This is a genomic window from Streptomyces sp. NPDC020801 (assembly GCF_044334385.1).
In the GTDB taxonomy this organism is placed as follows: domain Bacteria; phylum Actinomycetota; class Actinomycetes; order Streptomycetales; family Streptomycetaceae; genus Streptomyces.
Genome location: NZ_JBIRST010000011.1, coordinates 57672 through 115342, shown reverse-complemented (window position 1 = coordinate 115342; position 57671 = coordinate 57672). Strand labels below are relative to the sequence as shown.

Annotated in this window: 44 protein-coding genes and 2 pseudogenes (2 of these 46 cut by a window edge); 10 read left to right on the top strand and 36 right to left on the bottom strand. The window is 70.8% G+C overall.

Annotation, left to right across the window (positions count from 1 at the left end):
- Positions 1-88 carry the 3' end of an ATP-binding protein gene (locus ACH4UM_RS23165; RefSeq protein ID WP_398182344.1) on the top strand. It extends 1607 nt beyond the left edge of the window, so the window shows 88 of its 1695 coding nt (coding positions 1608-1695); the start codon falls outside the window, past its left edge; the stop codon is at positions 86-88.
- Positions 85-765: a response regulator gene (locus ACH4UM_RS23160; protein WP_398182341.1), complete on the top strand. Its 681-nt coding sequence runs from the start codon at positions 85-87 to the stop codon at positions 763-765. The genes ACH4UM_RS23165 and ACH4UM_RS23160 overlap by 4 nt, the downstream gene beginning before the upstream one ends.
- 54 nt (positions 766-819) lie before the next feature.
- Here the strand turns inward: ACH4UM_RS23160 and ACH4UM_RS23155 are convergent, their stop codons facing one another.
- The 3 genes from ACH4UM_RS23155 to ACH4UM_RS23145 form a co-directional block, all read right to left on the bottom strand.
- Positions 820-1881, bottom strand: coding sequence for an ABC transporter substrate-binding protein (locus tag ACH4UM_RS23155; protein ID WP_398182338.1), 1062 nt, complete (start codon positions 1879-1881; stop codon positions 820-822).
- Positions 1882-1978: 97 nt separating this feature from the next.
- A complete protein-coding gene (locus tag ACH4UM_RS23150) occupies positions 1979-2842 on the bottom strand; it encodes an ABC transporter permease (protein ID WP_398182335.1) in 864 nt (287 codons plus the stop codon).
- On the bottom strand, positions 2832-3647 hold the full coding sequence (locus tag ACH4UM_RS23145) for an ABC transporter ATP-binding protein (RefSeq protein WP_398182332.1): 816 nt from the start codon (positions 3645-3647) through the stop codon (positions 2832-2834). The genes ACH4UM_RS23150 and ACH4UM_RS23145 overlap by 11 nt, the downstream gene beginning before the upstream one ends.
- 161 nt (positions 3648-3808) lie before the next feature.
- On the opposite strand from ACH4UM_RS23145, the gene ACH4UM_RS23140 reads away from it, so the two are divergent.
- Positions 3809-4501 carry a response regulator gene (locus tag ACH4UM_RS23140; protein WP_398182329.1) on the top strand — a complete coding sequence of 231 codons (693 nt, stop codon included), beginning with the start codon at positions 3809-3811 and terminating at the stop codon, positions 4499-4501.
- Between the two features lie 50 nt (positions 4502-4551).
- Here the strand turns inward: ACH4UM_RS23140 and ACH4UM_RS23135 are convergent, their stop codons facing one another.
- The 6 genes from ACH4UM_RS23135 to ACH4UM_RS23110 form a co-directional block, all read right to left on the bottom strand.
- Positions 4552-6144, bottom strand: coding sequence for a cation acetate symporter (locus ACH4UM_RS23135; protein WP_398182326.1), 1593 nt, complete (start codon positions 6142-6144; stop codon positions 4552-4554).
- Entirely contained in the window at positions 6141-6695 is a 555-nt protein-coding gene (locus tag ACH4UM_RS23130) for a DUF485 domain-containing protein (protein WP_398182323.1), read from the bottom strand. Before ACH4UM_RS23130 ends, ACH4UM_RS23135 begins: the two co-directional genes overlap by 4 nt.
- A gap of 68 nt (positions 6696-6763) precedes the next feature.
- Positions 6764-7447: a response regulator gene (locus ACH4UM_RS23125; RefSeq protein ID WP_398182320.1), complete on the bottom strand. Its 684-nt coding sequence runs from the start codon at positions 7445-7447 to the stop codon at positions 6764-6766.
- Complete coding sequence (locus ACH4UM_RS23120) at positions 7444-8595, bottom strand: sensor histidine kinase (RefSeq protein WP_398182317.1); 1152 nt, start codon at positions 8593-8595, stop codon at positions 7444-7446. The genes ACH4UM_RS23125 and ACH4UM_RS23120 overlap by 4 nt, the downstream gene beginning before the upstream one ends.
- Entirely contained in the window at positions 8592-9116 is a 525-nt protein-coding gene (locus ACH4UM_RS23115; protein ID WP_398182314.1) for a DUF1453 domain-containing protein, read from the bottom strand. Before ACH4UM_RS23115 ends, ACH4UM_RS23120 begins: the two co-directional genes overlap by 4 nt.
- Before the next feature lie 193 nt (positions 9117-9309).
- Entirely contained in the window at positions 9310-11433 is a 2124-nt protein-coding gene (locus ACH4UM_RS23110; RefSeq protein WP_398182311.1) for a type IIA DNA topoisomerase subunit B, read from the bottom strand.
- Positions 11434-11872: 439 nt separating this feature from the next.
- Here ACH4UM_RS23110 and ACH4UM_RS23105 point away from each other — a divergent pair, with 439 nt between their 5' ends.
- Positions 11873-12103 carry a hypothetical protein gene (locus ACH4UM_RS23105; protein ID WP_398182308.1) on the top strand — a complete coding sequence of 77 codons (231 nt, stop codon included), beginning with the start codon at positions 11873-11875 and terminating at the stop codon, positions 12101-12103.
- Positions 12104-12245: 142 nt separating this feature from the next.
- On the opposite strand, the gene ACH4UM_RS23100 is transcribed toward ACH4UM_RS23105, so the two are convergent.
- The 7 genes from ACH4UM_RS23100 to ACH4UM_RS23070 all read right to left on the bottom strand — a co-directional run bounded on the left by ACH4UM_RS23100 (position 12246) and on the right by ACH4UM_RS23070 (position 23629).
- Positions 12246-13106 carry a serine protease gene (locus tag ACH4UM_RS23100; RefSeq protein WP_398182305.1) on the bottom strand — a complete coding sequence of 287 codons (861 nt, stop codon included), beginning with the start codon at positions 13104-13106 and terminating at the stop codon, positions 12246-12248.
- 121 nt (positions 13107-13227) lie between these two features.
- Positions 13228-14781 (bottom strand): RNA polymerase sigma factor, encoded by a 1554-nt coding sequence (locus ACH4UM_RS23095; protein ID WP_398182302.1) that lies wholly within the window; start codon positions 14779-14781, stop codon positions 13228-13230.
- A gap of 449 nt (positions 14782-15230) precedes the next feature.
- Positions 15231-16118, bottom strand: coding sequence for a FadR/GntR family transcriptional regulator (locus ACH4UM_RS23090; protein ID WP_398182299.1), 888 nt, complete (start codon positions 16116-16118; stop codon positions 15231-15233).
- 162 nt (positions 16119-16280) lie between these two features.
- Positions 16281-18704 (bottom strand): ATP-binding cassette domain-containing protein, encoded by a 2424-nt coding sequence (locus ACH4UM_RS23085; RefSeq protein WP_398182296.1) that lies wholly within the window; start codon positions 18702-18704, stop codon positions 16281-16283.
- Positions 18705-18868: 164 nt separating this feature from the next.
- The gene (locus ACH4UM_RS23080; protein WP_398182293.1) at positions 18869-19627 is read right to left on the bottom strand and encodes an NUDIX domain-containing protein; all 759 of its coding nucleotides are present in this window, start codon (positions 19625-19627) and stop codon (positions 18869-18871) included.
- Between the two features lie 130 nt (positions 19628-19757).
- Positions 19758-21677, bottom strand: coding sequence for a glycogen debranching N-terminal domain-containing protein (locus ACH4UM_RS23075; RefSeq protein WP_398182918.1), 1920 nt, complete (start codon positions 21675-21677; stop codon positions 19758-19760).
- Positions 21678-22081: 404 nt separating this feature from the next.
- Positions 22082-23629 (bottom strand): DUF4192 family protein, encoded by a 1548-nt coding sequence (locus ACH4UM_RS23070; RefSeq protein WP_398182290.1) that lies wholly within the window; start codon positions 23627-23629, stop codon positions 22082-22084.
- A 131-nt stretch (positions 23630-23760) separates the two neighbouring features.
- On the opposite strand from ACH4UM_RS23070, the gene ACH4UM_RS23065 reads away from it, so the two are divergent.
- Positions 23761-25926 (top strand): RecQ family ATP-dependent DNA helicase, encoded by a 2166-nt coding sequence (locus ACH4UM_RS23065; protein ID WP_398182287.1) that lies wholly within the window; start codon positions 23761-23763, stop codon positions 25924-25926.
- Between the two features lie 445 nt (positions 25927-26371).
- Positions 26372-26986 (top strand): hypothetical protein, encoded by a 615-nt coding sequence (locus tag ACH4UM_RS23060; RefSeq protein ID WP_398182284.1) that lies wholly within the window; start codon positions 26372-26374, stop codon positions 26984-26986.
- A 282-nt stretch (positions 26987-27268) separates the two neighbouring features.
- Here ACH4UM_RS23060 and ACH4UM_RS23055 read toward each other — a convergent pair whose 3' ends face one another.
- From ACH4UM_RS23055 to ACH4UM_RS23015, 9 genes and pseudogenes are all read right to left on the bottom strand, one after another.
- Positions 27269-27898, bottom strand: coding sequence for a hypothetical protein (locus ACH4UM_RS23055; RefSeq protein ID WP_398182281.1), 630 nt, complete (start codon positions 27896-27898; stop codon positions 27269-27271).
- A gap of 68 nt (positions 27899-27966) precedes the next feature.
- Positions 27967-28668, bottom strand: coding sequence for a ribonuclease HII (locus ACH4UM_RS23050; protein WP_398182278.1), 702 nt, complete (start codon positions 28666-28668; stop codon positions 27967-27969).
- A gap of 82 nt (positions 28669-28750) precedes the next feature.
- On the bottom strand, positions 28751-29374 hold the full coding sequence (locus ACH4UM_RS23045; protein ID WP_398182275.1) for a TetR/AcrR family transcriptional regulator: 624 nt from the start codon (positions 29372-29374) through the stop codon (positions 28751-28753).
- A 447-nt stretch (positions 29375-29821) separates the two neighbouring features.
- Positions 29822-31726, bottom strand: a pseudogene (locus ACH4UM_RS23040) (recombinase family protein); the annotation flags it as partial.
- A gap of 295 nt (positions 31727-32021) precedes the next feature.
- Complete coding sequence (locus tag ACH4UM_RS23035; RefSeq protein ID WP_398182272.1) at positions 32022-33473, bottom strand: replication initiator; 1452 nt, start codon at positions 33471-33473, stop codon at positions 32022-32024.
- A gap of 657 nt (positions 33474-34130) precedes the next feature.
- Positions 34131-34385 (bottom strand): hypothetical protein, encoded by a 255-nt coding sequence (locus tag ACH4UM_RS23030; protein WP_398182270.1) that lies wholly within the window; start codon positions 34383-34385, stop codon positions 34131-34133.
- A 408-nt stretch (positions 34386-34793) separates the two neighbouring features.
- Complete coding sequence (locus tag ACH4UM_RS23025) at positions 34794-34937, bottom strand: hypothetical protein (protein ID WP_398182267.1); 144 nt, start codon at positions 34935-34937, stop codon at positions 34794-34796.
- A gap of 204 nt (positions 34938-35141) precedes the next feature.
- Positions 35142-35288 carry a hypothetical protein gene (locus ACH4UM_RS23020; RefSeq protein ID WP_398182264.1) on the bottom strand — a complete coding sequence of 49 codons (147 nt, stop codon included), beginning with the start codon at positions 35286-35288 and terminating at the stop codon, positions 35142-35144.
- Positions 35289-35462: 174 nt separating this feature from the next.
- Entirely contained in the window at positions 35463-36644 is a 1182-nt protein-coding gene (locus ACH4UM_RS23015; RefSeq protein WP_398182261.1) for a helix-turn-helix domain-containing protein, read from the bottom strand.
- Positions 36645-36805: 161 nt separating this feature from the next.
- Between ACH4UM_RS23015 and ACH4UM_RS23010 the strand changes: the two are divergent.
- Positions 36806-38245, top strand: a pseudogene (locus tag ACH4UM_RS23010) (MFS transporter); the annotation flags it as partial.
- Between the two features lie 517 nt (positions 38246-38762).
- Here ACH4UM_RS23010 and ACH4UM_RS23005 read toward each other — a convergent pair.
- The 3 genes from ACH4UM_RS23005 to ACH4UM_RS22995 all read right to left on the bottom strand — a co-directional run bounded on the left by ACH4UM_RS23005 (position 38763) and on the right by ACH4UM_RS22995 (position 41067).
- Positions 38763-39671 (bottom strand): ADP-ribosylglycohydrolase family protein, encoded by a 909-nt coding sequence (locus ACH4UM_RS23005; protein WP_398182259.1) that lies wholly within the window; start codon positions 39669-39671, stop codon positions 38763-38765.
- 3 nt (positions 39672-39674) lie between these two features.
- Positions 39675-40343, bottom strand: a complete 669-nt coding sequence (locus ACH4UM_RS23000) for a histidine phosphatase family protein (RefSeq protein WP_398182257.1) — start codon at positions 40341-40343, stop codon at positions 39675-39677.
- A 118-nt stretch (positions 40344-40461) separates the two neighbouring features.
- Complete coding sequence (locus tag ACH4UM_RS22995) at positions 40462-41067, bottom strand: YdbC family protein (RefSeq protein WP_398182255.1); 606 nt, start codon at positions 41065-41067, stop codon at positions 40462-40464.
- Between the two features lie 156 nt (positions 41068-41223).
- Here ACH4UM_RS22995 and ACH4UM_RS22990 point away from each other — a divergent pair, with 156 nt between their 5' ends.
- A complete protein-coding gene (locus ACH4UM_RS22990) occupies positions 41224-41757 on the top strand; it encodes a TerD family protein (protein WP_398182252.1) in 534 nt (177 codons plus the stop codon).
- Positions 41758-41873: 116 nt separating this feature from the next.
- Here ACH4UM_RS22990 and ACH4UM_RS22985 read toward each other — a convergent pair whose 3' ends face one another.
- Together ACH4UM_RS22985 and nrdR are read right to left on the bottom strand one after the other, a co-directional pair.
- Entirely contained in the window at positions 41874-44771 is a 2898-nt protein-coding gene (locus tag ACH4UM_RS22985; protein WP_398182249.1) for a vitamin B12-dependent ribonucleotide reductase, read from the bottom strand.
- Between the two features lie 161 nt (positions 44772-44932).
- Positions 44933-45505 (bottom strand): transcriptional regulator NrdR, encoded by a 573-nt coding sequence (gene nrdR, locus ACH4UM_RS22980; protein WP_398182246.1) that lies wholly within the window; start codon positions 45503-45505, stop codon positions 44933-44935.
- Between the two features lie 566 nt (positions 45506-46071).
- Between nrdR and lexA the strand changes: the two genes are divergently transcribed.
- A complete protein-coding gene (lexA, locus tag ACH4UM_RS22975; RefSeq protein WP_398182243.1) occupies positions 46072-46851 on the top strand; it encodes a transcriptional repressor LexA in 780 nt (259 codons plus the stop codon).
- 205 nt (positions 46852-47056) lie between these two features.
- On the opposite strand, the gene ACH4UM_RS22970 is transcribed toward lexA, so the two are convergent.
- The 4 genes from ACH4UM_RS22970 to ACH4UM_RS22955 all read right to left on the bottom strand — a co-directional run bounded on the left by ACH4UM_RS22970 (position 47057) and on the right by ACH4UM_RS22955 (position 54040).
- Positions 47057-49048: an ATP-dependent DNA helicase gene (locus ACH4UM_RS22970; RefSeq protein ID WP_398182240.1), complete on the bottom strand. Its 1992-nt coding sequence runs from the start codon at positions 49046-49048 to the stop codon at positions 47057-47059.
- An 86-nt stretch (positions 49049-49134) separates the two neighbouring features.
- Positions 49135-49803 (bottom strand): GNAT family N-acetyltransferase, encoded by a 669-nt coding sequence (locus ACH4UM_RS22965; RefSeq protein ID WP_398182915.1) that lies wholly within the window; start codon positions 49801-49803, stop codon positions 49135-49137.
- Between the two features lie 453 nt (positions 49804-50256).
- Positions 50257-52164, bottom strand: coding sequence for an IucA/IucC family protein (locus ACH4UM_RS22960; RefSeq protein WP_398182237.1), 1908 nt, complete (start codon positions 52162-52164; stop codon positions 50257-50259).
- Positions 52165-52390: 226 nt separating this feature from the next.
- Entirely contained in the window at positions 52391-54040 is a 1650-nt protein-coding gene (locus ACH4UM_RS22955) for a diaminobutyrate--2-oxoglutarate transaminase family protein (protein WP_398182234.1), read from the bottom strand.
- A gap of 403 nt (positions 54041-54443) precedes the next feature.
- On the opposite strand from ACH4UM_RS22955, the gene ACH4UM_RS22950 reads away from it, so the two are divergent.
- Positions 54444-55682: a trypsin-like serine peptidase gene (locus ACH4UM_RS22950; protein WP_398182231.1), complete on the top strand. Its 1239-nt coding sequence runs from the start codon at positions 54444-54446 to the stop codon at positions 55680-55682.
- Between the two features lie 120 nt (positions 55683-55802).
- On the opposite strand, the gene hflX is transcribed toward ACH4UM_RS22950, so the two are convergent.
- Positions 55803-57131: a GTPase HflX gene (hflX, locus tag ACH4UM_RS22945; protein WP_398182912.1), complete on the bottom strand. Its 1329-nt coding sequence runs from the start codon at positions 57129-57131 to the stop codon at positions 55803-55805.
- A gap of 449 nt (positions 57132-57580) precedes the next feature.
- Positions 57581-57671, bottom strand: partial view of a M1 family metallopeptidase gene (locus tag ACH4UM_RS22940; RefSeq protein WP_398182228.1) — the final stretch only. Its footprint extends 1397 nt past the window's final position; only the last 91 of its 1488 coding nucleotides appear in the window; its start codon lies off the right edge, out of view; it ends in the stop codon at positions 57581-57583.

Here is a 57671-nt window from a genome sequence, read left to right as displayed (position 1 = left end):
GCCCGAGCTCGCGGCCGCGGACCTGGAGCCGGCCCTCCCCGCCGCCGAAGCCGCCGCCGAGATGGCCGCCGAGGAGGAACCGCGATGATCGAGGTCCTCGTCGTGGACGACGACACCCGGGTCGCACGGGTCAACGCGGCCTACGTCGAGAAGGTGCCGGGCTTCCATGTCGCGGGCGAGGCGCACAGCGCGGCCGGGGCGCTGCGCCGGCTGGAGACGCTGCCGCGTCTCGACCTGGTCCTCATGGACCACTACCTGCCCGACGAGACGGGGCTGGCGGTCGTCCAGGAGATGCGCCGCCGCGGCCACCGGACCGACGTGATCATGGTGACCGCGGCCCGGGACGTGGCGACCGTGCAGGCGGCCATGCGGCACGGAGCGCTGCAGTACCTGGTCAAGCCGTTCTCCTTCGCGGGGCTGCGGACGAAGCTGGAGGCGTACGCGCGGCTGCGCCGCACCCTGGACGGCGGCGGCGAGGCCGGACAGGCCGAGGTGGACCGGATCTTCGGCGCGCTGTCCGCGCCGTCGGAACCCGAGCTGCCCAAGGGGCACTCCCCGGCCACCGCCGAACTCGTCCGCCAGTGCCTGATGAAGGCCGAAGGGCCCCTGTCGGCCCAGGAGATCGCCGACCGGACGGGGGTGAGCCGGCAGACCGCCCAGCGCTATCTGAAGCTCCTGGAGCGCACGGGACGGGCCCGGCTGACCCTCAAGTACGGCGACGCGGGCCGCCCTGAACACCGTTACGTGTGGGCGGCCCGCGCCTGAGGACACGGCTCGTGGGGCGGGGGAAGAGACCGTGTCCCCCCTTGTATACGGATGTCAGCCGGTGGCCTTCTCGACGAACTCGGTGGTGTACGTCTTGCTCACGTCCACCTTGGCGTTCTTGATGTCGGGGTTGAACGCCTTGAGGACCTTCTCGACGGTCTGCGGTCCGCCCGCCGGCATGACGCCGTCCTTGGTGAACATCGGCAGCGTGCTCTTGATCGCCTCCGCGTAGAGCGTCTTGTTGCCCTGGGAGTAGTCGGCGGGCATCTTGGCGGCGATCTCGGACGCGCTGTGGGTGGACATCCACTTGAGCGTCTTGACGAATGCATTGGCCAGCTTCTGGACGGTCTCCTTGTGGCCGTTGACCCAGTCCGTCTGCATGTACAGGCTGGACGACGGGTACGGGCCGCCGAGCGCCTGCTGCGAACCTTCGGGCGTGCGCATGTCGAGGAGGACCTTGCCCACCTTCTTGTCGAGGATCGTCGCCACGGTCGGGTCGGTCGTCATACCGCCGTCGATGGAGCCCTTCTGGAGGGCGGAGATGAAGGTCGGTCCGGCACCGACGGCGACCGGGGTGAAGTCGCCGACCTTCACGCCGTTCTTGACCGCGAGGTACTTGGTGAGGAAGTCGGTCGAGGATCCGAGGCCGGTGATGCCGAGCTTCCTGCCCTTGAAGTCCTTCGGTGAAGTGACGGTGCCCGCAGCCTTGCTGGAGACGACCTCCACCTCACCGGGCGCATGCGAGAACTGAACCACGGACTCGACCGACTTGCCCTTGACCTGCAGGTCGAGGGTGTGGTCGTAGAAGCCGACGGCGCCCTGGACCTGGCCGGAGACGAGCGCGGTCTCGGCCTGGACTCCGGCGGGTTCGCTCAGCAGCTGGACGTCCAGCCCCTCGCCGGTGAAGTAGCCGAGGCGCCGGGTGAGCATCGCGGGCAGGTAGATGACCTTGTCCAGGCCGCCCACCATGATCTTGACGTGCTCGCCCTTGCCGCCGCCCCCGCCGCTGCCGGTGTCGGCCGTCGAACTGGCCGCGTCGTTGGCGCATGCGGTGAGGGAGGACAGGGCGAGCAGGCCGGCGGCGGCCGTCGCGGCGAATCTGGCGGACTTGCGCATGGCGGTTCACGTCCTTGTGAGAGGGCTGTGCGGGAGAAAGGAAACTGTCGGGCCCGGAACTGTCGGCGGAGAGCTGCCGGGCGGCGGCGGGCGCGGTTCAGTGCCCGGAGTCCGCCGGCTTCCAGCGGAAGATGCGGCTCTCGGCGAAGGTGAGCAGCCCCTCGGCGACGAGCGCGACCGCGGCGAGGATGACCATCGCGGCATACACACCGGCCGCGTTGAAGGTCCCCTGGGACTGCGCGACGAGCAGGCCGATGCCCTTGGTGGCGCCGATGTACTCGCCGACGATGGCGCCGATGAGGGCGAAGCCGAAGCTGACGTGGAGGCTGGTGAAGATCCACGAGGTCGCGGACGGGATGACCACCTGAAGCGTCACCCTGCGGTCGCCCGCACCGAGGATCCTGGCGTTGGCCACCAGGTTGCGGTCGACCTCGCGGGCGCCCTGGAAGGCGTTGAAGAACACCGGGAAGAAGACGAGGACCACGGCGGAGGCGACCTTGGAGGCCGGTCCGAGCCCGAACCAGATCACGAAGATCGGGGCGAGGACGATCCTCGGTATGGAGTTGAGCACCTTGATGTAGGGGCCGAGGACGTCGGCGAGGAACGTGATGCGTCCGAGCGCGATGCCGAGGACCACGCCGGCCACCACACCGAACACCCAGCCGAGCAGCGCCTCGTAGAGCGTGTACCAGATCTGCTCGCCCAGCGAACCGAGGGCGGTGCCGTGGGTGATCCAGGTCCAGATCTGGTCCCAGATCTGGGAGGGCATCGAGAAGTTGAACGGATCGATGAGCCTGGCCCGGGAGAGCGCCTCCCACAGACCGAGCACGGCCACCAGGAGCAGGGCGCGGGCGGAGGTGACGACCGCCTTGCGCCGTCGGGCGGCACGGGCCCGGGAGTGTGCGCGGCCGGGAGTCTTGGCCGTGTCGACGACCGGCGTGCTCAGGACTTCAGGCGACATGGGCGGCGCCCCTCTCACGGGTGATCCGGACCTCTTCGCCGAGGGACTCCCAGATCTCGCGGTAGATCTCGATGAAGTGCGACTCCAGGCGCACCTGTTCGACCTTGCGCGGGCGCGGCAGGTCGATGTCGAAGATCTGCTTCACGGTCGCGGGACCGGCCGTCATCACGACGACCCTGTCGGCCAGCGCGATGGCCTCCTCCAGGTCGTGGGTGACGAAGACGACGGAGGCGCCGGTGCCCTCCCACAGTTCGAGGAGTTCGTCGGACATCAGTGCCCGGGTCTGGACGTCGAGCGCCGAGAAGGGCTCGTCCATCAGCAGGATCTCGGGGTCGTTGACGAAGGTGGCGGCGAGGGCGACGCGCTTGCGCTGACCGCCGGAGAGCTGGTGCGGGTAGCGGTCCTCGAAGGCGGCGAGGCCGACCCGGGCCAGCCAGGCGCGCGCCTTCTCCTTCGCCTCGGCCTTCGGCACGCCGCGGAAGCGCGGCCCCGCCATCACGTTGGACAGCACCGTGCGCCAGGGGAAGGTGGCGTCCTGCTGGAAGACGAAGCCGACCTTGCCGCCGACGCCGCGAACCGGCTCGCCGGCCACCAGCACCTCACCCTCGGTGGGCTCTTCCAGGCCGCTGACCAGGGTCAGCGTGGTCGACTTCCCGCAGCCGGTGGGGCCGACCACGGCCACGAACTCGCCGCGCCGCACGGTGAGGTCGAGATCCCTCACGGCCGTGTGCAGGCCCCCGGACGGGGTCCTGAACGTCTTGCTCGCGCCCCGCAGCTCGATGGCGGGGCTGGTGTCTGCGCTCATGGCCCGGGACGGTAGATGTGGCCCCTGCCACAGCAGCAGTCTTCTGAGCGCAAGCCGTTCTTTTGCTCGCAAGGACCTGTTGTGCTCATTTTGCTCGCGCTACAACAACGGAGCCGAAACACGGGCTCAACGCTCGCCTGGCCTTGGGAGAAAGAGGCCCGATGATTGACGTGCTGGTGGTCGACGACGACTTCCGTGTCGCTGAGATAAACGCCAAATACGTGGGAAAGGTTCCCGGCTTCCGGGTGACCGCCCGCGCGCACAATGCCGCGCAGGCACTGGCCGCCGTACAGCGCGGGGGTGTCGACCTGGTGCTGCTCGACCACTATCTGCCCGACCGGACGGGCCTGGAGCTGGTCCACCGGATGCGGGAACAGGGTCTCGGCACCGACGTCATCATGATCACGGCGGCCGGCGACGTGGCGACCGTGCAGCAGGCGATGCGCCTGGGCGCGCTGCACTACCTGGTCAAACCCTTCACCTTCGCCGCTCTGCGCACCCGACTGGACTCCTACGCCGCCCTGCGCCGCACCGTCGACCGTGTCGGCGGCCACGGCGTCGCCGGGCAGGAGCAGGTGGACCGGATCTTCGGGGCGCTGCGGACCACGCCCGCGCCTCCGTCCCCCGGCCTGCCCAGCGGCCACTCGGAACCGACGACCGATCTGATCTGCGGCGTCCTGCACCACGCCGGCCGGCCCCTGTCGGCCCACGAGGTGGCCGCCAGGACCGGTCTGAGCCGCTCCACGGCCCAGCGCTACCTGCGCCATCTGGAGCAGGCCGGGCGGCTGCGTCTCTCCCTCAAGTACGGCGACACGGGGCGACCCGAGCACCGCTACGCGTGGGTGGCGCCGTAGCCCTGCCCGCCGGGGAATGGTGGGCCACCACGACCGTGGGGCGGCCGCCGCTACGCGGCTCCCGCCCCGGTGAGCGACCGCACCTCCGTCTCCGCGTGCTTGGCCTCGTCCGGCAGTTCGGCGGAGGTGACGGTGCCGAGCCACCCGGCGAGAAAACCGAGCGGAACCGAGACGATGCCGGGGTTCTGCAGCGGGAAGTACTGGAAGTCGACCCCCGGGAAGAGAGAGTCGGGGCTGCCGGAGACCACCGGGGAGAGCACGACGAGCCCGAGGGCGGGGACCAGCCCGCCGTATACGGCCCACACCGCGCCGCGGGTGGTGAAACCGCGCCAGAACAGCGAGTACAGCAGCACCGGCAGGTTCGCGGAGGCGGCGACGGCGAAGGCGAGACCGACCAGGAAGGCGACGTTGAGGTCACGGGCGAGCAGGCCGAGGGCGATCGCGACCGCACCGATGCCGACCGCCGCTACGCGTGCCACGGCGACCTCACTGCGCTGCCGGGTGCCACGGCGCCGCAGCGACGCGTACAGGTCATGGGCCACCGACGCCGAGGAGGCGAGCGTGATGCCGGCGACCACCGCGAGGATCGTGGCGAAGGCGACGGCGGCGACCACCGCGAACAGAACCGTGCCGCCCGTGGAGTCCGCGCCGCCGCCCAGATCCAGGGCCAGCAGCGGAACCGCGGTGTTCCCGGCCGCGTTCGCCCCCCGTACCGCCTGCGGGCCGACGATCGCGGCCGCGCCGAAGCCGAGGACGATCGTCATCAGGTAGAAGCCGCCGATCAGCCCGATGGACCAGATCACCGAGCGCCGGGCGGCCCGCGCGGTCGGCACGGTGTAGAAGCGGGACAGGATGTGCGGCAGCCCAGCGGTGCCGAGCACCAGTGCGAGCCCGAGGCTGATGAAGTCCAGGCGCGCGGTCCAGTCGCCGCCGTACTTCAGTCCGGGAGCCAGGAAGGCGTCCCCGCGGCCGCTGCGCTCGGCCGCGGTGAGCAGCAACCGGTCCAGGTCGCCGTGGAAGCGGACCATGACCTGCACGGTCAGGACGACGGTGCCGCCCAGCAGCAGGACGGCCTTGACGATCTGGATCCACGTGGTGGCCCGCATCCCTCCCAGCGACACATAGATGACCATCAGCGCACCGACGCCGATGACGGTCCAGGCCTGAGCCGCCCCGCCCGTCCGGCCGAGAAGCAGTGCCACCAGGCTGCCCGCGCCCACCATCTGCGCCACCAGATACAGAACGGACACGGTGACCGAGGAGGTTCCCGCCGCGATCCGCACCGGTCGTTCGCTCATCCGCGACGCGACCACGTCGGCGAGCGTGAACCGTCCGCAGTTGCGAACGAGTTCGGCGACGAGGAACAGCACGACCAGCCAGGCGACGAGGAAGCCCACCACGTACAGCACGCCGTCGTAGCCGAAGAGCGCGATCAGCCCGGGGACGCCCAGGAAGGAGGCGGCCGATGCATAGTCACCCGCGATGGCAAAACCATTCTCCATGGGCGAGAAAAGCCGACCGCCCGCGTAGAACTCCTCCGCCGAGCCGTGCCGGCGGCGGCTCACCCAGGTCGTGATCGCCAGCGTGACCGCGACGAACACGCTGAACAGCAAAAGCGCCAGGGTCTGATGGTTGCCGCTCATGACGCACCGCCCTGCACTCCGCGCGTCAGTTCCTGCGTGTCCCAGCGCAGTTCGAGCGCGGCCCGGTCCCGGCGGAGCCGCGCGTGCCGGGCGTAGGCCCAGGTGAAGAGGAAGGTGGTGAGGAACTGCCCGAGCCCCGCGATCATCGCCACGTTCACCGCGCCCGCCACCGGCCGCGCCATGAAACCGGGCGCGGCCGTCGCGGTCACCACGTACGCCACGTACCAGGCGAAGAAGACCGCGACCGCCGGCACCACGAACCTCCGGTACCGGCTGCGCACCTCCTGGAACGCGGCGCTGCGCTGCACCTCGAGGTACACCTCGGCCGCCGCGCCGACGCGCCCTCCGGCCTGGCCCTCGCGCCGGGCGGCCGGCACGGGCGCGGCAGGGACGCCGGTGCCGTCCCCCTCGCCCCAGCCTGCGGCCAGCGCGTCGTACCAGGGGTCGCGGTACCTCATGTCCTCGGGCGGCGGGTCCTGGCCATCGTGGTTCCCGGACGTGTTCTCGGGACCGCCCCCGCCCCCGTGGGGACGATCATTACTTGACTGCATGCCCAAGGATGGACAGAACGGGAAGTTCCCTGACTTCTCTTCTGTGCACTCTCACCCCATCAGGTGACTCAACCCGCCGGTGGCCGCACCAGCCCCTTTGCATACGCGTAACGCACCGCCTGTGCACGGTCCTTGAGGCCGGTCTTGGCGAACAGGTTGTTGATGTGGGTCTTCACGGTCGCGGTGGACACATGCAGCGTGCGGGCGATCTCCTGGTTGGTCAGCCCCTCGGCGATCAGCATCAGCACCTCACACTCCCTCGCGGTCAGCCCGTCCGGCGCCTGGGCGGCGACGGCCGGCTGCGGCTCGGGCTCGGACAGCCGCTCCAGCAGCCGCCGTTGGATGCTGGGCGAGAGTCCCGCGTCCCCGGACAGCACGCTCTCCACGGCCCGGACGATCTCGTCACCCCCCGCGTCCTTGGTCAGGTAACCGCGCGCTCCCGCTCTGAGTGCGGGGAACAGCGACTCGTCGTCCGCGAAGGTCGTGAGGATCACCACCTGGGTCCCGGGATGCTCGGACCGGATGCGCCGGGTGGCCTCGACGCCGTCGCAGCGGGGCATCCGCAGGTCCATCAGGACCACGTCCGGGGCCAGTTCCGCGACGAGCTTCACCGCCTCGTCCCCGTCGCCCGCGGAGCCTACGACCTCGATGCCGGGCAGCAGCCCCAGCAGCATCACGATGCCCTCCCGCACGACCGTCTGGTCGTCGGCCACCACCACCCGCGCGGGCCGCCTGCCGGCTTCCTCCGTCATACCGGCACCTTCAACGTCACCGCGAACCCCTCCTCGTACGGCCCTGCCTCCAGCGAACCGCCCAGCAGTTCGGCACGCTCCCGCATGCCCCGCAGACCGTACCCGGCGCCGGACCCGGTCAGCTCGCCGGGCGTGCCGCCCGTGTCCCGTACGTCGAGCGTGACCTGGTGCTCGCCGTAGTCCAGGCACACCTGGACCTTGGCGCCAGAAGCGTGCTTGCGAACGTTGGTCAGAGCCTCCTGGGCCACTCTGCGCACGGCCTGCGACGCCTCGGCGGGCAGCCGTCTGCGTTCACCCGAGATGGTGACCGCGGCGCGGTCGCTCGCGCCGACGAGTTCGCAGAGGAAGTCCTCCAGCGGGGTCAGCTCACCGCGCAGGGCGGACAGGGCCTGCCGGGTCTCGGCGAGGCCGTCGCGGGCCATCCCGCGGGCCGCCACCACTCTCTCGAGGATCTTCTCCCGGTCCGCGCCCCGTTCGATCAGCAGCCGGGCTGCCTCCAGATGCACCAGCTGCGCCGAGAGACTGTGGGCCAGTACGTCGTGGATCTCCCGTGCGATCCGGCCCCGCTCCGCCAGCGCGGCCGACTCGGCCTCGGCGGCGCGGGCGGCCCGCTCCTGGGCGAGCAGCCGCTGGGCACTGCCGTGCGCCTCGGCGTCGAGCCGGAGGACGTAGCCGGCGAGGGCCAGTCCCGCCGTCGTGGCCGCGGTCGTGAGCCACACGTCATTGTTGACCGCGGCATAGGCCGCGAGGGCGACCGAGGTCACGGGCAGTGCGACGGCGACAGGAAGCCGCTCCAGAGATCCGACCGCGCAGCCGCACCAGATGACCAGGGCGGGGACTCTGAAACCCGCGGCCTGGGCGGCGACCGCGAGGCCCAGGAGCACCGTGATGAGCGCCAGCGAGGGCCAGAGCCGGTGAGCGAGCGTGGTTTGGAAGAAGGCCCAGGCGGCGGCCGCCGCCACGAGGACGCCCACCGCCGCCGCGACCGCACCCCAGAGGGGGACCCGGTTGCTGGTGAAGGCGCCCCACAGCAGCATGCCGGTGACCAGCAGGCGCACGGCCCACCCGAGCATGCGACGCGGCTGCGAGATTCCCGCGCGTCCCAGGGCCTCCTGGGAGGGCCAGCGCGTCCAGGCGTTCTCCGTCACACGCGCTCCTTCCACGCGGGCCGGGGCATGGCGTCACCGTACGGCGCCGTCCGGGGGTCGGCCGGGGCGAGGGCCCGGGTCCGCCAGACCAGGATCCCCGAGCGGACCAGCAGGGTGCCGGCGAGGGCGAGCATGAGGGCCGAGCTGTCCTGGTGCACGCCGAGCAGCGCACCGAGGGCGAAGAGACCGACGCGCAGGACGATGCCGCCGATCCACACGGCGGCACTGCCCTTCGTGCTCTTGGTCCACACGGAGCCGTCCCGCTCCACCCATATCCGCGTCGTCCAGGCCCAGCCCGCGCCGATACCGAGGCTGATGACCACTTCGACCGCAAGCAGCAGGGCGGACTCGGTGCGGTGGTGGGCGTCGAGGATGCCGGGCTCGCGCAGCGCGACGACCGCGAGGATCGCAGGAATGAGCCACCAGCGCCGGTCGGCGTCGAGCCGGCGTGCGCGGAACTGCCGCGAGATCACCAGGGCGGCGACGGCCACGATCACCAGCGCGTTGACGAGCCCGGACATCAGAGCCTCCGTGAGCGGGAAGGGGATGCCGGCGGCCGAGTGCCGCCGACGCCCTCGACGCTACGGAAGAACACGGGCCCGCTGATCGGAGCCGGGGTGGATCAGAGGTGGATTCCGCAGGGCCGGCGCTCTCCACCCAGGGGTGGAGACGGCTCGCCTCCATCCCTGGTCCGGGGCCGGCCGGGCGGGGTCGCTACGCGTCGATGCGCGAGCGGTCCAGCGTGGCCGCCGAGCTCGCGATGAACTCCTTGCGGGGAGCCACGTCGTTGCCCATCAGCAGGTCGAAAACCCCTTCCGCGGCTTCCAGGTCGGAGAGGTTGATGCGGCGCAGAGTGCGGTGGCGCGGGTCCATCGTCGTCTCGGCGAGCTGGTCGGCGTCCATCTCGCCCAGACCCTTGTACCGCTGGATCGAGTCCTTGTACCGGATCCCCTTGCTCTGGAACTCCAGCAGCTTGTCGCGCAGCTCGCGGTCCGAGTACGTGTAGACGTACTTGTCCTGGCCCTTCTTCGGCTGGATCAGCTCGACGCGGTGCAGCGGCGGCACCGCGGCGAACACCCGGCCCGACTCGACCATGGGCCGCATGTAGCGGTGGAACAGCGTCAGGAGCAGGGTCCGGATGTGGGAGCCGTCCACGTCGGCGTCGGTCATCATGATGATCTTGCCGTAGCGTGCCGCGTCCAGGTCGAAGGTCCGGCCCGAGCCTGCCCCTATCACCTGGATGATCGCGCCGCACTCCGCGTTCTTCAGCATGTCCGTGACGGACGACTTCTGGACGTTGAGGATCTTGCCGCGGATCGGCAACAGCGCCTGGAACTCGGAGTTGCGCGCCAGCTTCGCCGTGCCGAGCGCGGAGTCGCCCTCGACGATGAACAGCTCGCTGCGGTCGACGTCGTCGCTGCGGCAGTCGGCGAGCTTGGCGGGCAGCGAAGAGGACTCCAGGGCCGTCTTGCGGCGCTGCGCGTCCTTGTGCTGGCGGGCGGCGATGCGCGTGCGGGCGGCGGCGACGGCCTTCTCCAGGACCACGCGGGCCTGCTGGGCTGCGTCCCGCTTGGTGGAGGTCAGGAACGCCTTGAGTTCCTTGGTGACCACGTTGTTCACGATGCGGCGCGCCGCCGAGGTGCCGAGGACCTCCTTGGTCTGACCCTCGAACTGGGGCTCGGCGAGGCGGACCGTGACGACCGCGGTCAGGCCTTCCAGGGCGTCGTCCTTGACGATGTTGTCCTCGGCGACGCGCAGCAGCTTCTTGGCGCGCAGCACCTCGTTCAGTGTCTGGGTGACCGCCTGCTCGAAGCCGGCGACGTGGGTGCCGCCCTTGGGAGTGGCGATGATGTTGACGTAGGACCGGAGTGTGGTGTCGTAGCCGGTCCCCCAGCGCAGCGCGACGTCGACGCCGAGCTCGCGGGTGACCTCGGTGGGCGTCATCTGACCGTGGTCGTCCAGGACCGGGACCGTCTCCTTGAAGGTGCCCTGCCCGCTGAGGCGGAGGACGTCGCAGATCGGCCTGTCATTCGCCAGGTACTCGCAGAACTCACTGATGCCGCCGTCGAAGCGGAAGGACTCCTCGCCCTTGCTGCCGCCCTCGCCGAGGCCGTACTCGTCACGGACGACGATGGTCAGGCCGGGCACCAGGAACGCCGTCTGGCGGGCACGCTGGTGCAGCGTCTCCAGGGAGAGCTTGGCGTCCTTCAGGAAGATCTGGCGGTCGGCCCAGTAGCGTACGCGCGTGCCGTTCCGCGTCTTGGGGATCTTCCTGGCCTTGCGCAGTCCGCTCTTGGCCTCGAACTTCGCCTCCGGCCCGTTCCCCGTGAACGCACCGGGCACGCCGCGCCGGAAGCTGATGGCGTGGGTGTGGCCACTGCGGTCCACCTCGACGTCCAGCCGGGCGGACAGGGCGTTGACCACGGAGGCGCCGACGCCGTGCAGACCGCCGGAGGCGGCGTAGGAGCCGCCGCCGAACTTGCCGCCCGCGTGCAGCTTGGTCATGACGACCTCGACACCGGACAGGCCGGTCTTGGGCTCGACGTCGACCGGGATGCCGCGGCCGTTGTCCCGCACCTCCACGGAGCCGTCGTCGTGCAGGATCACGTCGATGTGATCGCAGTAGCCCCCGAGGGCCTCGTCCACGGAATTGTCGATGATCTCCCACAGGCAGTGCATCAGACCGCGGCTGTCGGTCGAGCCGATGTACATGCCCGGGCGCTTGCGTACGGCCTCGAGCCCCTCGAGGACGAGCAGGTGCCGCGCGGTGTAGTTGGAACCGTCCCGGTCTGCTCCTGCCAGCAGAGCCGTGGACGGCACGGACGTCTCGGCGGTCACGCGGTTCGCTCCTCGCTGAATTTCGGATGGGGCCCTGATGACCAGGGCGCGGCTTGGGTAGCCGCTCAGAGGGTACCGAGGGCTGGTAGAGCCCTTGTAACGCCACCCTCGGCAGGGACCAAGACTAGTAGAGAGTCGCATGAATGTTCGATCCCTCGATGGAGTGAAGCGGGAATCACGTTCCCTTCGAGGCATGAACCATTTAGGCTCCGGGCACGTCCTCATGAACAACCGGCAACCCGGCCGGGGAGGACCGACCATGACCGACAGCGCGAAACCGTAAGACACACAGACACGCAATACGGCACATTCGCCGCCAAACCGGCAACCGACAGCCCCTCGGAAAGATTTTTCGAGGAAAAGCCGCGAGCGGGAACGTTTGGGGCTGGTTGGATGTTGACCCTGGTACGACAGCTCGTCGAGCTAGAGAAGAGGCGACGTGACTACTGTTCTGACCCCCGCGAGCCCGCTGACGGCCGCTGATCGCTGCGACCGCTGCGGCGCCCAGGCTTACCTGCGCGTAGTCCTGCTCAGCGGTGGCGAACTGCTCTTCTGCGCCCACCACGGTCGCAAGTTCGAGCCGGAACTCAAGAAGATCGCCGCTGAGATACAGGACGAGACGGAGCGGCTGACGTCCGTTCCCGCGAGCACGTCCGACGAAGAGCGCTGACAATCTCGCACGACGAGCCAGCTCCGGCGCAGGCCGGCGAACGGGCGGCCGCTCCTGACCCACAGGAGCGGCCGCCCGTCCGTGTGACCAGCGACACACCTCAGGCCACCAGCGACACAGCTCAGGCCACCAGCGACACAGCTCAGGCCGCGCCGGACCCGTGGCGCGAAGGCTTGGCACCGCCGCCCTGGCCCAGTGTCCGTACGACTTCGGACACACGCGTGTAGACGCCGGGGCTCCCCGGGCGTCCACAGCCGTTCCCCCACGACACCAGCCCGATCAGCCGCCCGTCCGCGACCAGCGGGCCTCCGCTGTCCCCTTGGCACGCGTCCCGGCCTCCGGTCGTCTCCCCCGCGCACAGCATGGTCTCGGGCAGATACGCGGCGTCGAGGCTGCTCGGATAGGCCCGCTCGCACTGGGCGTCGGGCAGCACGTGAACACTCGCGGCGTGCAGACTGTGCGCATAGGCGGCCGTGCCGGTGGTGTCCCCCCAGCCGTAGACCAAGGCACTCGTGCCCGGCGTGTAGGCCCGGTCGCCCGCGCCCGCCATGGGGATGACCGCGCTCTGGGGCAACGGCTCGGCGAGGGTGAGTACGGCGAAGTCGCCGGCATTGGTCACGCCGTCGTACCGCGGGTTGACCCAGGTGGCGCTTACGGGAATCTCCTTGCCCTCGCCCGAGAGCAGATCCGTGCGGCCCGCGATGACTTTCAGATCCCGCGTCGGTGGCACGCCCACGACTTCTCTGGCCAGACAGTGGGCCGCGGTCAGTACGGAGGTCCGGCCAATGGCCACACCTCCGCAGAACTGCCCCGCGCGTGTACCCCCGAACCGGTCACGACTGGAGAGCGCCACAGCCCACGGGCTCTGGGCCACGTCGACGGGGAAACCTCCGATGACGACACTGTCGGCGGCCGCGGGGGCCGCGGTCACCAGCGGTATCGCGGCCCCCGCGGCCGCCAGTACCAGCGGCCGGGCCAGTGCCCGGGCAATACGACGTCGCATGCCTGCTCCTCACTCTGGGATGGTCATGGAACACCCAGAGTCACGCAGAGCGACGCGGGCCGCAGCACGAAGGCCCGGTCCCCACCGGGGGAACCGGGCCTTCGCCGTCGTAAGACCCTGCCTAGTCGAGGTAGTCGCGCAGCACCTGCGACCGCGACGGGTGGCGCAGCTTCGACATGGTCTTGGACTCGATCTGACGGATCCGCTCACGCGTGACGCCGTACACCTTGCCGATCTCGTCGAGGGTCTTCGGCTGACCGTCGGTGAGACCGAAGCGCATGGAGACGACGCCCGCCTCGCGCTCGGACAGCGTGTCGAGCACCGAGTGCAGCTGCTCCTGCAGCAGCGTGAAGCTGACCGCGTCTGCCGGGACGACCGCTTCGGAGTCCTCGATGAGGTCACCGAACTCGCTGTCGCCGTCCTCGCCCAGCGGGGTGTGCAGGGAGATGGGCTCACGGCCGTACTTCTGGACCTCGATGACCTTCTCCGGAGTCATGTCGAGTTCCTTGGCCAGCTCCTCCGGGGTGGGCTCGCGGCCCAGGTCCTGGAGCATCTGGCGCTGCACGCGCGCGAGCTTGTTGATGACCTCGACCATGTGCACCGGGATACGGATGGTGCGGGCCTGGTCGGCCATCGCGCGGGTGATGGCCTGACGGATCCACCAGGTGGCGTACGTGGAGAACTTGTAGCCCTTGGTGTAGTCGAACTTCTCCACCGCGCGGATCAGACCGAGGTTGCCCTCCTGGATGAGGTCCAGGAAGAGCATGCCGCGGCCGGTGTAGCGCTTGGCCAGGGAGACCACCAGACGGAGGTTGGCCTCCAGGAGGTGGTTCTTGGCCCGGCGGCCGTCCTCGGCGATGATCTCCAGCTCACGCTTGAGCTTGGGGGCGAGCTTGTCGGAGTTCGCCAGCTTGTCCTCGGCGAAGAGGCCGGCCTCGATGCGCTTGGCCAGCTCGACCTCCTGCTCGGCGTTGAGCAGGGGGACCTTGCCGATCTGCTTGAGGTAGTCCTTGACCGGGTCGGCGGTGGCGCCGGCGGCGGCAACCTGCTGGGCCGGGGCGTCGTCCTCGTCCTCGTCGGAGAGCACGAAGCCGGCGCTCTCGGCGCCCTCCGGCTCCTCCGCGCCCGCCTTGGGGTCCTCGAGCACCTCTTCCTCGAGGAGCTCGGCGTCGTCCTTCTTGGCGGCGGAGGTGGTCTTCTTGGCTGCCGTCTTCTTGGCGGCGGCGGTCGTCTTCTTCGCCGCCGTCTTCTTGGCGGCGGCGGGCGCCTTCTTGGCAGCGGCCTTCTTGATGGGGGCGTCGTCCTCGGCCGGCGTGTCGTCGGCGGGCGCCGACGGAGTGGCGGTGGCGGTGGCCTTCCTGGTGGTCACCGTCTTCGCCGCGACCGTCTTGGTGGCGGTGCGCTTGGCCGGACTCTTCGCTGCGACGCTCTTTCGGGTGCGCTTGTTGGGCTCCGCGGCACTGACCATCAGCGTCACACCCTCTTCCTCGAGGATCTGGTTGAGGCTGCGCAGTACGTTCTTCCACTGAGTGGCCGGAATCTGGTCAGCTTCGAAGGCCCGACGCACATCGTCGCCGGCGATCTGCCCCTCAGCCTTTCCCCGCTCAATGAGCGCCATGACAGAGACGGACTCGGCGATCTCCGGCGGGAGCGTACGGGATGTGCTGGCCGACACGAACAACCTCTCGGAACGTTGGAAAACGGCTTCCGGCCCCGTCCACAGCGGACAGGAGCCGACCACCGGCCTGGGAATCGGCCGACGGCACGGGCGGGGGCCGGGAGGATGCACAGCGCCATGAACGGCGTCCGTATTCCCTCCGCGGCTGTCACCTCTTAGGTCATCGCGTTGTTCCCACGAGCGTTACGCCCAATCCGCGTGGCCCGAGTCACACCCCGTAAGCGTTCAAAAACGGTCAGATGCGGGCAGGGGAGATCGCTTGCGTCATCGGCCGGACCGCCGCCGAGGGTTCTACCCGCTCGTCGCACGGGTCCCGCCGGATCCCGCCGGGTCTGCCTGGTGTCCGGCGGGGGTCGTCCTGGAGACGGTTCGCCGACGGGGTGGGGCCGCGGGCGGACGGCAGGGCCCGACGCCATGCCGTCCGCGCGCGGTCACTGCTCCGGCGGTCAGTGCTCGCGCGGCGCGGGGACCACCCGCTCGACCTCGGGATGCACCGTGAGCAGTTGGCGCATGGCTCCCTCCGCCGCCGCGCCGTCGCCGGCCGCGAGCGCGTCGACGATCCGGGCGTGCTGTGCCAGGGACGTCTCGTTCGGCCGGTCACATCCCGTGACGGGGCCGCCCGACACCTGGAGGGCGGCCGAGACGATCCCCGAGAGGTGCTCCACCATGCGGTTGCCCGCGACCTGGATGAGCAGCGTGTGGAACTCGGTGTCCGCGCGGGAGAACGTGAGCGCGTCGCCCTGCCCCAGGGCGTGACCCATGATCTCGACCATGTCGGACAGGCGCTGCTGGACGTCCTCGCGCCCGTGCCCGGCGGCGAGACGTGCGGCCAGCGGCTCGATCGTCCAGCGCAGCTCACTCAGCTCACGCCGCTGGTCGTCGCGCTGCGGCCCGAAGGCGCGCCACTCGATGATGTCCGGGTCGAGTAGGTTCCAGTCACTGACCGGGCGCACGCGCGTGCCGACATTCGGGCGGGCGCTGACCAGGCCCTTGGCCTCCAGGACGCGGAGCGACTCGCGCACCACGGTGCGGGAGACCTCGAATCGCTGGCCGATCTCCTCCGGCACCAGCGGGCGGTCGGCACCCAGGTCACCGGAGACGATCATCTGTCCCAGCTGCTGGACGAGTTGGCCGTGCAGCCCGCGGCCGCGGCTGCCCCCGGCACGGCGGCCCACGCGGCCCAGTTCGGGGTCCGCGCCTTCCCAGGAGGGGCTCGTGACGCGGTCGGGGAGGGATGCCTCGGCGTACGGGTAGCGGTCGAGTTCGCCCGGGCCTGCGAGACCGGAGTCTGTTGAGCGGGCGGCGGTCATCATGGTGTGCGCAAGGGTACTCACGCATCCTTTGTCGGCGTCGCTTCCAACTCCCTTGAGGGCTTTGGTGAAAAGCACACGAAAGGGTGATCGCTCACTTCGTCGCAATTGACGCCTTATCGGAAAGAAATGGGCTTTCCGCGGGGAGTTGCGCACAGGGCGCGACCGAAAGAGCCCGATTGATGGTCATCGGACCCTGCTTCGCAGTGTCGTGAGCAGGTACGCGCACAGCAGCGCGGTGAGCGACAACGCCAGGGCGCCGCCCAGGGGTTGGGTGATCACACGCGCCGCCGCGGCCAGGTAGTGGTCCCCTCCGAAGGGCCACTGGAGCAGGAGCGTGCGGTGCAGCCGCGCGGGCAGGTCCGTGGCGCTCCAGACCGCCCCTCCCCAGGCCTTCTGCACCAGAGGTACGACGGCGACCGGCACGGCGACCACGGCCGCGAGCCCCGCCGTGGTGGACCGGAACAGTCCCGCGGCCAGCACCCCGGTCCAGGCACACCCGACCACCAGACCGGCCCAACTCGCACCCAGCGGAAGCCAGTCGCCGGGAACCTGGGCGAGCTCCCGTCCGTAGACGACGTAGAGTCCTTCGGCATCGCAGCCGACCGCGAGGAAGGCCAGCATCAGCGCGGTGGCGGCGGTGACCAGGAGCTTCGCGGTGAGCAGTCCCAGTCGGCGGGGCACGGTGCCGCGGTCCGCCGCCAGCGCGGGGTGGCGGAACTCGTCGCCGAAGGCGAGCGCGCCCAGCAGCCCGGCACCGAGGGCCGCCGGCGGCAGGGGCAGCTGCTGCGGCCATGCGGCCAGCAGTCTCGGCTGCGGGGTGTGGCCGAGCCGTCCCATGACCAGGGCAGTGAGGACGCCGACGACGAGGACGGCGGCGCCGGTGGCAAAGCCCGTGCCGATACCGGCGGCGCGGCGGAGCTCGTAGCGCAAGGGGCGCAGGGGGCTGGGCCCCGGGCGGACGGAGATGCAGGGTGGGAGAGGGGACGAGGCGTCGAGCGTGACGGCCTCGGCCGGGCGCGGGGTGGGGATCGAGGGGTGCGGGGCCGAAGAGTGCGACGTGGTGGGGTGAGTCGCGGGGGTGTGTGCCGCAGCAGGGTGCGATGTGGCGGTCCTGGTCGACGACTGAGCGGTCGCGGGGTGCCGCGTGGTCGCGGGGTGCGTGGTCGCGGCGGCGGATCGGTTGAGGGTGTCCGCGCGGGTGGACTCCCCCGTGGACTGCGCCGTGAAGGAGGCGGACTCAGGGGTGGTGGTGACGGATGCCCCCTCCGGGCCTGTGGTGACGGATGCGTCGCCGGAGACCGCAGTGACCGATGGGGCATCGGAAGCATGGGTGACCAGCGCGTCACCGAGTCTCGCCGTCACACGCCGCGGGGCCTCGAGGCCGGACGTGGCCTTGATGTCCGCCGCCCGCGACGCGGCTCCGGCGGCGGGAGCGGCGTGGGCGGGAGCGACCATGGAGTCTGCCGCCGGCTCGGACTGCGCCGCTGCCTTAGTGGTGACCGCGGCGGCGGGGGCTGCCGTCGGCTCGCGGAGCGGCGCGCCGTGGGGAGTTCCGTCGCCGGAGGCATGCGTGTCGGCGAGCCGACGGTCGACGGTGCTCTCGCGCCGGCCGGCAGCCGATGTGCCGGTCGGCGCCTGCCGCTCCTCCGGGGCTGCCGGGACTCCCGAGGCCCGGGGCTCCTCGACGGTGTTCGTGCCGGCCGACGGGGTCGACCCGGCGCCGGGGCCCATGTCCCCCACCTCGTCGGCGAGTTGGTGGACGGGGATGCCGTGGCGGAACGCGGCCTCACCGATATCGGCGCACGTACTGCCGTAGACGGACAGTCGGTTGCCGTCCTCGCGTACGACTTCGACGGAGCGGCGGGCCGTGCGTGCCTCCTTGGCCAGCAGGGCGGCCAGCCGGGCGGCGTGCGGGCTGCGGACGGCGACACGGGGACGCAGCCGATGGCGGGCGAAGTCCGCGGCCTCCTGGTCGGCGACGAGCCTCCCGGTGTCGATCGTGACGACCCGGTCGGCCGTGCGCGCCGCCTCCTTGGGATCGGCCGTGGCGAACAGGACCGTGCCACCCTGGGCCGTGTGGGCCCGCAGCATGCCGTGCAGCCAGCGGCTTTCCCGCGCGGAGAGCCCGCCGGCCGGATCGTCGAGCACGAGCGTGTGCGGGTCGGACAGCAGGACGCAGGCCAGGCCGAGACGGCGGTCCATTCCCCTCGACAGGGTGCCCAGGCGCTCCTCCCGCAGGCTGACCAGCCCGACGACCTCCAGGACCTCGTCGGCACGCCGGACCGGAAGGCCCGCCGCGGCGCACAGCATGCGCAGGTGACCGCGAACCGTACGGGAGGGGTGTCCCGGGACGTCGCCGAGGAGGACTCCGACCTCGCGCGACGGGTGGGCGATGCGGTGCAGGGGACGGCCTTTGAAGTAGGTGATGCCGCGCCCCTGTTGAAGTTCGAGCATGAGTCTGAGCGTCGTCGTCTTGCCCGCACCCGCCGCGCCGAGGAGAGCGGTGACACGACCGGCGTGCGCTTCGAAGGAGACGTCGTCGACGGCGGGCGGGAGGTCCTTACGGGAGTCGCTGGTCAGTCCGAAGGCCTGGATCACCCGCAGCAAGATAGCGCGTTATGTCTGTTTTTTCGGGTATCACGCCGCGCACTCGCCGACCGCCGGCCACACCTCGGCCTCTTGTTCGCCGTTCGGAACAGGGATCGGAACGAGGCGCGGGGAAGCACAGGGCGCAGGGCCGGTTCGCGAGCTGTCCCGCCCGCTGGTGGAAGTCAGACTTCCGGGCGCAGCATCGGCGGGTTGAGCAGGGTGGCGCCGCCGGCCCGGAACAGCTGGGCCGGCCGGCCGCCCTGGCGGGTCGTGGTGCCTCCGGTCGGCACGAGGAAGCCCGGGGTGCCTGTCACCTTGCGGTGGAAGTTGCGGGGGTCGAGGGCCACGCCCCACACCGCCTCGTAGACGCGGCGCAATTCCCCGACGGTGAACTCGGGCGGGCAGAAGGCGGTCGCCAGCGACGAGTACTCGATCTTGGAGCGGGCGCGCTCCACTCCGTCCGCGAGGATCTGGGCGTGGTCGAAAGCGAGCGGCGCCACCGGCTCGCCGTTACGGCCGTAGCCGCCCTGCTCCAGCAACTCCTCGACGGGCGCCCACCGGGCGTTGCTGGCGTCACCGCCCGCCCGGGGCGCGGGCAGGTCGGGGGCGAGGGCGAGGTGGGCGACGCTGACGACACGCATGCGGGGGTCACGCTTGGGGTCGCCGTAGGTCGCGAGCTGTTCCAGGTGCGCACCGTGGTCCTGGACGGGGACGGACGGCTCGTGGGCGCGCAGCCCGGTCTCCTCGGCCAGTTCGCGCGCCGCCGCCTGCGACAGATCCTCGTCGGCCCGTACGAAGCCGCCGGGGAGCGCCCAGCGCCCCTGGAACGGGGGCTCGCCCCTGCGCACCGCCAGCGCGCACAGGGCATGGCGGCGTACGGTCAGCACGACCAGGTCCACGGTGACGGCGAAGGGTGGAAAGGCTGACGGGTCGTAGGGCATGCCGCGATCATAGTCGTCTGCCTGACGATAAACACTCCCTTCGTCGGTCGCATCGATGGCTGATCCACTTCGGTCCGCCACGGGTCTCACGACTCGCCCTCCCGCCCCGTCGGTGTGGCGTCGTACGAGGTCACACTCCCAGTCGCAGGCCCTCGGCCGCCTCCTCGACCATGGCTAGTCCGATCCGGCCGACCCGTACGGAGAAGGGGGCGCCGGCGACCCGCAGTCCGGTGAGGCCGATCGCGCCGAGCGGTGCGGTGCGCACGGGCCGGAGCGTGACCGTGCCGGCCGGGACGTCGGGGCGGATGCCGGCGAGGGTGGTCAACAGCGACACCGCCGCGGCCGCCGCCGTGGCCGAGGGGCGGCAGGCCACCGGGTGGGGGACGGGAGCACCGCCTTCGCTGCGCTGTTCCCCGGCGTACATCTCGGGCAGCCGGTGGCCGAACGTCCCGGCTGCCGCCAGGATGCCCCGCAGCAGCGAGCCCGCCTCCTTCTCGTGGCCCGCGGCGGCCAGGCCGGCGACGGCGACGGCGGTCTCCGGCACGCGTACGGCGCCTGCACGGTGACCGAAGGGGTTGTATCCGGCCTCCTTGGCGGCGAGCCCGCGCAGTCCCCAGCCCGAGTCCATGGCGGCGCCGCCGAGCAGCCGGGCGAGTTGTTCGGTCCGGACCTTGTCGAGCAGTCCGGGAGCATGCTCGCCCCCGCCCAGCAGGCCGGTGTCGAGCAGGTGGACGGCGGCGGCGCCGAAGTGCGGCACCAGACGTCCATCGGGCGCCCGGGCGGCGGCCGGTCTGCCGCCGGTCCGGTCCTCGATCCAGAAGTCCTCGTCGAACGCCGTCCGCAACTGCTGGGCCCACTGCCGCAGCTCGGCGGCGCCAGGCCGGCCGGACGCGTCGAGCAGGTCGGCCCCGAGGAGTGCGGCACGGTGCGCGTGCGCCTGCGTCTCACAGCGGACGGGAGCGCCGGGCAGCGGCTCGCGCACGTATGTGCCGTCGCCCACGGCGGTGCGCAGCCAGGTCAGACAGCGCTCGGCCGCCGGCAGCAGCTCCTCCGTTTCCCGCTCCGGCAGGCCCCAGCGGCGGGCCTCCGCGAGGAGTGCGGGGAAGAGCAGGGTGGCCTCCGTGCCGGTGCAGCCGGGCGGAAGGTGCGGGCCGGCGTCCCGCAGGGGCCCTGGGATCATGCCGGATCGCGGCCCGGGCCCGGCGCGTTGGGCGCGGGCGAGGGTGCGCAGGGTGCCCGCGGCGAGCCGGGTGCCCAGCGGCAGCACCATCCGGGCCGCGACGAGGGCTTCGGCCGGGGCGAGGCCGCACCGCCAGGGGGCCCCTGCCGCGAGATGCAGGTCCGAGGGGCGCACGGGGTCGCGCAGCAGCAGGGCCTGGAGGTCGTCGATGGCGGTGCGCAACAGTGCCTCGGCTCCGGGGGCGTCGCTCGTGGCCCGCGCGGCCGCGAGGGGACTGCGCGCGGCGCGGCCCGCGGATCGGACCGGGCCCACGCCGTCCTGCCGTACCCGCAGCTCCACGCTCGCGGTGCCGCCCGGAGGCAGTTCCAGCTCCCAGCGCAGCAATCCCGCAGAGGCGAGCGCGTCCGTGGGCGGCGGATCCGCCGTGACCGACGCGCTCACGGTGGCCGAGGACCAGCGCAGACCCGAGTCGCGCACGCTCGCCGGAAGTTCACCGCCGGCACGGCCGGTGGCGATCTCCCTCAGGTCGGCGAGGTCCGTGCCGAGAGCAACCTCGAGGGGCAGGCGCAGCGGACGACGGGATGCGCTTCGCAGGGTGATCCGCTCCGTGCCGTCCGCGTCACGTGTGCGCTCCACGATCACGTCCGGGTCGGGGCCGGCCCCCGGAGACGCCCGCAGGGTGCCCACGAAACGGACGCGGTCGGCCGCGGTCATCCGGGCCTGGACGACGAGAGGTTCACGCCCTGCGACCCGGACCTGGCAACGGGAGAGCAGGCGGCGGCCCGCGCGGTAGAAACCCTCCAGTCCCCGGCCACTCAGCTGACCCTGTGCGGTGGAGATCGCCAGTCCGGGGAGAGCCGCGCAGACCATGGTGTCGTGGGTCGAGGGCAGCCCCGACGAGCGGGCGGGGGCGGGTGGCACCGCCGCCCGGGAGCCTCGGCGGACAGCCGGGGACAGGGGCGCGTCCCGGTCAGGCGAGCGCGGCGGAGAGCCTGTCACCGTGCCGGAGGAGGGTGCGGGCCTGCCGAGCGCAGCGGCGTCGCCGGTGGCGGCGGACGGAGTCGGGTGGTGCATGAGGCGGCTTCCTCTGCGCTCTTTGGGCCTCCGGCGGTTTCGGCGCCTGGCGCGGGCTCCGAAGAGGCAAGACAGGTTCAGCGGCGCGCCCCGGCCGGGCGTTCTGCCACTCAGGTGAACGCGGCGGAACTCGTCCGGGTCACGCCCGTGGCACAGGGAGCCGACCGAATGGCGGCTGCGAGGGGGCCCGGTCGGCTCGTTCACACGTCCCCCTCGGGCGTGCCCCTCGCCGGACCCCTGCCCGGCCCACCGATGTCCTGGCGGTCCGCGGCGCCGTTCGCGCGGGTGCGCGGACGGGGGCGGCCCGGCGCCCCGCAGGCACCGGGGTGCGCGCGGTCGGCCCGCGCGGTCGCCGGCCGTGTCCCGTCCCGCCCCGGCGAGGCCGGACCCGATCCGTCCGTCCGGGACCGGCGCCGGCGCCGGGATGCCGGCTGCGGTGTCGCCGACGCGCAGGAGCCGCCCGTGCCGCGGGAGCTGTCCGTCGGGACGGGGTCCATGTCATGCCCGGGAGCCGGCTCTTTGTGCCCGGTGTCGGTCTCATCCGGTTCTCCGCCGCCGGTTCCACCGGATTTCGACCACGCGCGTCCCTGGCGCTCCGTGCGCAGGCACCGGCGAACCGATTCCGGGTCCAGCCCCTCGTTGCAGGCCTGGTGGAGGAGGCGGGCGAAGAGGTAGTCGGGGTCGGCGCCCAGCGCCATCGCCAGGGCTTCGCGGGCCTCGAGGTCGTCACCGGTGGACCAGGCGACCCAGCCCGCGAGGGTGAGCGGCGCGGCGGCGTGCTCGCCGTACGGTCCGACGCAACGGCGGGCGAGCGCACGCCACAGCCGCAGTGCCGGGGCGGCCTCGTCTCCTTCCATCCACTCGGCGGCGCGGTCGCGGGTCGTGCGGTCCTGCAGGCCGAGGATCAGCTTCGCGGCTTCCTCGTATTCGAGCAGGTGGTCGTCGCGGAGGTCCGCGGGGTCCGCGCCGGCGATGAAGGGTGCCTCGGCGAACCGCCGCATGACCCGCTCGGCCAGTTCCAGGGTCTCCTCGGCCACCTCGGCCCGGCGCGCCTCGTCGAGGATCCTGGGCACCAGAGCCATGCCGGCGGCGTCCAGGGCGATCTCCTGCTCCACAGCTCCGGCGGTCTCCCAGGGAAGCAGCCTGGCCCGCATCTGCCGCAGGCTGCCGCGCACCTGGATTCCGGCGTAGGCCGCCGCGGCGGCCAGCACGGAGGTGCCGGGCAGTCCCATGGGCAGTCCGTCGTCGGGGCAGCATCCGTCGGTCGGGCAGCAGTACGACCAGAAGCGGCCGCCGGAGATGCACAGTGCCTCGATCACGGGGACGTCGAGGCGACCGCACTCGATGCGCAGCTTCTGGGCCAGCGGCTCGAGCCGCCGCATGACCTGTCGTCCCGACTCACCCTCCGCCGGCTCCTGGCAGAGGAAGGCGACCATCTGCTCCGGCTTGGCGCCCCTGCGCTCGCTGCCCGTGATCAGACCGTGGGCCAGTTGCCGGGCCGCGGACGGCCAGTCTCCGCTGCTCGGGGGGATGCCGAGCCTGGCCCGGCCGCCAAACCGGCCCCGTCCGTCCCGGTCGTGCAGTGCGACCAGGACGATGCTGTCCTCCGGCCGGTACCCCAGCAGATAGGGCAGGGCGTCGGCGAGCTCGGCCGGGGTGCGGAGCGTGACCTGGTGCTCGGGGCCGGGACGGTCGTAGGCGATGTCGCCGTTGTCGGAGGGTCCGGTCGTTTCGCTGTGATTCGTCATGCGCCGACGATCTCGCGAAATGCCGAGATCCGCTTCGGCCTGTGGATAAGTCCGAGCAGGGACACGTCAGGGTCGGGCGAGCCCGGGTGAGCGTGTCTCGATTGTCAGTGCCGTCCTGTTGTATGGGACCCATGGAGCACACGAGCAACGCCGACCTCCGGACGGCGGCCGATGCGGTTCTCGCCCGTCTCGTCGATGACGGCACGGGCACGGCACGGCTGCGCGAGGACCAATGGCGGGCGATCGAGGCGCTGGTCGCCGAGCGGCGCCGGGCCCTGGTCGTCCAGCGCACGGGCTGGGGAAAGTCCGCGGTCTACTTCGTGGCCACGTCCCTGCTCCGGGAGGCAGGGAGCGGCCCCACAGTGATCGTCTCCCCGTTGCTCGCGCTGATGCGCAACCAGGTGGAGTCCGCGGCCCGCGCCGGCATCCACGCCCGGACGATCAACTCGGCGAACACCGAGGACTGGGGCACCGTCCAGAGCGAGATCGCCGCCGGCGAGGTCGACGTGCTGCTGGTCAGTCCGGAGCGGCTCAACAACCCCGACTTCCGGGACCAGGTGCTGCCCAAGCTCGCCGCCGCTACCGGGCTGCTGGTCGTGGACGAGGCGCACTGCATCTCCGACTGGGGCCACGACTTCCGCCCCGACTACCGGCGGCTGCGCACCATGCTGACCGAACTCCCACCGGGTGTGCCCGTCCTCGCGACCACCGCCACCGCCAACGCGCGCGTGACCGCCGACGTCGCCGAACAGCTGGGAACGGGCGACGCCTCGGACGCCCTGGTGCTGCGCGGCCCTCTGGACAGGGACAGCCTGAGCCTGAACGTCCTGCGGCTGCCGGACGCCGCGCACCGGATGGCCTGGCTCGCCGACCACCTGGAGGAGCTGCCCGGCTCCGGGATCGTCTACACGCTCACCGTGGCGGCCGCCGAGGAGGTCGCCGCATTCCTGCGGCACCGCGGACACCCCGTCGCCTCCTACACCGGCCGGACGGAGAACGCCGACCGGCAGCAGGCCGAGGACGACCTGCTCGCGAACAAGGTCAAGGCCCTGGTCGCCACCTCGGCGCTCGGGATGGGTTTCGACAAGCCCGACCTCGGCTTCGTCGTGCACCTCGGCTCACCCTCCTCCCCCATCGCCTACTACCAGCAGGTGGGCCGCGCCGGCCGTGGCGTCGAGCACGCCGCGGTGCTGCTGCTTCCGGGGAACGAGGACGAGGCGATCTGGGAGTACTTCGCCTCGCTCGCCTTCCCTTCCGAGGAGTTGGTGCGCCGGACCCTGGACGTGCTCGCCCGCGCGGAGGGTCCCCTGTCGCTGCCCGCCCTGGAGCCGCTGGTCGAGCTGCGCCGTTCCCGGCTGGAGGCCATGCTCAAGGTGCTCGACGTGGACGGGGCGGTCCGGCGGGTCAAGGGCGGCTGGATCGCGACCGGCCGGCCCTGGACGTACGACGCGGAGCGGTACGACTGGGTCGCACGGCAGCGGAGGACCGAGCAGCAGGCGATGCGCGAGTACGCGGCGACCACGGGCTGCCGGATGGAGTTCCTGCAGCGCCGGCTCGACGACGACAGCGCCAAACCATGCGGCCGTTGCGACAACTGCGCGGGCGCCCGCTTCACCGCGGGCACCTCCGCGGCGGCGCTGGACGCCGCCCGCGTGGACCTCGGCCGGGCCGGTGTGGAGGTGGAGCCCCGCCGCATGTGGCCGACAGGTCTCCCGGCGATCGGCGTCGACCTCAGGGGGCGGATCCCGGCCGGTGAACAGGCCGCTGCCGGACGGGCACTGGGGCGTCTGTCGGACATCGGCTGGGGGAACCGGCTGCGGCCGATGTTCATGCCCCACGCTCCCGACGGCCCCGTACCCGAGGACGTGGCACGGGCGGTGGTGGGCGTGCTGGCCGACTGGGCGAAGGGCCCCGGCGGCTGGGCAACGGGGGTACCGGACGCGCAGCCACGCCCGGTCGGTGTCGTCACCCTGGCCTCGCGCACCCGGCCCCGGCTGATCCACTCCCTGGGCACCCACATCTCACAGATCGGCCGGCTGCCGCTGCTGGGCACGGTGGAGTACACCGAGGACACGCACCCGATGTCCCGGAGCAACAGCGCCCAGCGCCTGAAGGCCCTCGACGGAGCGCTGACCGTGCCGCCCGCGCTGGCGTCCGCCCTCGCCGAGAACGCGGGTCCGGTGCTGCTCGTGGACGACTACACCGAGACCGGGTGGACCCTGGCGGTCGCGGCCCGGCTGCTGCGAAGGTCCGGCGCCCAGGGGGTGATGCCGCTGGTTCTGGCCATTCAGGGCTGAGCCGGCGCTGTCCGCCGGGCTCCGCGCACGAAGCCGGGAGGAGCGGGCCCCGGCCCCGGACTCCAGCTCGACCTCGGACCCAGCCCCGGCCCCGAGCCGGACCCCCTCCCCGGCCCTTGATCTCCGGCGGCCGCTGCTGTGGGTGGCAGGCCGGTGACAGGGTGGTGCATCCCTCTGGACCGCTGGGGTCCTCGTGGCGTAGGAACGTGTAGGGGCAAGCGGCTCAGGCGTCGCACGGCATGACACTGGGTAGGGATATAAGCCACGGGTCATCCGATATTGGTCGGCAACCTCAATTGCTCGTTGCCGCATCCAAGTTCGACAGGAAGAATTGAAGTCCGCTCCCCGCACGGCTCGACCGTGATCAGGTAGGGCTCTGCTGCGGTGTGCGCTCCCCCGAATCCGACCCCGCCCTCAGTGTGGGCGCGTAGCCGAAGGGAGGACCGTGACCTTCGGATTCGCTCCGTCCTCGGCGGCATCGCTGTCGACGTCCGCCGCCTCCGCCCACCGCGTGCTCGAACCCGCGGAGTGGGCCGCCGCGGGCATCCCGCTGCTGCGCAACCCCCGGGAGGTCGTCAGCGGGCTGCACGCCCGGCACCGCCCCGAGCCCGCCACCGCGGTGGTCGCGGTCCTCGACGCGGATGAGCGGCTGCGGGCGAGTGCCTCGTTCGTCCGCCGTCCGGCGCTCGCCGACGGCTGGATGTTCCGCAACGCCCTGCTCTCACAGCTGCGCCGGGTCATCCCGCACGACCTGCGGCGCCGGACTCCGGTGCGCACCGCCGTGCTGCTCTACTGCCGCGAGGGCGAAGGGCGTTGGACGGAGGAGGACGGCGCCTGGATGTGGGGCCTGCGTGACGCCTGCACCCTCCACGGGCTGCGCTGCGGGGCGTACATCACGCTGACCCGGGACGGCTGGCAGGTCCTCGGGGAGGGCCGCGGCGGTCGTCGCCCGAACGCGGACTCGGCACCCGAATCCTTCGGCATCGCCGAGGCACCGCCCCCGCCGCCCCGCACCGGAGGCGCGGCCTCCGAGGTGCTGCGGCGGGCAGCGGCCCGCTGACACCGGCCGCACCACCACTGGTCCCCGGCGTCCGGGCATCGCAGACACCACTGAGCCCCGCCTCCGTGCGCCTCGCCGGCGCAGGGCTTGCCGCGGCGCTCGCCCGGGGCGCCCGCCGTCGGCCGAACCGCAGGTGCGCGCACGACGGCGGCCCCCGGTGCTCGGCGCGCTGGTCCGCGCACGCCGAAGCCCCCGCCGCATGATGCTGCCGCGGCGGGGCCGTTCCGCCTCGCCGGCCGTTCCCCCGGACGGCCAGGAAGGCCCCGGAGGCACGGAGACGGCTCAGACCCCCGCGCCGGGCACCGAGTTGATCTGCTGCGGGTCGCCGCAGACGATCAGCAGCGCGCCGGCCCGGGAGTGGGCCACGGGCAGGACCGTGGCGGCGGCGTCGGCCGGGCCACCGTTGACGGCGACCACGACCACGGGACGGGGCGCGGCACGATCGGCCACGGCGGCGTCCGTGTAGAAGACGTCGTCGCCCGCGTCGTGCTGCGCCCAGTAGGACGCTTCGCCGAAGGACAGCTCGTGGGCGGCCCAGGGGTGCGGGTCACCGGTGGTGATCACCAGCACGTCGCCGGGTGCGCGGCCCGACTCCAGGAGCAGGTCGACGGCTTCCTCGGCGGCGTCGACCGCACCCTCGGCCGAGGCCGGGATCAGCTGGATCTGCGGAGCCGCCGAGGCGGTGGGGGCAGCGGGACCCGACGGTCCGGGCTTGGTCACGGCCACGTCCCGCGGCGTACGTTGCACCGGCGGCGCGGGCCGCAGGGGACCGGGACGACCGGGGCGCGACGGAGCCGCGGGGCGGGGGCCGGGTACGGGGCGGGGGGTCGGCGCGGTACGGCCGGTGGCCGGAGTGACGCGGGGACCCTGGGCACTCTCGTGAATCTGAGGCTCCTCGGGAAGGAGAGGCATGGGCTGATATTTATCAAACGTTGGTGCGGCTCGCGCGGGCGGGTGCCACATCGGGGCGAGCGGTACGGTCAGAAATCGAAGCCGAGCTGACCCTCGATCTCCGGAACGCCTCCGTCCGCCCAGCCGCGGACCTTCTTGAGGTGCCGCCACCGGGGCAGCGCATCAAGATACGCCCACGACAGCCGGTGGTACGGGGTGGGTCCCCGCTCCGCCAGCGCGGCCTTGTGCACGGGCGACGGATATCCGGCGTTGGCCGCAAAACCGAAGTCTGCATGGTCGACACCCAGTTCGGCCATCATTTTGTCGCGGTGAACCTTGGCGATCACCGAGGCCGCCGCGACAGCCACGCAGGACCGGTCGCCCTTGATGACCGTACGGACCCGCCAGGGGGCGCCGAGGTAGTCGTGCTTCCCGTCGAGGATGACCGCGTCCGGACGGACGGGCAGGGCCTCCAGGGCGCGCACCGCCGCGAGCCGCAGTGCCGCGGTCATGCCCCGGTCGTCGATCTCCTCCGGAGAGGCGTGCCCGAGGGCGTACGCCGTCACCCACTGCCGTAGTTCCGTGGCGAGCGCGGTGCGCCGCCTGACGGTGAGCAACTTGGAGTCGGTGAGGCCCTCGGGGGGGCGGCGCAGTCCGGTGACCGCCGCGCAGACGGTGACGGGGCCGGCCCACGCACCGCGCCCGACCTCGTCGACACCGGCAATGACCTTCGCGCCGGTCGTGGCTCTGAGGGAGCGCTCGACGGTGTGGGTGGGTGGTTCGTACGGCATGGCGCCCTTAGCGTACGCCGCCCGGATCCGGCAGCGACACCCCGGTTTCCCTCAGCGACCGCAGCGTCTGGCGATCCGTCGCTCAGGGCCCGGTCGCACGTAGCAGCGGAACCATCAACTGGTCGATCATTTCCTCAAGGTCTTGATCGGTCCATTCACTCATGCACATCTTCGAGCGGTACATCATCATGGCCGGAATGGCGTCGTAGACATAGCCGTTCGCGGCGTCGGGCCGGACCTCTCCTCTCCTGATTCCACGGGTGATCACCTCCCGCAGGAGCCTGACAGTCGGCTCCACCACCCCTCCGAAGATCACCCCATGGAAGCGCTCCGCCCGAGCCGGGTCGCATTCGTGAATCACTGCACGCAGCGCGAAGCCGGGACGCGAGTACATCGCCTCCCGGGCCTGCCGGCAGAGCGCCAGCAGGTCCTCGCGCACACTTCCGAGGTCGGCCGCCTCCTCGACACGGGGCAGTCCTGCCTGCAGCGCGTCGGCGACGAGGTCCTCCTTGGACGGCCAGCGCCGGTAGACGGCGGCCTTCCCGGTCTGGGCGCCGGCGGCCACCCCCTCCATGGTGAGCCCCTTCCAGCCGACCGTGCCGAGCTGCTCCAGGGCGGCGTCAAGGATCGCGCGTTCGAGTACGGCCCCACGTCGGCGGAGAGAGGCCGCCTGAGCGGGGGCGGCCGTCCAGGGGGAGGTGACCATCTGTTGTCTCCAGGGAGCGGGGAGCGGGGACTGCGGGCATGCGGGCGCCATGCAGCAGCGGCGAGGGGACGAGCCGCACGACGAACCCTTGAGTGAACGCTTGCGTTCACTACTGGGGGCTCACTACCGCTGACGCCACAGTGAACGCTTTCGTTCACTAACGCTTTTGTGGGGGACCATGGTGACAACCTCTCAGCTGATTCAGGAACAGAAGCCGGGTGCGGCCCGCCGGGAGGGGCATCCCGGTATCGCGCTCACCGTCATCGCCGCCTGCCAACTCATGGTGGTACTCGACGCGACAGCTTGATCATGAGTCTCGGAGTCCTCCAAAAGGAGCCGAGGCTCAACGGCCCCCGAAATCTCCAGGTCAGGCAGGCCAACCGCCGTGGACACGTCCGGCACCGGAGCCGTCTCAGCGCCAGCAAGGACGACTACGACACGGCCCCAGGTCCCGTCGTCAGTCCACCTTGACCAGCGCGACATGAGGGACTTGCTTGCGCCTCGCTGCATGCGCGCAGCAGCCTCGCTCCACCCTTCCCCCGTGCGCCCCTTCCACAGGATGGCTTCGACTGCATCCCTCAGCGGAAGATCAGTCTTCTTTCCAGACCCTCGGCCAGTCTTCTTCACCAGCGGCTCAATCAGAGCCCATTCATCATCGGTAATCCCTAGGGGAATCCCCAGGCTGCTTTCCCGGAACCACGCGCCAACTGAGCATTCCTTGCCCGCCTTCTTCACCGGGACCGGCCCCTGAATCCGGACCCTGATGTCTGCCAGGTCAATCACCCCTGCCTGATCTTCAGGCGGCATGCTGGGCATTTCCGTACGGGCCAGCTCAGCCAGCGACCGAAGATCTCGCGCCCGCTGTTCGGCTGCAAGGGTTTCCAACTGCCAGGCTACGGCTTCACTCTTGAGTTTCTTCAGCCGCGCCAATTCCTCAGTCAGCGGCTTGACTGCGGCCGCAACCAAATCTTGCGCCGCCTCACCTTCCAAGCCCATCTCCGCAGCCTGCTTCGCCGTCATCCCCATGACGGCGGCAATCGCTTTTTCTTGTACTGCCATGTTGCGATCAATGTCTTCGATTCGGTCTTCATGCGCCAAATTACCTCCGAGGGTCACATCAATCCACTCAGAGGCAAGGGCCATCAATTCGTCCGGATCACCAAATATCTTGGCGGTACGGCCCCAGACCTCAGCCTCGATCTGTTCGGCGTTTATCTGACTGCACTTACATACGGGAGCCCCGGCATACTTCGGTTGCTTCCCAGAGCAGACATAGGTGCGCTCACCCGTGGAGGACTGCACTCGACCTACGTAATAGGAGCCACAAAGGCTTTCAATCCTCATAGAGAGCGGGTAAATGTTCCTCCCTTTTCGCGGTGAGCGCCGCTTTGTAATCTTCTCAGCGGCATTTTTCAGCTTCTGCACCCGCTTTTCGTCAAGCACAGGATCCAGACGAATCGTGACCGTCGCCCCGTAAAGCGGGTTTCCGTCGGAGTCAACCTTTGCACCGCGACCGTACCGGGAATCCCTTGACTCGACATCCCTGAAAACCTGGACACCCTCAAGTACGGCACGTGACATCATGCGGCATTTCAGATTTTCACTCGACCACGGCGCTCCCGAGCGAGTCACCAAACCCTCAAGATTCAACTTGGCAGCCGCGTCAGTCCAACTCAGCCCCTCATCGACGATCAGCGCATAGGCCCTGCGGACAGCGACTGCTTCACCTGTCAGACACTCACCCTCTTGATACACATCGAGGATGAGGCGACTCTGCCCTTTCACGCCCTGATCCTGGACTCGCCACCCATACGGGACAGTACCGCCCGTGTAGCCGCCCTCTTCTGCCTTTTCCTGAACACCGCCCTGCGTGCGATCTCGGATAACCTCACGCTCTTCTTCCGCGTAGTCGGCATCCTTGCGCATCTTCTTACGGCCGTCGACGGTTGTGTTGTCGTAGTCGCCCTTTACAACGGCGACGTAGACGCCAAGATCTTCAAGTTCCCAGACCCAGCGCCAGAATGCCCGCCCGGTACGACCAATCGCACGGCCTTCAGGAACTACCACGACATCGAAGGGCCGGGGGTCCTGCCGGACATCCTGCATGAGTCGCTTCAGGTCGTCTCGCTCATGCGCTTCGAGACTCCCGCTCACTCCCTCGTCGGCATAGGTGGCAATGTGTTCCCACCCCTTCTTGTGGATGTACTGCGCCGTCTTCTTACCGGTGTAGGCGATGCCGTAGCCCTTGGCCTGCTCCTCGGTCGACACTCTGAGGTAGTCGACGGCCCGGAGGTGAGCACCCTTGACAGCTGTGTCCACGACCTTGACAGCGGACGTGAGAGGATGGGTCATGTCAGTCCCTTCGCGACTGGCAGGCCAGCCTGTCGGTTGGCCCGACCCCGGAGCGCGCGCCAACGTCTCTCCGGGGTCGTTCTCTTGTGCGGCTACTTTAGCCTTCACGCCTTGCGTCGTGGCCAGGTTCCATTCCATCAACTCTCGTTCCTCTCAGAAGCATTACCTTCCTTCTCGGTCAGATGCCTGAAGAGGAGCCGGGCAAGCCGCCTGCGCTCAGCAGGACCCCAGTCAGCCGTACGCCAAACTTCCGTGACGGTGGATCCGTCGGCCCGACGATCGATCCGTTTCCGGCTCATGCCTCGAACCCCCGATCCGCCATTTCCTCACGGACCAGTTCGCGGCTTGTGGCGATCTCCTCGGCGATGCCGGCGGCGAGCCGGGCAGCACCGGGGGTGTAGCCGGAGCCGACGTAGCGCCAATTCGATTCCGTGACGACAGTCGGGTTGCCAGTCGGCTCGATATCAGCCCGCTGGTGTGCAGCTCGTTCCTCGCGCAGCGCCGTGTACGTGGTCGAGTAGCGGCGGGACTTGCTGAGGATGTGACCCCGGTGGCCAAGGCCGCGAGCCCAGGTTCGCAGTCTGAGGTGTTCCAGTTCGGGCAGGCCTCCCAGACGCCAGCAGGTGGCCATCAAGGCCCGCACGTGGGGTGTGACAACCGCCGCGTGGATGTCATCGGGACCGGTGACGCGGTAGTCCAATCCGGCACCGGTCTCGGCAGTGCCCTTGGAAACGTACTTGGCCACGTAAGCGGCCACAGCGTCATCGGTGGGTCCCTCGCCGTCCGCGAAGGCCCGGATTGGCCGTACGTCGAGCTGTCGCCCCCAGACAAGCAGTACGTCCCCGTAGGCATCTGATTCCGGGGCACGCACGTTCGCAGACACGGCAGCCGCGTGAACGGCATCAGCTAACAGTTCGGGCGTGGCCCAGGCCGGAGACGGGTCACCGGGACCGGCCGGACCATCGAGGCGGACCACCGCATGGAAGTGGATCGCCGCCCGCTTCTGGTACTCGGCCACCTTCGCGAAGGACACCACCAGGTGATCACCGAGCCGTGAGCGCGGTATCCCTGCGACGGAGGCGAGGTGACGCCGTGCGGCGGTCGTGAACCGGTCCCACAGTCGCCCCGCGTGCGCATGCCACAGCACGTGGCCCACGTAGTCGTAGCAATCAGCGCACAGTGCACGGCCCAGCACCGGGTCATCCTCAGTGTGGACCAGGCCGCAGCCGACAGAACGCCCGTGCTCACACAGACCGCCATCCCTTCGCGGTCGGCACCGCTGGCTATCTCGGAAGCGATGGACGGCTCCGAACGAGGGTGCCGTCAGAGTGACGAACAGGCGCGGCTGATCCCGGACGGCATTGGGGATGTTCTTGCCGCCCGACAGACCCGCCCGGATCAGTTGGTACGTGTCACCCGCATGCAGGTAGGCACACGGCGCGCAGACCGAGGCACGGCGGTTACGGCAGTGGACGGCCAGCCGCTCGCCCGGTTCTCCGGCGGTCGAGTAGGACGAGATCACCTCACCCGTCAGGGTGTCGTGGGTGATCGTGGAGCCGGACAGATAGACCGGATGGGCACAACCCCCGACGGCTTTGATCTGCTCCAGCAAGCGCGGAAACAGGGGGTCGTGCGCGAGGCGGATGATGTCCCGATCAGCATCGGGCAGCAGCCGCAGACGCTTCTCACGCTCCAGCGCAGCAGAGCGGAAGGTCGAATGAGTCACCTCATGCGAGGCGTTGAGCACAGGGCACCTCCAGAACAGACGGGCAGGGAGGAGCGCGAGCCGAGGCGCGGGCGTGAGTCATGTCTGATGTCCTTTGGATGCGAAGTGATGAAGTGTCAGGTGTGAGTGTGAGAGCGTGTCGAGGCGGCGTGAATGAGAGCGAAGACAGAGAAGGCAGAAGAAGTATGTGATGTCTGCTGAAGAAGTCTGTGTCTAAGTTTGTGTATGAGAATCGCCGAAAGGGCTCGTCGCTCGAACACCCATGATCGCATGAGCGCCAACCCAACGCGAGCGAATTTCGGTCGAGGGCAGGGCACTTGAACCGACATGGCGGGCGGCCTGCGTGTGACTGGAGGGGGCGCGGTCAGCCGGTAACGCCCCGGACCATGTGCCTGCGGAAGCCGTGTCGGAATCTTTCTTCACTTACTCCAGGCGGCCCGCCTTCGGCGGACCGCGCGCGCTGGCGGCCGGGGCCGCCGCCGCTCCCTGTCTCCGCCACCGCTGCGGCGGCCCCGCCACTCAGCGCGCAGTACGAACAAGGCGGACACACAGCCGGAATACCGATCAAGCCCGTTCCAAGTGCCGGGCGGCTTGCGCTCCCCTCCCCGGCGTGCGGCCTTCGGCCGGTCCGGTCCGGGGTGCCGCCGCCCGGCACGAGACTCAGGTGTGAGCTGCCCGCTAGGGCCAAGCGTGCTCACCCTCGTGCCCCTCGAACAGGCCGCACACGACGTTGTCCACCCGTGTCTCATCCCCGAACCGGCGCACCATGCACGGATTGCGCATCTCCACTCCCGAGCGCCACCACACCCACGTCATACGGCCCGTGGCGTCCTGCGCTTCCACGATCCCCGCCGCATGATCAGGCCCCTCATGCGCCTCCAGTTCGCAGCGCAGCACCAACGCGGGAGAGACGTCCGGTTCCACCCCCGCCACGCGGCACGCTTCCGCCTGCATCTCCGGCGGGGGCGCGAACTGATCATCGCAGTGCTTCACATGCACCTCACTGAGTAACCGAACATGGACAGCCCCAGCACGGACGATGCCGGGGAGTAAACCCTCTTGGGCTGGGGCCGACGGCCTACGAGGCTTTAGACAGCCACCATGGGGCGAGCCTCTAAGAACAGGGGGCCGATCGGGCTATCGCGGGCAGGTCCCAAAGACTGCCCGATCCGCTGGCGAGCGTAAGGCCCCCTGTTCACTCGCCCCATGGCAGCTCCCGTCCAAAGCCTCTACGGCCGGCGGTGCGCCACACCGCGCCACTACCTGCGGAAAGACCCGCCCCGCCGGGGCTTCTCTGAGTCGGGGGAGTCTCGTCAGCTACGTCCGGCGGGGACGGGAGATCTACGGCAGCGGGGAACCGGACGCGGCAGCGACGCCCAGCACGAAGCCGCACGAGCCAGAGACCATGATGATCAGCAGCGGGCCCGTGAAGAGGGCCAACCAGCTCACCACCCGGCGCATCACGCGTGCCGCCAAGTGCGCCACGGGCGCATGATGATCTCCCGGAACGTGTGGTGCGAAGGGTGCCGCAGTGCTCTAACACCCAGCTCTGCCCGTCCGCGAAGTCCTCGCTGCCGTCCGAGGACTCACCGCACACCGCGCACTCCATCGCGTACGTGGTCGGCTCCGCATCCGGCTCACGGTCCGGAGTGAGCGTCCACGTCTCATGGCGAATCACCGACCGGACGCTCACCGCTCCCGCTCCGCTCGCAGGTTGGCCGCCTTCACGTTCGCGCTGAGCCGCTCCGCAGGAGTAGCCGGGCGGATCACGGCGGGGTTCGCCTCCCATTCCCGGCCACCACCCACCGGGCGCAGCATGGCGTACGGACCGGCCATGTCCTGATACTCCCCGACTTTCCGTCTTGCCGGGTCGTACATCAGTTCTCCGCGCTCAGGGACGGCCGTTTGTGCTGTGCTGCTTTGAGTCGCCATGTCAATGACGCTACGTAGTGACGCGAATGCACCTCAATGGCACTTTGGCGAGGTGTCAGAGCGAAGTGCCACAGGGCGTCACAACGGGACGCCGATCGCGTCGGCAAGGCTCCGCATCTCCGGGGTGAGAGTGCGCCGCCGACCGATCACTCGGCCGAAGATGTCCCGCGCGTAACGCTGGTTGGGCAGCCATTGAGGAGCGTCCGCGCGGATGCCCTGAAGGACTTCTACGGTCTTCGCGTAGTCGTGTGATCGGGCGTGCGCCTCCGCGACATCCAGGAGGTGACGGTTGCGGTTGTTGGATGTGGGGCGCATACCGCCCGTCGGGATACGTGCCGAAAGCTTGAGCACCAAGTCAGGCTTATCAACGATCATGGCGTTCTCGGCCCGTTTCAGAGCCACCGTGACCGGGCCGAACGCCTGCAAGAAGTCGTCACGTGGAGCGAACTCCCGCCCCATCGCGACCGCCGCCGAGTTGGCGTAGCGCAGCGCGTCCTCAGCCTCTCCCGGCCGGTTGTCCCGAATCGCCGCAGCGGAGGCCCGGAGCAGCAGCCAGCCCCACGCGCTCAGCTCCGCCGGAGTCGCCCGCGAAATGCGAGGTTCCACGTCGTCCGCCCACCGCGTGGCCAGTTCGCGTGCCTCAGCCAGACGACCACGCCGCAGCAGCAGCCAGCACTGTGTGTTGACCGTTGCCGCTCCTTGAAGCCGGTCCGAGGCATCTTCCAAGGATCGGGAAAGGGCGATGTCAGCAGCCTCGAACTGCCGAGTTTGAGTGAGCAGCCACCCTGTGAGCTGTGCGAGCCGCACGCGCACCTCCCGACCCTCCGCGCCTGTCTCGGCGACGAGGTCAGCGTCCCGCAGCAAGGGCGGAAGGATGACGCTCAGCTCCGCGAAACGATCGCTGGAGAACAACGGCAGGGCGGATTCAAGGGCGTGCCGCACGCCGTCCACGGTCGGCTCTTCGGCCATCCCGTCCGCACGCACAGGAGCCACGAGCGCACGCCGGACGCCTTCCCAGCGATCATCCGCCCCCGGCGCCGCTTCCGGCTCGTCCTCATGGTCGGCGAGGAGGTTTGTCGTCGGCACTCGCAGCGCGTGTGCCAGTTGGCGCGCGGTCTCCAGACGCGTGTCAGCCCGCTCCCCCTGCTCCAACTTCCTGATCAAGGACAGGGACACGCCGGACTCGCTCGCAAGCTGACGTTGCGTCATGCCACGTCGCTTGCGTACTTCCTGGAGCCGCTTGCCAATGTCGGCACTCATGATTCGAGCGTACGGCGCCCGCAGCATTACCGCAGGCTTCCGGCCACTCCTCACGCCACGCGGGGCAGAAGCTCCGTGCGAAGCCTCCGCCCCGAACCAAGGGCTGCCGTCAGCGGGCAAGCTGAACTCGGAACCTCAGAACACATGGCCCGACGCTTCCCGACGCGACGATCGTGAACATCGCACTCCCGCACATTCAAGACGCGCTCAAGTTCAGCACGACCGACCTCACCTGGGTCGTCAGCGCGTACACGCTCACCTTCGGTGGTCTGCTGCTCCTCGGTGCCCGGGCCGGTGACATCCTGGGCCGCCGCCGGGTCTTCATGACCGGCATCCTGCTGTTCACCTTCGCCTCGCTGCTGGGCGGACTCGCCCAGGAACCCTGGCAGTTGCTGGCCACGCGCGCCCTGCAGGGCATGGGTGGCGCGATCGCGTCGCCGACCTCGCTGGCGCTCATCACGACGACCTTCTCCGAAGGCCCGGAACGGAACCGGGCCTTCGGCGTCTTCGCGGCGGTCTCCGCGGGCGGCGGCGCCATCGGACCGCTCGCCGGCGGCACGCTGACCGAGTGGCTCGACTGGCGCTGGGTGCTCTTCGTCAACGTGCCGATCGGTGTGCTGATCGCGCTGCTCACACCGCTCTACATCAACGAGTCCCAGCGCCACCCCGGGCGGTTCGACTTCGCGGGCGCACTCACCTCGACGGCGGGCATGGCGGCCCTCGTCTACGGGTTCATCCGCGCCTCGGAGGACGGGTGGCGGGACCGTCTGACGCTCGGGTCCTTCGCGGCCGCGGTGGTGCTGCTGCTGCTGGCCTTCACGCTCACCGAGCGGCGGGCCAAGGAGCCCATCACCCCGCTGCGGATGTTCGCCGACCGCAACCGCACGGGCACGTACGTCATCATGCTCAGCCTGGCCGCGGCGATGTTCGGGATGTTCTTCTGCATCGTGCTCTTCGTGCAGAACGTGCTGGGGTACAGCCCGATCAAGGCCGGGGTCGCCTTCCTTCCGGTCACCGTGGCCATCGCGGTCGGCGCGGGTCTGTCGCAGCGCTTCCTTCCGGTGCTCGGGCCCAAGCCCTTCATGCTCACCGGCTCGGCGTTCGTGGTGATCGGGCTTGTCTGGCAGACCTTCATCAGTCCCGGCAGCTCCTACCTCGGCGTGGTGCTCGGACCGATGCTGGTGTTCGGCTTCGGCATGGGGCTGAACTTCGTGACCGCGACGGTCACCGCGGTCTCGGGTGTCGCCCAGCACGAGGCGGGTGCCGCCTCCGGTCTGCTCAACGCCACCCAGCAGGTGGGGGGTTCGCTCGGACTGTCCATCCTGACCACGGTATTCGGCTCGGCCAGCAAGGACGAGGCGAACAAACAGCTGCCGAAGTTCCTCGCCGACGGGTCGGCGCAGCAGAAGGCGGAGTTCGCCAAGACCCACCAGCTGCCCGCGCCCTGGGGACACGAGGTCCTGCCCCAAGGGATCTCCACCGCATTCGTCCCGGCCGCGGCGATGGCCGCGCTCGCCCTGGTCACCGCCTGGCTGGTGATCCGGGTCCGCAAGAGCGATCTCGAGGCTCTGGCCGGAACGGCGGGTCCGGGGACCGGCTGACACACGGCCACCACGGGCCGGGGCGTGGCGGGCCGGTTCGCCGGCGGGCACCACGGGGGCCCGCCGGCGGACGTCCGGCCGGCCCCGACGGACGCCCGGCCGGAGTCCGCCCCTTGGCAACCCACGAGGCCGGCCCGGTGCACCGGCTCCGCCTGTCCGGGCTGGAGCGGCCGAGGCCACCCGCCGCATCCCGGCCGTGACGGCCCGGAGGACGCAGACGGCGCAGACGCAGATGCGGACGGCGTAGACGCAGACGCAGACGGCGTAAACGGCCGCGGCTAGCGGCTCGACAACCGGAACCAGCCACCACCGCACGACCGACCACCCCCCTGCGTCCCGCGCCCCCGTGCCCCCTGGGCTGTCACCGGCCCCTGCACGACCACGCGTCGTGGGGCCGCTGCCGGTACAACGACCACCTGTCACACAGAGTTCCCGCCGAACACGGAGAGTTCGCAGAACGGGTCCGAGTCCGAGTTCCGAGTCGGAATCGGGATCGGAATCGGAGCTGGAGTCGAAGTCAGCCGACGGCCGGAACCCACTCCGGCAGTGTCTCCGTGCGCCGGGCCCACTCCGCGGGCGGGGCCCCCGCCTTCCCCGAGGCGAGCACACCGCCCACGATGGCGCACGTGGTGTCCACGTCACCGCCGGCCTGGGCGGTGGTCCAGAACGCGTCCTCGAAGTCCCCGAGATGCCGGGCGGCCGACCACAGCGCGAAGGGCACCGTGTCGTGGGCCGTCGTGCGCCGTCCACAGCCCAGCACCGCGGCGACGGTGACCGCGTCGTCGTAGTCGAGCATGTCGCGGGCGCGCCGCAGGCCGGCACCCACGGCGCTCCTGGCCGGTACCAAGGCGAGGACGCCGTCCAGCAGGGCCTCGGCGCTCGGCGGGCCGCCGGGGGCGGCGGCCAGCGCGGCGGCCGCGGCGACGGCCATGGCGCCGACCACGGCCTCGCGGTGCTGGTGCGTCGGGTAGGCGGAGATCTCGGCCTGGTGGACGGCCTGCTCCGGGTCGTCCGCGTACCAGGCGCCGAGCGGGGCGGTGCGGGTCGCGGCGCCGCTCCCCCACGATCCGTGACCCTTGAACAGCGCGGGAGCCAGCGCGCGCCAGTCACCGCCCGCCCGGACCTCCTCCAGCAGCCGCGCCGTGCCCGCGCCGTAGCCCCGGTCCGATCCGTGGTTCTCGGCGAAGGACCGCGCCAGGGCGTCCTGGTCGACGCGGTGGTGGGTGACCAGCACGGCGACCACGGAGCAGGCCATCTCCGTGTCGTCCGTCCACCGCCACGGGCCGGACGGCAGCTCCCGGCGCCTGAGCAGCGGGTAGTTCGCCGGGACGAAGAACTGCGAGCCCAGCGCGTCCCCCACCGCGAGTCCACGCAGGCCCGACAGGGCGCGCTCCAGGCGCCCGGCGGGCACGGAGTCAGGGGTCATCGCTCAGCCACTCCATCCGCTGATCCCGTAGGGTTCCGGATCCCGCCATCGTTCGAACGGCCGGTCCAGCGTGTACTTGCCGTCGCCCCCGAGAACGAGCATCCGCATCTCCGCGTTCCCCGGATTCGACAGCGACTCGAATTCCGCGACGGTCCAATGGAACCAGCGCATGCAGAACAGCCGCATCGCCAGGCCGTGCGTCACCAGGAGCACGTTCGGCGGGTGGTCGGGGGCCTCGAAGCTGCGGAAGAGGCTCTCCAGGAAACCGCCCACCCGGTCGTATACGTCGGCTCCGGACTCCCCCTGGGCAAAGCGGTAGAAGAAGTGCCCGTAGGCGTCCCGGTAGGCCTTCTGGAGGCGTACGTCGTCGCGGTCCTGCCAGTTCCCCCAGTCCTGCTCGCGCAGCCGGGGCTCCTCGCGCACCCGTATGAGGTCGGGGTCCAGGTGGAAGGCGCGCAGGGTCTCGTGGGTGCGACGGTAGGGCGACACGTACACGCTCACGCGCTCACGCCCGAACACCTCCCGCACTTCCTTGCCCGTCTCCTCCGCCTGCTGCCGGCCCCGCTCGGTCAGGGCCAGTGCGTGGTCGGGCTCGCGTTCATACACGGAGTCATCAACATTGCCCGTTGACTCGCCGTGCCGGACAAGGACGATGCGCCGTGGTCGTGCCATGCCAGAACACTAGATCGGGTGACGGCCGATCGAGGACTCGAGCGGCGCTCGTACGGCGTAGGTCACACGGATTGTGCATCGTGTACCACACTGGGCACACGATGTGCCGGTCCGGGAATCAAACCGTCCAGGTGGGCTCCAGCTCCACGATGTCGCCCGTGAGGGCCGCGACGTCCGCCTCGGTCTGGGCCCGCAGCGCGAGCCGCTCCACGCGCTCCGTGCGGTACTTGCCGTGCTCCGCGGAGGACTGCCACATGGAGAGCACCAGGAACTCGCTGCCCGGCGCCTCGCCGAACAGGCCGCGGACCATGCCGGGCGAGCCGGCCATCGCCGGGTTCCAGACCTTCTCCTGCATCTGCGTGAAGTGCTCGGCGCGCTCCTGGTGCACCCGGCACAGGGCCACCCGCAGCAGGTCGGCGTCGGTGAAGCGCGGTTCGAACCCGGTCTTCACATCGAACCGGTAGTCGAACAGCCGGACCTGGGCGTCCTTGAAGGTGCCGGTCTGTGCCGCTGCCAGCCGGTCGTGGGAACGAGCCATGAAGGAGTCGTAGAAGGCGCGGCTCTCCCAGAACGCGAAGGTGTGCGCGACACCCGGCCGCCGCCGGCTCCAGCCACCCCCCTGCCCCCGAAACCCCGGCTCCCCCAGAAGCCCCGCCCACTTTCGCTGCCCCCGCTCGAAGCCGCGGCGATCCACCACGGTGCAGCGAATCCACTTGACCAGCACCGCGCCATCGTAAGGCCCAGGAGCGTGGCCTCGGTCACTCTCGTGGGGACAGCGCCCGCGCAGGCGCCCCCGCGTGCGTGGCACGATGGACAACGAGCGCCCACGATCCGAGAGTTGGGGCACAGGGGCGCACGGGGACCGGGAAGGGGGAGTCCGGTGAGCGGGCTCAGCAAGGGGATCCGCAAAGTCGAGGTGGCGCTCAAGTGGGACCCGAGTCCCGCGGGGCAGCCGCCCACCGATCTGGACGTCGTCGCCGCCACCTACCTGGCGGGCGATCCGTACGGTGCTCCCGCCTATGTGGTGCACTTCGACAGCCGCTCGCCCGACGGCACGATCCATCTGGACCGGGACAGCAGGGACGGCATGGGCTTCGGCTGGGACGAGGTCATGACCCTGGAGCTGGAACGCCTCGCCGAGCGGTACACGCGCGTGGTGGTCGGCGTCGTCATCCAGCAGCGCGCCGCGCACCGCACCTTCGTCGACGTGCTCGGCCCGGGGCTGCGCATCCGGGAGGGCTACACCGTCCTCGCCGAGGACGACTTCGGCGGGGTGCCCGGGGCGACGGCGGCGGCGGTCGCCGAGTTCGTGCGCGACGAGCCGGGGAACTGGGTGTTCCGCCCGGGCGTCCACGGCTTCGAGGACGACCCGGCAACGTTCACCCGCAGCATGGGCCGCGCGCACCTGCAGTAGCCGGAGCAGCCGCGCGGCCGGTCCGCGCCACCCTCCGGCCGCCCCGGCACGCGTAAGGGGCGCCGGCCATGGGCCGGCGCCCCTTACCTCAGGACGTCTCCGTCAGCTCGGCCGCGTCAGCTGCAGCCGCTCGTGGAGCCGCAGCCCTCGCAGATGTAGCAGGAGCCGGCCCGCTGCATCTTCGTGCCGCAGGAGAAGCACAGCGGGGCGTCGGCCTGGATGCCCAGCTGCATCTCCACCAGTTCGGCGCTGGTGTGCGCCTGCTTCGGGGCGGGCTTGGCCGCCTCGACCTCGGCCATCGGCGTGGCGACGGCCTTCAGGTCGGTCTGCCGGGGCGCCGACTGGGCCAGGCCCTCGACGTCGACCTCCTCGTCGGCCGGCTCGTAGGAGCCGGTCTCGAGGTGACGCTGACGCTCCTCGGCGGAGTGGATGCCGAGCGCGGAGCGCGTCTCGAAGGGCAGGAAGTCCAGCGCCAGGCGGCGGAAGATGTAGTCGACGATCGACTGCGCCATCCGCACGTCCGGGTCGTCCGTCATACCGGCCGGCTCGAAGCGCATGTTGGTGAACTTCGAGACGTACGTCTCCAGCGGCACGCCGTACTGCAGGCCCACCGAGACGGCGATGGAGAAGGCGTCCATCATGCCCGCGAGGGTCGAGCCCTGCTTGGACATCTTCAGGAAGACCTCACCGAGACCGTCGTCCGGGTAGGAGTTGGCGGTCATGTAGCCCTCGGCGCCGCCGACGGTGAAGGAGGTGGTGATGCCGGGACGGCCCTTCGGGAGGCGCTTGCGGACCGGGCGGTACTCGACGACCTTCTCGACCGCGGTACGGATGGTGTCCTCGGCCTTCTCGGTGATCTCGGCCTTCTCCTCCTCCTTCTTCTTGGCGGAGAGCGGCTGGCCGACCTTGCAGTTGTCGCGGTAGATGGCGAGCGCCTTGACGCCCAGCTTCCACGCCTCGAAGTAGATCTCCTCGACCTCCTCGACGGTCGCCGTCTCCGGCATGTTGACCGTCTTGGAGATGGCGCCGGAGATCCACGGCTGGATCGCGGCCATCATGCGGACGTGGCCCATCGGGGAGATGGCGCGCTCGCCCATGGCGCAGTCGAAGACCTCGTAGTGCTCGTGCCTGAGGCCGGGGGCGTCGATCACGTTTCCGTGCTCGGCGATGTGGGCGACGATCGCCTCGATCTGCTCCTCCTGGTAACCCAGGCGGCGCAGGGCCTGCGGGACGGTGCCGTTGACGATCTGCATCGATCCGCCGCCGACCAGCTTCTTGAACTTGACCAGCGCGAGGTCCGGCTCGACACCGGTGGTGTCGCAGGACATGGCCAGGCCGATGGTGCCGGTCGGGGCGAGGACGGACGCCTGGGAGTTACGGAAACCGTTCTTCTCGCCGAGGCGCAGCACGTCCTGCCAGGCCTCCGTGGCGGCGGCCCACACCGGGGTGTCCAGGTCGTCCATGCGGGGGGCCGTGGCGTTGGCGTCGGCGTGCTGCTTCATGACGCGCTGGTGCGGCTGGGCGTTGCGCGCGTAGCCGTCGTACGGGCCGACCACCGCGGCGAGTTCGGCGGAGCGCTTGTAGGCGGTGCCGGTCATCAGGGAGGTGATGGCACCGGCCAGCGCGCGGCCGCCGTCGGAGTCGTAGGCGTGACCGGTCGCCATCAGCAGGGCGCCGAGGTTGGCGTAGCCGATGCCGAGCTGGCGGAAGGCGCGGGTGTTCTCGCCGATCTTCTGCGTCGGGAAGTCCGCGAAGCAGATCGAGATGTCCATCGCGGTGATGACCAGCTCGACGACCTTCGAGAAGCGCTCGACCTCGAAGGACTGCTTGCCCTTGCCGTCGTCCTTGAGGAACTTCATCAGGTTCAGCGAGGCCAGGTTGCAGGACGTGTTGTCCAGGTGCATGTACTCGCTGCAGGGGTTCGAGCCGTTGATCCGGCCGGACTCCGGGCAGGTGTGCCAGTGGTTGATGGTGTCGTCGTACTGGATGCCCGGGTCGGCGCAGGCCCAGGCGGCCTCGGCCATCTTGCGGAAGAGGGACTTGGCGTCGACCTCCTCGATGACCTCGCCCGTCATACGGGCGCGCAGGCCGAACCTGCCGCCCTGCTCGACCGACTTCATGAACTCGTCGTTCACACGGACGGAGTTGTTGGCGTTCTGGTACTGGACGGACGTGATGTCGTCGCCGCCCAGGTCCATGTCGAAGCCCGCGTCGCGCAGGGCGCGGATCTTCTCCTCCTCCTTGACCTTGGTCTCGATGAAGTCCTCCACGTCGGGGTGGTCGACGTCGAGGATCACCATCTTGGCGGCGCGGCGGGTTGCTCCACCGGACTTGATGGTGCCGGCGGAGGCGTCGGCGCCACGCATGAAGGAGACGGGTCCGGAGGCGTTGCCGCCGGAGGACAGCAGCTCCTTGGAGGAGCGGATGCGGGAGAGGTTCAGGCCGGCGCCGGAGCCGCCCTTGAAGATCATGCCCTCTTCCTTGTACCAGTCGAGGATCGACTCCATGGAGTCGTCGACGGACAGGATGAAGCAGGCCGAGACCTGCTGCGGCTGCGGGGTGCCGACGTTGAACCACACGGGGCTGTTGAAGCTGAAGATCTGGTGCAGGAGGGCGTAGGCCAGCTCGTGCTCGAAGATCTCGGCGTCGGCGGGCGAGGCGAAGTACTTGTGGTCCTCACCGGCCTTCCGGTACGTCTTCACGATGCGGTCGATCAGCTGCTTCAGGCTGACCTCGCGCTGCGGGGTGCCGACGGCACCGCGGAAGTACTTGCTGGTGACGATGTTGACCGCGTTCACCGACCAGAAGTCGGGGAACTCGACGCCACGCTGCTCGAAGTTGACCGAGCCGTCGCGCCAGTTGGTCATGACGACGTCCCGGCGCTCCCAGGCCACCTCGTCGTACGGGTGTACTCCGGGGGTGGTGTGGATGCGCTCGATGTGCAGTCCCTTGTTCCCCGCCTTGCCGCCCTTGGCTCGGGAACCTCGTGCCGGACCGCTCGCCGTCTCTGTCATGCCGCCTCCCTCTACGGGCGAAAACGCCCTGAAGTGCCCCGATGTTCCGGAGACACGGTGTTCTGTCTGATGTTGCGGGAACCGTTGTCACTTTCGCCCGCAACCGTCTTCCTCGCCGCCGCGGGCCGGGCCCGGACGCACGGTCCTGGCCGGCCCGCCGATCAGTCGGCGGCGGCTGCGGGCACGGGGACCTCGGTCGCCCCTCCGCACCCGCGATCGTCTTCCCGGCTCCTCGCGACGCCGTCGCCTCCGCCGTCGCCGCCGTCCTCGTGTTCCGCGGCGGGGCGTCGCGCCCCTTGCCTCAGTTCCGCGATGGCGGCCTCGAAGTCCTCGAGCGAGTCGAACGCCCGGTACACGGACGCGAATCGCAGGTAGGCGACGAGGTCGAGCTCCTGCAAGGGGCCGAGTATGGCCAGTCCCACGTCGTGAGCGGCCACCTCGGCGCTTCCACTGGCCCGCACGGCCTCCTCGACCCGCTGGCCGAGCTGGGCGAGTGCGTCCTCGGTGACAGGCCGTCCCTGGCATGCCTTGCGCACACCATTGATGACCTTGGTACGGCTGAAGGGCTCGGTGACTCCGGACCGCTTGACCACCATGAGCGAGCACGTCTCCACGGTCGTGAACCGACGGGAGCAGTCAGGGCACTGGCGGCGCCTGCGGATCGACGTGCCGTCGTCCGTCGTACGACTGTCGACGACGCGGCTGTCGGGGTGCCTGCAGAAGGGGCAGTGCATGGACTCCAACCCTCCTCACAGCAGACTCAATAGCCTCGCCGGGCCCCAGGAGCCCCGCGAAGCAGCCCCAAGCATAGGCGATGATCGGCGGGCCGAAGACCGGGGGGAACACAACTTGTGGGCTGCTGTAGCCATCCAACCACTAGATGTGGGGATTGGCTCGTACATGCACATCCATACGCGCGTGTCGCACGCGGGCGGTCACGAGCCGTCTGCCCGCGCCACCACGGAAAACACGCCGGTGCACAGCCGTACCACCCGGACACTTGCGGAGATACCGTGGGCGCCGCACGGAGGACGCGCGGGACTTCCGGGCGGGCGGGAACCGGCCCCCGGTTGACGGGAGGCCGGATGGCAGACTGGGCGGCACCCCGCGAGGTGGCCACCCCAGCGGCGAAAAGTACGGCGATGTGCCTTTCGGCCGCCAGGGAATCCGTCGGCTATACACCCGGACACATGATCAAGTCAGGCAATCCGCGGTTTTTCACTCGAACGTGTGTTTGGCGCAACCTTTCGAAAGCAACTACCGTTGTGCCGGAGGGAGACCATCGAGAGGGGCCGACGACGTGACCACCACCGCAGACAGTGCCACCATCACTGCCCAGGACCGCTCCCAGGGCCGACTCGAGCCGGTGCATGCGATGAACGAAGCCGTGAATCCCGAGGGGCACAAGCGCTCCCTGCCGGGCCGACCTCCAGGCATCCGGGCGGACAGCTCGGGCCTGACCGACCGGCAGCGCCGGGTCATCGAGGTCATCCGGGACTCCGTGCAGCGGCGGGGCTACCCGCCGTCCATGCGCGAGATCGGCCAGGCGGTCGGCCTCTCCAGCACCTCCTCGGTCGCACACCAGCTGATGGCACTCGAGCGCAAGGGATTCCTGCGCCGCGACCCGCACCGCCCGCGCGCCTACGAGGTCCGCGGCTCTGACCAGGCCACCACCCTGCAGCCCACGGACACCGTGGGCAAGCCGGCCGCGTCGTACGTCCCGCTGGTGGGCCGGATCGCCGCCGGTGGCCCGATCCTCGCCGAGGAGTCGGTCGAGGACGTCTTCCCCCTCCCCCGGCAACTGGTCGGCGACGGTGAGCTGTTCGTCCTCAAGGTCGTCGGCGACTCGATGATCGAGGCCGCCATCTGCGACGGCGACTGGGTCACGGTCCGCCGCCAGCAGGTCGCCGAGAACGGCGACATCGTGGCCGCCATGATCGACGGCGAGGCCACCGTCAAGCGCTTCAAGCGCGAGGACGGCCACGTCTGGCTCCTCCCGCACAACGCGGCGTACGAGCCGATCCCGGGCGACGACGCGACCATTCTCGGCAAGGTCGTGGCGGTGCTGCGGCGCGTGTGAGAGCCGCGGCGGGCGGGCCGACCCGCCCGCCTCCTGATCGGGCCCCGGGACCCCTGCGCCGGTTCCGGGGCCCTGTGCTGTCCGGGCGGCCTCTGGCGTGTGGAGGCGTGGGACGACGTGCGCGCTCCAGCCGTGCAGGGCCTGGTCACGGGCCTTTTGGATCGCGGGGTAGCCCGACCCGGCGCCGGGTCGGGCTACCCCGCGATCACTTCGCCGCCGTCTGCTGCTCCTCGCCCTGCCGCGCCGCCGCATCGATGGCTGCCAGGGACTTCCGCACCTGGTTGCGGTCCGTGGTGCACCAGAAGTCGGGCAGCGACGCCTTCAGATAGCTGCCGTACCGGGCCGTGGCCAGCCGTGGATCCAGTACGGCGACCACGCCGCGGTCCCCCGAGGCGCGTACGAGACGCCCGGCACCCTGGGCCATGAGCAGCGCCGCGTGGGTGGCGGCGACCGCCATGAAGCCGTTCCCGCCGGCGTCCTCGACGGCCTTCTGCCGGGCGCTCATCAACGGATCGTCGGGACGAGGGAACGGGATCTTGTCCATGACGACCAGCTGACAGCTGGGGCCGGGGACGTCGACGCCCTGCCAGAGGGACAGCGTGCCGAAGAGACACGTCCTCGGGTCCGCCCCGAAGTTCTTGATCAGTTCGCCGAGCGTCTCCTCGCCCTGCAGCAGGATCGGGAACTCGGGGATGCGGCTGCGCAGCTCCTCCGCGGCGAGCTGGGCGGCCCGCATCGAGGAGAACAGACCGAGCGTCCGGCCGCCCGCCGCCTGGATCAGCTCCGTCAGCTCGTCGAGCATGTCCCCGCGGTCGCCGTCCCGCGCGGGACGCGCCAGGTGCTTGGCGACGTACAGGATTCCCTGCCTGCGGTAGTCGAAGGGCGAGCCGACGTCCACACCCTTCCACTGCGGGACGTCATCGCCTTCCGTGCCCTCCGGAGCAAGGCCCAGGGACGCGCCCACGCCGTTGAAGTCGCCGCCGAGCTTGAGGGTGGCGGAGGTCAGGACGACCGAGCGGTCCGCGAACAGTTTCTCCCGCAGCAGACCCGACACGGACATGGGCGCGACGCGCAGCGATGCGCCGAAGCGGTCGTGGCGCTCGTACCAGACGACGTCCCACTCGGAGCCGTTGGTGATCCGCTCCGCCACGTCATGCACGTTCTCCACGGAGGCCAGTGCCTGCTTGCGGACCGCGTCCTCGTCCTGCACGGACTTGTCGCGGGTCGCACCGAGTGCCGAGATCACATTGCGGGAGGCGTCCCGCAGCGCCAGCAGCGCGTAGCCGAGGTCCTCCGGGATCTCCTCCAGACGGCCGGGCAGGGCGAGCTCCATCAGCCGCTCGAAGCCCTCGGCGGCGGTCTGGAGCTGGTCGGCGGCCTTCTCGTTGACCAGTTTCGCGGCGCGGCGCACCGCACGGTTGACCTGGCCGGGCGTGAGCTCACCGGTGGCGACGCCGGTCACCCGGGAGACCAGTTCGTGCGCCTCGTCGACGATCAGCACCTCGTGCTGCGGCAGGACCGGCGCGCCCTCGATGGCGTCGATCGCGAGCAGCGCGTGGTTGGTGACGACGACCTCGGCGAGCTTGGCGCGCTCGCGGGCCATCTCGGCGAAGCACTCGGCGCCGTAGGCACACTTCGAGGCGCCCAGGCACTCCCGGGAGGAGACCGAGACCTGTGCCCAGGCCCGGTCGGACACACCGGGGCTGAGGTCGTCACGGTCGCCGGACTCCGTCTCGTCCGACCAGTCACGCAGCCGCAGCAGGTCCTGGCCCAGCTTGCTGGTGGGCGCGGCCGCCTCGAACTGGTCGAACAGTCCCTCCTCCTCGTCCTGTGGCACGCCCTCGTGCAGACGGTGCAGACAGAGATAGTTCGACCGGCCCTTCAGCATCGCGAACTCGGGGCGGCGGCGCAGCAGTGGGTGCAGGGCGTCGACCGTGCGCGGCAGGTCCCGCTCGACGAGCTGGCGCTGCAGGGCGAGGGTGGCGGTCGCCACGACGACCCGTTCCCCGTGGGCGAGCGCCGGCACGAGATAGCCGAGGGACTTTCCGGTGCCGGTGCCGGCCTGGACCAGCAGATGCGAGCCGTCGTCGATCGCGTCCGCGACGGCTTGGGCCATGGTCACCTGGCCGGGGCGCTCCGTGCCGCCGACGGCGGTGACGGCGGCATGCAGGAGTTCGGGGAGTGAGGGCTTCGTCATAGCGCGACCACCCTAAGGCTCGGCACTGACAAACGGGCGATCAAGGCGGGGACCTGGGCGGTGACGAACAATGCAGTGGCCCGCCCTCACAGCAGATGACGCAGGGGCCGGTCCCGGACCATCAGGGCGGCCTGCTTGGTGGACAGGTCGACCTCGGCGAAGAGGCGGAAACCGGCGGTCAGGAAGGCGGCCACGGAAGCGGCGTTGCGGAGGTCGGGTTCCGCCACGACCCGGGCGCAGGTGGGGCGCCGGTCGAGGACGAGGTCGGCCACGGCTCTGAGCAGGGTGCCGCCGAGTCCGCGGCCGCGGTCGGCGACGCTGCCGATGAGCAGGTGGACGCCGGTGTCGTGCGGCCGGGCGGGGTAGTGGCGGGCCAGCGGGTCGAGATCGGCCCGGTAGATCTCCCAGTAGCTCATCGGGGTGCCGTCGAGCAGCCCGATGCAGGGAACGCTGCGTCCGTCGCCGCCGAGTTGCGCGTTCAGATGGGCCTCGGTCACGCTCTGCGGACCGGCCAGCTGCCAGAACTCCGCGACCGCGGGATCGTTCATCCAGCGGCTGACGACGGGCAGGTCGCGCTCGATGCGGACGGGAATCAGCCGGAAGACGCCGACCGGCGTGGTGGTGGGGCCCCAGTCGCCGACGCCGTCGAGGAGGTCGGCCGCGGGCGGGGGGTCGCCTGCCGTCGTCTGGGCGAAGAGCGCGACGAAGTCGTCGGGCAGGCGCAGATCGAGGGTGTCCTCGCTGTCGGTGTCCACGTGCGGGGCTGCGTCCGTGTGCGCGTCTGCGTCCCGCGTCTGCGCGCGCGCGTCCCTCGATTCCGCGTGCCCGCCGGCGCCCCGCGCGTCCGTGTCCACGGGCGCGTCCAGGTGCACATGTGCGTGCACGGGTGCGTCCACGGCTGCGTGCGCGGCGGCCTTCGTGCCGGCGGCCACCGTGGTCCCGGTGCCGGCGGCCACCGTGGTCCCGGTGCCGGCGGGCGCGGTGGTCCCGGTGCCGGCGGGCGCGGTGCCGACGGCCTCGGTGCCGACGGCCGCGGCGGCCGGTTCCGGGCGGGTTACCGTGCCCGTCGCGCTCGGGCCGGCGTCGAGGACGGCCCGCACCGTGTCCGGGTCGGCACCGGGGGCGATCGTGGGGGCGGGGGCCGGTGCGCGGCCGGTGGCGGCGCCGGCGTCGGTGGGAGACATGGCGCGCTCCTCTCGGAGGACGGGTCAGAAGTGCAGGGGGTTGGCGATCGTGACGTAGACGGACTGGGTGTCGACCGGGCCGACGAGTTCGTCGAGCCCGTGCAGCCGGGTCAGCAGGTTGGCCTTGCAGCGCAGGACCGGGGAGTCGAGCAGGCGGGTCGGCAGGGTGGAGCGGGTCCGGGCGGGGCCGCAGGCGAGGTCGCCGAGGAAGCGGCGGAAGGCGGCCAGCAGCAGCCGTTCGTCGGCGATCCGCTGGGAGCCGAAGGCGCCGATGAGGCCGAAGACGTTGTTGAGTGCGAGGTAGTAGGCGAAGCGTTCGTCGGTGACGTCGTCGGGGACGAAGGTGTCGCTCCGCTCACCGATGCCGGGCAGCCGGGCGTCGAGTTCGGCCTGCCGGGAGGCGCGGAAGTAGTAGCCCTGGTTGTCGCGGTAGCGACCGCCCGTGGGCCAGCCGTCGGCGTTCAGCACAAGGAGCGTGTTCTGCTGGTGGGCCTCGAGGGCGATCCCCGCCTCGCCGTCCAGCCACAGCACGGGACGGACCACCTGTTCGAGATAGCGCAGGAACCACTCGGCGGCCACGGCGCCCTGCGGACGCCCGGTGCGCACGGCGAGGCGCGTGACGACGTCGGCCAGCCTGGACCGCACGGCCGGAGCGGCGCCGGTCCCGGGGAAGGGGCGGGGCGCCACGAGCCCGGCGACGCAGGAGACGTCGTCCGAGGGACTGAACGGGTTGTGCCGGATCATCACGTCCAGCCCGGGTACGGGAGCACCCCCTGGAGCACTCCCGGGGTCGTCGACTGCGAGCCAGGCCGGGTCGCGGACGATGTCGAACCCTGGGTGCGCGGCCCGCCACTGTCGCGCCAGGCCGCCGCGCAGCAGCCGGTGGACCTCGACGCCACGGTGCAGTTCCTTGCGGAGGTTCTCACGGCGGGAGTTGGTGATGCGCAGGCCGAGCGACAGCTTGAGCATGGCGGCCGCGCCGGAGCGGTGGACGGTGCGCACGGAGGAGGTCGGGTGCCAGCGCGGGCCACAGGGCCCCAGGTCGCGGAGCAGCCCCGCGTCGAGCAGCGCCGCCGTGTCCCTGCGGTGCCGCACCTCGCGCAGCTGCCACGGGTGCAGCGGCAGTGCGGCGTATCCCTCGGGCAACGGCAGCCCCGCTCCGGCCAGCCGTGCGGTGAGCCGGTCGGCGGGGACGATTCGGCCGCGTTCGGTCCAGGCCGAGTCGGCGGCGAGGACGGAGGGGGCGACAGCCAGCCAGTGCAGGGGGAACGAGCCCCGCAACTCGGGCGAGTAGGGGGCCGCTTCGCCCTCCGACAGACCGTCGCGGCTCTTCGGGCTCGGATGCAGCGGGTGTCCGAGCACCAGGGCCTGTTCCGCGGAGAGGAAGATGTCGGGCCCGTCGGCGGGGTGCTGCCGGCGGTCGCTGAGGAAGAGGGCGGTGCGGCGGACGGAGTCGGCGACACGGGCCACCAGATCGACGGCGTCCGTACCGGCTGGCTCGGCGTGGGCGGGCTCGGCCCCGGTCTGCGCGGCCGTGGTGGGGGCCTCCCGGGTGAGCAGGGCGGCGACCGTGACCGCGTCGGCCGGTGGGGAGTCCTCCGGGGCGGTGGCCAGGCGCGGCAGGCCGAAACGGTGCCAGCCCGTCGGTGACCAGTGGCGGACCGGCACGAGCAGCACCGTGCCGCTGGCCGGCAGGGGGATGCGGAGGGTGTCGTCGCGGGGGGCGGCGGTGCCGGTCTCGCGCACCCAGCAGCGCAGGAGGTTCTCCACCGCCGCGGCCTGGGCGGCGGTGCAGGGGTCGGGGTGGTCCAGGAGATCGTTGGCCCCGGCGTCCGGCACGTCGGCGTGCCAGGCCCGGGTCGGCTGGCGGGGGACCGTTTCGGCCGCCTCGTGGGTGTGGGAGTGGCCGGGGGGTGTGGGGGTGGCGTTCAAAACGGTTCCTCGTGATGTCGGGGGGCATCGGTGGCCGGGCAGCGGCGGGTCGTCGGAGGTGAGGCAAGGCGGGGGACCGGGGCAGGTCAGGTGACCGGGGCACGACGGGTGGCCGGGGCACGGGCGGCGGACCGGGGGCGTATGGCATGCGGTGCGGCTGGTTCGCCCCCGGGTCTGTCGCGCCCCCTCCGGGTCCATCCCGCCGCCGCGGCTCTCGGGGGCGGCGTTAACCCGCCCCCTCCGCGAGCCCGGTGGGTCGCTGCGGCCGCCGAGCCGGCCCGCCCTCCCGGCCGTCCGGGGCCGGATGGCTCCGGGCCGCCGCGTCCACCGCGTCGGCCAGCCGGTCGAGCACCGCCGCCGCCTGCTCGTCGCTGATCGTCAGCGGGGGAAGGAGCCGTACGACGCTCGCGTGGCGACCGCCGAGCTCGACGATCAGACCGCGCCGCAGGCACTCACGCTGTACCGCGGCGGCGAGTTCGGGCGCTGCGGGACGAGGCTCCCGAGGGCTCGCATGGAACGGCGCGACGCCCCGGCCAGGAGCAGCGCTTCCCTCCGCACCACCCCAACTGCCCCAACTGCCCCCGCCATCCAGCGCGGACCCCGCATGCCGGTCCGACCCGCCCTGCGGACCCGACTCGGCGTGCGGACCGGACCTGCCTTGCGAACCGGACCCGACGTGCGGAGCGGACCCGACGTGCGGACCGGAACCGCCCCGTGGACCCGGCTCGCCATGCGGATCCACAAGCTCCAGGCCGATCATCAGTCCCCGTCCCCGCACCTCACCGACACAGGGGTACGCCCCCGCCAGGGCGCGGAGTTGGGACAACATGCGGGAGCCGAGGGTCGCCGCGCGCTCGGCGAGGCGGTTCTCGCGGACATGGGCCAGCGTGGCGGTGCCGGCCGCCATGGCGAGTTGATTGCCGCGGAACGTTCCCGCGTGGGCGCCCGGCTCCCAGACGTCGAGGTCCTCCCGGTAGACCACGACGGCCAGCGGCAGGCTGCCGCCGATGGCCTTCGACAGCACCATCACATCGGGCGTCACCCCGCTGTGTTCCACCGCCCAGAAGGCGCCGGTACGCCCGACCCCGGTCTGGATCTCGTCGGCGATCAGCGGGACGGACCGGTCGGCGGTGATGTGCCGCATGCGCCGCATCCAGTCGTCCGGGGCGGGAATCACCCCGCCCTCCCCCTGTACCGGTTCGAGGATCACCGCGGCGGGCAGCGGCACCCCCGACTTGGGGTCGTCGAGGACGGACTCGGTCCAGCGCGCGGCGAGTTCGGCGCCGTGGGTGCCGCCGACACCGAACGGGCAGCGGTAGTCCTGCGGATAGGGCAGGCGCGCGACGCGCACATCGGCGGCGTGCCCCGACGCGGCGAGCGCTCCCGCGGTCATCCCGTGGTACGCGCCGGCGAAGGCCACGATGCCGCTGCGGCCGGTGGCGGCCCGGACGAGCTTGAGCGCGGCCTCCACCGCGTCCGTGCCGGCCGGACCGCAGAACTGCACGCGCGCGTGGCCGGCGAGTCCGGGCGGCAGGGTGCGGAACAGCTCGGTGACGAAGGCGTCCTTGACGGGAGTGGCGAGGTCCAGGGCGTGAAGCGGCGCGCCCGAGTCGAGGACCTTGCGGATGGCCTCCAGGACGACGGGGTGGTTGTGCCCGAGGGCAAGGGAGCCCGCGCCCGAGAGGCAGTCCAGGTAGCGGCGGCCGTCCGCGCCCTCGATGGTGAGCCCGCGGGCCCGGACGGGCACGATCGGCAGGGCGCGCGCGTAGGTGCGCGCCGCCGACTCGCGCGCCGACTGACGCCGCAGGATCCTCTCGTGCGCGGCGCGCGCGCCCGTGGACGCACCCGCCTCTGGCGCAGACTCCGTCACGGTCACGGCTCCTTGTCCTCCCACACTCCCAAGGCGTCGGCCTCCGCTGCCGCAGGGCGCGGGCCTTCCGTCGTCGGGGCCGTCTCGCCGCCCTCGGCGCACAGCCCGGAGGCAGAGACCCCGGACGCCCCGGACGCAAGGGCCCCGGACGCGGAGGTCCCGGACGCAGGCAGCAGGCTCCCCACCGCTACAACCGCCGATCGAGCGCGCGGTTACGGGTTGTCTCAAGATCCTTGCCGTGACGGAACCGTTGCCGTTCCGTCGGCGCTCCCCCACAGCGAGCGCATAGTGTGTGGTGCCGTTCCATACGCCGTGAACAGCGTCCGAACTCGGCCGCAACGGGCCCGGGTTCGGCTCGCGAGCACGGCGGCAGCCGGCAAGTCCTTTCACAGCAGGGGGAGTCAGAACCATGCGACCCATACGTCCGCCCTTCATCGCTCGCCGAGGAGGCGGCGCCCGCCGCACGACCTCCCCCGTGCCGGCCGCGGTCGCGCTGGCCTCGGTGCTGGCGCTCACCGCCACCGGCTGCAACTCGGGCGACAGCAAGGCGGACGGCCGGCCCTCCGCCTCCGCGAGCGCGGTCGGGGCCGGCAGCATCGGCGACGGCAAGATCAAGATCCCGGACGACATCAGGCGAAAGCTCAAGGAACACGGGATCGACATCGACAAGTGGAAGAGCGGCGCCTGGAAGAACTGGAACAAGGACGACTGGCTGCGCGAGGCCGACGATTTCATCAACCCGATCATCCAGGGCCTGTGGGACCCGGACCGGATGCGCAGGGCCAAGGACCCCGACAAGGGCGTCGACAACAACGACCTCACCGGTGACCAGGGCGTCACCGACCCGACCCCTGCCCCGGTGACGGCACGGGCGGTGTCGCCGACGTACCACGCCAACGCGGCGACGGCGGGCAAGGTGTTCTTCGACTCCCCCGAGGGCACGATGGTCTGCTCGGCCACGGTCGTCGAGGACCCGGCCCACCCGGGCAAGTCCAACCTCGTGTGGACGGCCGGCCACTGCGTGCACGCCGGCAAGAAGGGCGGCTGGTACCGCAACATCGCCTTCGTGCCGTCGTACAACGATGCGGGCCGCAGCACCGCCCAGTTGCAGAACGCCACCAAGGCCGAGGCCGCGCCCTACGGCGTGTGGTGGGGCGACTGGGCACAGACCTCGAAGCAGTGGATCGAGCAGGGCGGTCCGACCGGCGGGCAGGGAGCGTCGTACGACTTCGCCGTCATCCATGTGACGCCGGAGAAGGGCGGCAACGGCAAGTCGCTCCAGGAGACCGTCGGCGCGGCGCTGCCCGTGAACTTCAGCGCACCGGCGGTGCCGAGGGTGGAGAACATCACCGCGACCGGATACCCGGCCGCGCCGCCGTACGACGGCCAGCGGCTGTACCAGTGCCAGGACAAGCCGGGACGGCTGTCGCTGGGCGCCTCGGACCCGACGATGTACCGCATCGGCTGTACCATGACCGGCGGTTCCTCCGGCGGCGGCTGGGTCGAGACGGGGCCGGACGGCAAGCCCGCGCTGGTGTCCAACACCTCGATCGGCCCGGTGACGGCGGGCTGGCTGGCGGGCCCGCGACTGGGCACGGTGGCCAAGGGCGTCTACGACTCGGTCAGCAGGAAGTTCGCCGGGCGGTAGGCGGCAAAGGCCGCGGCGGCCGGTGACGCCGACGACAGGCCGAGGGCCCGCCACCTGCTGACAGGTGCGGGCCCTCGGACCGTATGGGAGTTGCGGGCTCTGTGTCCGTGGACGCGCGGATCAGAGCGCGGGAGCCGGCACGTACGGCGCCAGGTCCGCCGCCAGTTCCTCGTGCACCCGGGCCTTGAGCAGGGTGCCCTCCGCGGTGTGCTCCTCGGAGATCACCTCGCCCTCGGTGTGGGCACGGGCGACCAGCTTGCCGTGGGTGTACGGCACCAGGGCCTCGATCTCGACGGACGGCCGCGGCAGCTCGTTGTCGATGAGCGCGAGCAGCTCTGCGATGCCCCGCCCGGTGCGCGCCGAGACGGCGATGGAGTGCTTCTCCACCCGCAGCAGCCGCTGGAGCACCAGCGGATCCGCCGCGTCCGCCTTGTTGATCACGACGATCTCGGGCACGTCGGTGGCGCCGACGTCCCTGATCACCTCGCGCACGGCGGCCAGCTGCTCCTCCGGGTTCGGGTGCGAGCCGTCCATCACGTGCAGGATCAGGTCGGCGTCGCCGACCTCCTCCATGGTGGAGCGGAACGCCTCGACCAGGTGGTGCGGCAGGTGCCGGACGAAGCCGACGGTGTCGGTCAGCGTGTACAGCCGTCCGCTCGGCGTCTCGGCCCGGCGCACGGTCGGGTCGAGGGTCGCGAACAGGGCGTTCTCGACCAGTACGCCCGCGCCGGTGAGGCGGTTGAGCAGGGAGGACTTGCCGGCGTTGGTGTAGCCCGCAATGGCGACGGAGGGCACCTTGTTGCGGCGCCGCTCCTGGCGCTTGATCTCGCGGCCGGTCTTCATATCCGCGATCTCCCGGCGCATCTTCGCCATCTTCTCGCGGATCCGCCGCCGGTCCGTCTCGATCTTGGTCTCACCGGGACCACGCGTGGCGAGGCCGCCGCTGCCGCCGCCCATCTGCCGGGACAGGGACTGACCCCAGCCGCGCAGCCTCGGCAGCATGTACTGCATCTGCGCGAGCGCGACCTGCGCCTTGCCCTCCCGGGACTTCGCGTGCTGGGCGAAGATGTCCAGGATCAGGGCCGTACGGTCGATGACCTTGACCTTGACGATGTCCTCGAGGTGGATCAGCTGGCCCGGGCTGAGCTCACCGTCGCAGATGACGGTGTCCGCGCCCGACTCCAGGACGATGTCACGCAGCTCGTCGGCCTTGCCGGAGCCGATGTAGGTGGCCGCGTCGGGCTTGTCGCGACGCTGGATCACGCCGTCGAGCACGACCGCGCCCGCGGTCTCCGCCAGGGCGGCGAGCTCGGCCAGGGAGTTCTCCGCGTCCTGCGCGGTTCCCGAGGTCCAGACGCCGACGAGCACCACGCGCTCCAGCCGGAGCTGCCGGTACTCGACCTCGGTGACGTCCTCGAGCTCGGTGGAGAGGCCCGCGACACGGCGCAGGGCCGCGCGCTCGGAGCGGTCGAACTGATCGCCGTCCCGCTCTCCGTCGATCTCGTGGCTCCAGGCGACGTCCTCTTCCATCAGGGCATCGGCCCGAAATCCTTCGGGATGGGTGTGCGCAAGGCGCTTGGTGGCCTGGGAAGAGGAAGAAGAGGAGGTCATTGGGTCCTTACGTCGTTGGTGAAACCGTGGTGCGACGGCGCAGCCGCGGCGGAGTCCTGGGGGCTTCGGCAGCCGTTCCGTCAATGCTCACAACGCACGAGCGCCCCGGGAGATTCCCGTGGCCCGTGCCGCGCCGACCCGAAGATGGTCGCACGGCACGGGACATCCCGTCACCGTGTTATTCCCGCGCCGCCCCGGCGTCACTCCCACACCGTCCCCGGTGCCGTCTCCGCCCCCCTGTCATCTCCGCATGGTCCCACGCACTGGTTTCCGGGCTCTGGCCCGCGTCACTTCCGGGCCTTCTTCGGCGGCGGCGTGGGCTTCCAGTCGGGGTGGCCGGGCATCGGCGGGGTCTTAGCGCCGTACAGCCAGGCCTTG

What these genes read in the sequence shown, in the direction of transcription:
- ACH4UM_RS23020 (WP_398182264.1), bottom strand. Translation starts at nt 35,288, where the DNA reads ATGGCCGGTCCGTACGCCATGCTGCGCCCGGTGGGTGGTGGCCGGGAA.
- ACH4UM_RS23155 (WP_398182338.1), bottom strand. Translation starts at nt 1,881, where the DNA reads ATGCGCAAGTCCGCCAGATTCGCCGCGACGGCCGCCGCCGGCCTGCTC.
- ACH4UM_RS22970 (WP_398182240.1), bottom strand. Translation starts at nt 49,048, where the DNA reads ATGACGAAGCCCTCACTCCCCGAACTCCTGCATGCCGCCGTCACCGCC.
- ACH4UM_RS23160 (WP_398182341.1), top strand. Translation starts at nt 85, where the DNA reads ATGATCGAGGTCCTCGTCGTGGACGACGACACCCGGGTCGCACGGGTC.
- ACH4UM_RS23005 (WP_398182259.1), bottom strand. Translation starts at nt 39,671, where the DNA reads ATGACCCCTGACTCCGTGCCCGCCGGGCGCCTGGAGCGCGCCCTGTCG.
- ACH4UM_RS23125 (WP_398182320.1), bottom strand. Translation starts at nt 7,447, where the DNA reads ATGACGGAGGAAGCCGGCAGGCGGCCCGCGCGGGTGGTGGTGGCCGAC.
- ACH4UM_RS23015 (WP_398182261.1), bottom strand. Translation starts at nt 36,644, where the DNA reads ATGAGTGCCGACATTGGCAAGCGGCTCCAGGAAGTACGCAAGCGACGT.
- ACH4UM_RS23130 (WP_398182323.1), bottom strand. Translation starts at nt 6,695, where the DNA reads ATGCAGTCAAGTAATGATCGTCCCCACGGGGGCGGGGGCGGTCCCGAG.
- ACH4UM_RS23115 (WP_398182314.1), bottom strand. Translation starts at nt 9,116, where the DNA reads ATGTCCGGGCTCGTCAACGCGCTGGTGATCGTGGCCGTCGCCGCCCTG.
- ACH4UM_RS23100 (WP_398182305.1), bottom strand. Translation starts at nt 13,106, where the DNA reads ATGCGACGTCGTATTGCCCGGGCACTGGCCCGGCCGCTGGTACTGGCG.
- ACH4UM_RS23135 (WP_398182326.1), bottom strand. Translation starts at nt 6,144, where the DNA reads ATGAGCGGCAACCATCAGACCCTGGCGCTTTTGCTGTTCAGCGTGTTC.
- ACH4UM_RS23150 (WP_398182335.1), bottom strand. Translation starts at nt 2,842, where the DNA reads ATGTCGCCTGAAGTCCTGAGCACGCCGGTCGTCGACACGGCCAAGACT.
- ACH4UM_RS23070 (WP_398182290.1), bottom strand. Translation starts at nt 23,629, where the DNA reads ATGACGAATCACAGCGAAACGACCGGACCCTCCGACAACGGCGACATC.
- ACH4UM_RS22950 (WP_398182231.1), top strand. Translation starts at nt 54,444, where the DNA reads ATGCGACCCATACGTCCGCCCTTCATCGCTCGCCGAGGAGGCGGCGCC.
- ACH4UM_RS23145 (WP_398182332.1), bottom strand. Translation starts at nt 3,647, where the DNA reads ATGAGCGCAGACACCAGCCCCGCCATCGAGCTGCGGGGCGCGAGCAAG.
- ACH4UM_RS23000 (WP_398182257.1), bottom strand. Translation starts at nt 40,343, where the DNA reads ATGGCACGACCACGGCGCATCGTCCTTGTCCGGCACGGCGAGTCAACG.
- ACH4UM_RS23045 (WP_398182275.1), bottom strand. Translation starts at nt 29,374, where the DNA reads ATGGTCACCTCCCCCTGGACGGCCGCCCCCGCTCAGGCGGCCTCTCTC.
- ACH4UM_RS23080 (WP_398182293.1), bottom strand. Translation starts at nt 19,627, where the DNA reads ATGCCCTACGACCCGTCAGCCTTTCCACCCTTCGCCGTCACCGTGGAC.
- ACH4UM_RS23140 (WP_398182329.1), top strand. Translation starts at nt 3,809, where the DNA reads ATGATTGACGTGCTGGTGGTCGACGACGACTTCCGTGTCGCTGAGATA.
- ACH4UM_RS23055 (WP_398182281.1), bottom strand. Translation starts at nt 27,898, where the DNA reads ATGCCTCTCCTTCCCGAGGAGCCTCAGATTCACGAGAGTGCCCAGGGT.
- nrdR (WP_398182246.1), bottom strand. Translation starts at nt 45,505, where the DNA reads ATGCACTGCCCCTTCTGCAGGCACCCCGACAGCCGCGTCGTCGACAGT.
- ACH4UM_RS23050 (WP_398182278.1), bottom strand. Translation starts at nt 28,668, where the DNA reads ATGCCGTACGAACCACCCACCCACACCGTCGAGCGCTCCCTCAGAGCC.
- ACH4UM_RS23065 (WP_398182287.1), top strand. Translation starts at nt 23,761, where the DNA reads ATGGAGCACACGAGCAACGCCGACCTCCGGACGGCGGCCGATGCGGTT.
- ACH4UM_RS22985 (WP_398182249.1), bottom strand. Translation starts at nt 44,771, where the DNA reads ATGACAGAGACGGCGAGCGGTCCGGCACGAGGTTCCCGAGCCAAGGGC.
- ACH4UM_RS23075 (WP_398182918.1), bottom strand. Translation starts at nt 21,677, where the DNA reads ATGGTCTGCGCGGCTCTCCCCGGACTGGCGATCTCCACCGCACAGGGT.